We start from the raw sequence: 56,305 nt of genomic DNA, 5'->3' as shown, positions 1-56,305 counted from the left end.
ACCTCGGTCCGGGTCAGTTGCGCGAGGGAGGAGGCGCTCGGCGTCGCGCTCGGCTTTACCGCGGCCGTGGTGGTAGTCGCGGTGCTGTTCGAACGCTGTGGGTTCAGCGGCCGCTCGGCGTGCTGCGGCTGAGCGGTTGATGCGGTGGACTTCGCTGTCGGCCTCTGGGGTGTGGCATCGGGCGGGAGGAGGGTTAGGAGCACCGCGCCGAGAGAGCCTACGGCTGCCGCGCCGGCGACAAACGCTCCGCGGCGCATCCAAACTCTACGCCTCGTCAACTGCGCTTTGGCGCTCGAGGCCCACGCGGGATCTTCAACGGTGGGTATGCACCACTGTGTGGCGATCAGATCATCGACTGCTGTCGGCTGCTCAAGAACGACGGGGAGGACTTGAGTCGCCGCGTTACTGATCAGTTCCGAGGTAGCGTCCGCAAGATCCTTGGCGGTGGGGCGCTGGTTGGGCTCCTTGGCCAGACAGGAGCCGATCACTCCCCGGAGTGCCTGAGGTACGCCTTCGAGGTCGGGTTCCTCGCGCAGCACTCGGTAAGCGACCACGTCCGGGGCTCCTGTCCCGAACACGGGTCGATTGGTGGCGGCGTAGGCGATGAGCGCACCCCAGGCGAAGACGTCACCAAGACTGTCGGCGATGCCGTCCCGGTACTGCTCAGGACTGATCCAGCCCGGGGTGCCGGTTGTGACGCCCGTGTGGGTGACCGCGGTTCCATCCGCCACATGGGCGATGCCGAAGTCGAGGACGCGCGGGCCGTGTGGGGAAAGGATCACGTTGGCCGGCTTGAGGTCGCGGTGGACGACCCCGGCTGCGTGTATGGCAGTGAGCGCGGCTGCCGTTCCGGCCGCGAACAGGTGCAGTTGGACCCCGGACAGTGGGCCGTGCGCAGTCAGGTGCTCGTGCAACGTGGGGCCGGGCACGTACTCGGTTACCAGCCAAGGGATGTCGGCTGCCGGGTCGGCGTCGATGAAGGGAATCAGGCACGGTCCGGAGACCCGCCGGAGCACACCGACCTCCCGGTGGAACCTGGCGCGAAATTGCGGATCAGCGGCGAACTGAGGGTGCACCATTTTGAGGGCCACCCTGTGCGCGTGCTCATCCAACGCCGCGTACACCGTGCCCATGCCGCCCGAGCCGAGTCGGCCCACCACCCTGTACGAGGCGACCTGCGGCGGGTCGCCGGGCAGCAGCGGGCTGATCACAGAGCTCAAGGCAGTTCTCCAACGAATGAGTGCGGAGGCGGTCGCGCGCTCCTTGCGAACGGTATCGCGTAGCCGACACCTGGCGGCTTCGAAGCGGTTCTCCGGGTCGGTCACGAGCGGAGGATTGATCGAACGGCGCCCCGGGCAACGGCACAGGGGAGGAGGGACTACGAATAGACCTCCGCCCGCGTCGGCGCCCGTCGCGGCGGCTTCACTCAGCGTCATCAGTCGCGGCTTGCCAGGAGTGCTCACCCGCCGCATAGTCCGGCAAGGCCCACGATGGTGCCGTTCGCTCCCGCCGTGTACGCCACGTTGACGTCGATGCCCACCAAGTGGCGCTTGGTGGATTACGCGTCGGTGTGCGGGCGCGCCCAGTGCACCACCTGATCACCGAACGGAACGGGTGACCCCTTGCGGTGTCCTTGGGCCTTGACCCGGATCTTGAACACGTCTATGCGGCTCGGGCCAGGGTAGTTGATGTTGTTTGGAAGGTGTTCTCGTAGGCGATCGGTGATCGCTGTCCGAGGCGGGAGTGCCGGCGTCGGGTGTTGTATCGGGTCAGCCAGCGGAAGGCGTCGAGTTGGGCCGCACGCTCGCTCGACCAGCCCTTTCGGCCTTTCAACGTCTCTCTTTCGAAGCTGGCGTTGAACGATTCGGCGGCGGCGTTGTCCGCGCTGGACCCGACCGCGCTCATGCTCTGCCGCACCCCTGCTGACCTGCAGACTTCGGCGAAGATTCGACTCGTATATTGCGAGCCGTGATCGGTGTGCATCACCGCCCCGGACAGGCTCCCGCGGGTCCGCTCGGCGGCCTGGAGTGCGTTGATGACGAGCTCGGTGCGCATGTGATCGGCGATGGCCCACCCGGCCAGGCGGCGGGAACACAGGTCTATCACGGTCGCGAGATAGAGCGGCTTCGCGCCGTTGACCGGCAAGTACGTGATGTCACCGACGTACTTCGCGTTCACCGCGGTCGCGGTGAAGTCGCGGCCGATCAGGTCCGGCGCCTTCGCCGCGGCCGGGTCCGCGACGGTGGTGCGGTGCCGGCGCCGCAGGCGGACGCCTTCAAGGCCGATGGTCCGCATGATTCTCGCGACACGCTTGTCCAGCACCTCCTCTGTGCAGTATCAGCTCAAGCGGCTTGAGCAGCAGGGCGTGATCTCGCGCAGTGGCAGCCGCTGGCGCTCCTACCGATACCTGAAGGCGGGGCACCGCCATGTCCGCACCGTTTGACCTCCCACCGGACCTGCCGCGGCTGCGCGTGCTGGAGACCTTCCTGCTCGCGGTCCTGGCCCGGGTGCGGGAGCGGATCCGGCACCTGGAGCAGCAGGCCGTCATCCACGAGAAGATCGCCCGGCAGAAACCGCCGGCGGCATGGACGCTGGAGATCAGCATCAACGGGCACACGCCCGTCGCCGTGCCCGTCGGCGGGTCTTCCATGGGCGAAGCGAGGTCCGCAGCAAGGCGATCATCCGGCAGGACGTGATCCAGGTCCTGCACGACGGGGTCCTGCACCCTGTGCCGCCCGGACACGGAACTGGGCATCCTCGAGTAAGACGGGCTGGCCTAGGCGCTGGACTTACGCCCTGTCGTCTTCTTGGCCGCCGACTTCTTGCCCGGGGCCTTGGCCGCCTTCTTGGCGGGCGCGTTCGCGGCTTTGCGTTCCACGTGCCCGGCCATGTCATGGACGCTCGCATCATCGCCGCCCGCGCCGTCCTGGTCCTCGCCGCGGGCCTGGCGGGCCGACTCCACGGATTTGAGCAGTGCGGACATGAGGTCGACGACGGGAGGCGCGGCCGGCTCGGGCTGAGCCCCTTCGGGCTTCGCACCCTCGGCCTTGGCGCGGATCAGATCTTCAAGGGCTTCGCGGTAATAGTCGCGGAATCCGGTGATGTCGTCGGTGGCCATCACCTCCATGAGGTCGATGGCCGTCTCGATCTCCGCGTCGTCAACCTCGACCTCCCTGGGGGGCGAGGGAGGCGGGGGAGCGGATCTCGTCCGGCCAGCGCATGGGGTGCAAGACGATCGCGTCGCCCTTGATCCGCAGCAGGCTCAGGCGCTCGCGGTTGTGCCACGCGAACTTGGCCACGGCTACCTTGCCGGAGCGCTCCAGGGCCTGGCGCAGGAGCGTGTACGGCTTGGCCGCCACCTGCCCGTCGGCGGCCAGGTAGTAGCTCTCGCCGATGCGCAGCGGGTCGATGCTCTCGGCCGGCACGAACGCGACCTCGTCGATCGCCTTCGCCGTGGGCAACGGCATCTTGTCGAGATCCTCATCGGTGACCTCGACGACGGTGTCCTTCCTGACCTCATAGCCGCGCCCGATCTCGCTCTGGTCGAGCACCTGCCCGTCCAGTTCACAGATCTTTTGGTACCGGATCCGGCCCATGTCGGCCTGGTGGTACTGGTGGAAGCTGATGTTGTGGTTCTCGGTGGCCCGCAGGACCTTGATAGGCAGCATTATCTACACCTCGCGCCCATCCCAGGTCAGGTGAGGGTGACTGGCTAAGGTACGTAAGGTTCAGTCTCGTCAACAAGGACAGTCAACCGGGAGCGGACTGCTTTCGGTACATGTTTCTCGTCCCCGTGGATGACGGTCTCGGGCAGCGGCCTGCCGCAAGTGAGTCGGTAACGGCTGTTCCCACACCTTCCCCGTGTGCGGGTGCACCGCGACAGTGCCACCGCAGGAGCACCGCAGGAGCACCGCAGGAGCACCGCAGGAGCACCGCAGGAGCACGGCAGGTGCTGGAAGCGCCAGGTGGCAGGAAAACAAGCCGCAGATGAAGGCGGGGCTGCCGTTCCGGGGAAGGCCGCCGCCAGCTGCGCTACCGAGCTGCTGTACATCGTGGCTGTCGGGAGACGTTCCGGCCCCTGCTGATGACCGGGTGGGCGGTGGGGCGGCAAAGTGCCTCCGGGGCGCCATCGCCGCCGAGGAGGTGTTGGGCAGGACAGCGTCCGCAGAGATGATGAAGGGCATCCGCTGAAGAGGACACACTCTGAACCTGCAGCCTGGCTACCTCGGCCAACGGAGTGGAATATAGGGACCGCCTGCTCGTTCTTGACGCATTCTGGCCGACCTAGAGATGAATTCGATGATTCATTGGGGAATGCCCTATTCCGCTACCAGAGTCGGCAGAGTTCCGGGATGCTGTGGTCACATCACTGCACACGTCGTGGCCCGGGGGAGCGACAATGGCGGCTGGAGACAGGGGGCTGTCGGTGGGCGGCGACGCCATCGGCCAGTTCTCCACCGGAGACCACAACGTACTCGTGACTGCCCACGCTTCGTTGGTGCATGTCCACCAGGCGGGCCCGCGCCCGAAGCCGAAACGGCGGACGCGTATCGAGCGCCTCCCCCGCCACGTCACCATGCCTCTGGGGCGTGACGACGAAACGGCGTTACTGCAGCGATCTGTCGCCGACAACGAACCCGTCCAGGTTTATGGCGCTGACGGCATAGGCAAGAGCACTCTGATCCGACACGCCGCCCTCGAACTCGACGGCCGTGACGGCGTCGTATTCCTCGACGCGTATGGGAAGGAACTCGACGACCTACTCCAGAGCATCTTCGAAGCCTGCTACGACAGCCCTGGCTACCGTCCGAGCGACGGAGAACTGCACGCCCTGCTTGCCGACCTCCGGCTCTGCCTGGTCATCGACGACTTCGACGAACCAAGTCGCCAACTGGTCCGGCTTCAGGACGCGATACCCGCCGGCACCGTCCTGGTCGGCTCCGCCGAACGCACGCTCTGGGGACAAGGCACGACGATCGAACTCGCCGGTCTCCCTCGGTCGGCCGCTCAGCAGTTGCTCGCCAGAGAGTTGCAACGCGAGTCGCGCCCAGCGGACACCGTCGACGCAGCCGTGCTCTGGGAAGCGTGCCAGGGGCACCCCTTCAAGCTGCTCCGCGCCGCCGCGCTGGCCCGGCGCAATGCGGACACAGGGCTCGCGCGGCTGCCTGCACCGGTCGAGATTCCAGAGCTCCTCCACGACCTCGTCGCGGCCGCAACCAGCGTGGAACGGGAGATCCTGGCGCTGCTGTCGGTGGCCCCGGCCGCAGTGATGTCGATTGACCTGTTGTCAGTTCTGCTGGCGCCCTCGCTGACTGCGGATGCGGTACGTATGTCCGCCGGTCGGCTCGCCAGGTTCGGACTCCTCACCCGCACCGACGAGAGAGTCCGGCTCTTCCCGGACGCGGTTGCGGTCCTCCCCGACGACCTGGCCCAGGAGACGGCGCGGATCGCTGACTCCACGGGCCGGATGACAGCGTGGGCCACGGCCCGCGACACATCAGCCGCAGCGGTCGCTGAGCACGGTCCGCTCATAGCCGCCTGGATCGAGGCGGTCGGCCGTTCGGGCCGGGCAGACCTCGGGGTAGGGCTAGCCCGAGCCGCCGCTCCCGCAGCAGCCTGCTCCCTACGGTGGGGAGCCTGGGGACGCATCCTCACCCGAGGCTTGACTGCGGCAGAGCAAGCTGGCGACGAGCGTGCCCGCGCCTACTTCACCCACGAGAACGGAGTCCGCTCCCTGCTCACCGGCAAGCGGATCGCCGCCGCAGCCGCATTCGCGGCAGCCTCAGCCGCCTGGCGTTCACTCGGCGACGACGGCAGTGCGGACATCGCCGAGCACGGTCAGACACTCGCCGACCCCCACGGCACGACGACCGGACCGCCGGAACAGCCGGACTCGGGTGCGGAAGCCGCCCAGGACGGATCCCCCACGGCGGACGGCGGTGAGGTGAATGACCGGTCCAATGCCGGGGACGGACACGACGGCGACGCGAACGGCCAGTCCGGTTCCGCGGACGGTCACTCCGGTGGCGCGGAAGGTACGGATGGGGCAGAGCCCGTCGAGCGCGGCTTTCCCGACCCGCCCCAATCGCCGCCCCGCCAAACGCTGGACGGTCACCCGCCGCCCGGCGGGGGACACGGTGCCGGTGGCGGCGGTCTCGGTGGGGGACTCTCCAAGGGCGGCCTGACGCTGACCGCCAAGCTCATAATCGGCGGCGCCCTGCTGGCGATCGGGGGCGGCGGCGTGTGGGTCCTGGGCCAAGGCGGGGGGGGCGGCGGCCAAGCCGACGGTGCCGCTGCACGTTCAGGTGGCGACCGACGTCTTCGAGGTCGGCGACATGCCCGGTACGGCAGAGGGCTCGTGCCGAGTCGAGGCCGGCGGGACCGACTGCACGAAGGTCGTCCGGGTGGCCAAAGGCGAGGAAGGTCCGGTCACAGTCGTGCCCGACAGTCCCCTGCCAACAGGTGTCAAGATTGTCTACTGGGGCTGCGACGAGGGCGCAGAGGCGGCCACTTGCACCGTAAAGGCGGACGCCGAGCGCTCGGTATGCGTCACGACGACCAGCCCCGAGGACGCAGACGCACGCGACAGGTGCGCCGCATCCGACACCGGTCGGGCATCCGCACCTCCGTGGGCACGGATTGCCGGGGTGTGGAACCGTGAGGACGGCGCTCAGTTCTCCTTCGACGGACGGGACGCACGGTGGACACCCGGAAACGTTACCGAGGATTTCACACTCTGCCGCTACACCGTGAAAAGCCTGTTCACCAGCACAACGATCAAAATGGACTGCCAGAACCTCGACACTAACCGAAAAGCGACGGTTAGTCTGTCCGCCACCGGCGACATCGGCACGAACAACCGCACACTCACCATCACCGGCGACCAAACACTGAGCGGTGCCTACGACAATGCGCTGCCATACGCCCGCGACACCTCCTCGGCATCACCGCCCGAGCCCACTGCCCGACCCGCGTTCGACCCGTGCACGCTGCTGAAGCCAGCCGATCTGGCACGCACAGCGGATTACCTCAAGCACGCGAACGAGAAATGGCGCAGTGTCTCCGAACCGAAGAGCGGCCCCTTCTTCGGCTCCTGCTCCTACAACAGCCCGGATTCCCAACGCTTAGATCTCCTGGTGAGCGTTGAGGTCGGTTACCGGGCCAAGCCCTTCGACAGGGAGGGCTGTCAGCGAATCGACATCACAAACCAGTCCTGGCTCTGCCCGATTGGCGTCAACAGCTACAAGCAGGTCCGCGTTCAACTCGACGATGGGACCGAGCTTGACGTGCGAGTAGGCAGATTGCCAGGTGAGGACACGGACTGGATCGATGACCCGACAGCAGCTGAAGCACTTATGAAGATCATCCTTGCCCGCATCTGAGGAGGAGAGCATGACCGATCAGCCAGGTACCCGGAGCATCAGCGTGGGCCGCAACGCGACCGGCCAGTTCAACACTGGAGACAACAGCGTGCTCACGAGCAGACAAGCATCCGACCAAGAGGCGCTGAGGGCCTTCGTCGACCTGATGCGCAGGGAACTGGCTACCGTCACCCTGACACGCGAGCAGGCGGACGGCACACACGCGGCGCTGGCCGAGATCGAAGAGATTGCCTCGGCCGAGCTGGTGGAACCCGGGCCTCTCCGCACCGCATTCGCACGCTTCGTATCGTTCCTGGCCGAGGCTGGCCAGCCCGCGCTCACCGCAGTGTTCATGACCCTCGCTCTGAACCTCGGGCTGGCCGCGCCACCCAGGTGAACGCCTCGTCGGCACTTGAACCAAACCGCCACTTCGCCCCTGGACATGGACACCATGAAACCGGGGTCGGCTCAGGTTGTGGTGGGGTTTCTCCGGTTGCGGCCGATGTGTTCCGAATGGGTCCCAGTTCCACGGCGGCAGACCGAGCGCGCCCTGGCCCAGGCCGGTGTGTACGCGGGCGCGTTCGGTGGCGGCCATGCGCTGGACGACGGTCAGTTCGGCAAGGCGTGCCTCCTGCACCCTGGTGATCTACATCCTCGATTCCACGTTCGTTCGCACTGCCGTGGTGAGTGGGTGGTGCTCGCCCAACACCCGGAGACAGTCGGTGGAGTGGCCGCCGAGTGGGCCCGCGGGGGTTGGTGGCCATGGTGCGCGTAGTGCCAGTGCGTGGGCGGGGATGGTCACGAGGCCGAGGATGACCGCCAGGACGAAGGAGGTGGTTCGCCCGAAGTCTTTGGCGAGGGCTGCGGTCAGGGGTGCGAAGACGGTGGATGCGAGGCCTCCGGCGAGGGTCACGATGGTGAGGGCGCGGACTCGGTCCTCGCCCCACCAGCGGGTGAGGGCGGCGAAAGCGGGGGGTAGAACGTGGCGGCCACGGCCACGCCCGCGAGGAGCCATCCGGTGGTGAATACGGTCAGGTTGGGCGCGGCCGCGATGGACAGGAGCGCCAGCACCGCCAGGACGGAGCCGGTGGTCATGACGGTGCGGGGGCCGCGCCGGTCGAGGATGCGGCCGATGGGGATGCTCGCGAGCGCGGAGACGAGCAGGGCTCCGGAGAACGCCGCGGTTGTGAATGCGGTGACAAGCCGGTGTCGGCGGTGATGCGCGAGTTCAGTACCGGGAGGCGTAGCAGACGATGCCCCAGCCGGTGATCTGCTTGGCGCACAGGGCGGGGAGCGCGGCGCGTGGCCGTGACCGGACCCCCGTCCCGGTCGCGGCCACGCTGGCCTGGATGTTGGGCACCGTGGGTCAGCAGCCGCCGGAAGAGGCCGGGGCGCCGATGGTGAGCGTCGTGGGGGCTGCGCAGCAGCCGCCCCCGGTCTCCTCGGCCGCGGGTTGGTCGAAGAGGCCGGCGCCGCCGCAGACTCCGGTTTCCGGGAGGGTGAGTTCGACGCGTTCGGCGGCTTCGCGGTCGCCGGCGAGGTGGGCGGCGATGGAGCGGACCTGCTCGTAGCCGGTCATGGCCAGGAAGGTCGGGGCGCGGCCGTAGGACTTCATGCCGACGAGGTAGACGTCCTTCTCCGGGTGGGAGAGCTCGTTCACGCCGTGCGGGTAGACGGTGCCGCAGGAGTGCTGGTTGGGGTCGATCAGCGGAGCGAGCTCGACCGGGGCCTGGAGGCGTTCGTCCAGGCCGAGGCGCAGCTCGGAGACGAACGACAGGTCGGGGCGCAGTCCGCTCAGGACGATGACCTCGTCGACCGGGTCCAGGCGGCGGCCGTCCTCGGCGACCAGCACCAGCCGGCCGTCGCTGTCGCGCTCGACGGCGTCGGTACGGAAGCCGGTGACGGCGTTGGTGTAGCCGTCGTCGACCGCGGCCTTGGCGGCGAGGCCGAGTGCGCCTCGGGCGGGCAGCTGGTCGGCCTCTCCGCCGCCGAAAGTGGAGCCGGAGATGCCCCGGCGCAGGATCCACACTGCGTGCGTGCCGGTGCCGTCCTCGGCCTTGGCGAGGTCTGCCAGGTAGGCGAGTGCGGTGAAGGCGGAGGCGCCGGAGCCGATGACGGCGGTGCGCTTGCCGGCGTAGCGGGCGCGGACGCCCGGGTCCCTGAGGTCGGGGATGCGGTAGGAGATCCGGTCGGAGGCCGCCTGCTCGCCAAGGGCCGGAAGGCCGTCGCCACCGATCGGGCTGGGCGTGGACCAGGTACCGGAAGCGTCGATGACGGCGCGGGCCAGGATCCGCTCCTCGGTGCCGTCGGCGTTGACGACGCGGACGGTGAAGGGCTGGGTCTCGCGGTCGGCGTCGACGACGCGGTCGCGGCCGGCGCGGGAGACGCCGGTCACGGTGGTGTTGTAGCGGACGCGGTCGCCGAGGACGTCGGCGAGGGGCTGGAGGTAGAGGTCGGCCCAGTCGCCGCCGGAGGGGTAGGTGGCACCGTCCGGCGCGGTCCAGCCGGTGGGGGCCAGAAGCTTCTCGGCCGCCGGGTCGACCACCTCGGACCACGTGGAGAAGAGCCGTACGTGCGACCAGTCCCGGGTGGCGGTACCCGCGCGGGGGCCGGCTTCGAGGACCAGCGGGGCCAGGCCCCGGTCGGTGAGGTGGGCGGCGGCGGCCAGGCCGACAGGTCCGGCGCCGATGACCACGGTGGGCAGGTCGGCGGTGGTGGCAGGCGCGTTCACGGCAGGCTCCTCAGTTGTTTCGACATCCGTCGATGGCTTGCGCAGCCAGCATGACGCCTGATTCGATGAGCGTCAACATAGACATTCATCAATTTGGGGGCTCATGTGGAACACGTGGACATCGCGATCATCGGAGGCGGCCAGTCGGGCCTGGCGGCTGCGTATGCCTCCCCACCAGGGCCTCGCGCCGGTGATCCTGGAGGCATCGGACCAGGCCGCCGGGTCGTGGCCGCACTACTACGACAGCCTGGCCCTCTTCTCTCCGGCCAGGTTCAGCGCACTGCCCGGTATGCCGTTCGGCGGCGATCCGGACCGTTATCCGCACCGCGACGAGGTCGTCTCCTACCTGACCGCCTACGCCCACCGCCTCCAGGCCGACATCCGCACCGGCCGGCGTGTGGCAGCGGTCAGGGCGAACGGCGCCGGGTTCACCATCGAGCTGGAGAGTGGGGGGCGCCTGGCGGCGCGGGCGGCGGTCGCGGCGAGCGACAGCTTCGGCCGCCCCCACCGTCCGGCACTGCTGGGCCTGGAACCCTTCACCGGCCGGGTGCTGCACGCGGCCGACTACCGAGACCCCCGACCGTTCGCCGGGCAGCGCGCCGTGGTGGTCGGGGCAGGAAACTCGGCGGTTCAGATTGCAACCGAGCTCGCCCGCGCAGGCCGTACGACGCTGGCGACCCGGGCGCCGGTGCAGTTCGCCCGCCAGCACCTGCGGGGCCGGGACCTGCACTTCTGGCTGACCCGCACCGGCCTGGACGCCGCACCGCTGGGGTGCCTGCTGCGCACCCCGCAGGCCCAGCCCGTGCTCGACGACGGCCGCTACCGCGCCGCCCTCGACGCCGGCGCCCCGGAGCGCCGCCCCATGTTCCAGGGCGTGGACGGCGCAATGGTCACCTGGCCCGACGGGACCGGCGAGACGGTGGACGCGATCGTCCTGGCCACCGGCTACCGCCCCGACCTTCCCTACCTCTCATCCCTCGGCGCTCTCGACGCCGGGGGCCGGCCGCTCCACCGCGGCGGCCGCTCCTCGAGCCACCCGGGCTTGCCCTTCGTCGGGCTGGAGTGGCAGCGCGGCCTGTCCTCGAACTCGCTGCGCGGCGTGGGCCGGGATGCCGAACGAGCAGCCCGGCACCTGGGCGCCCACCTGCTGTCCCGCTGACGCCGTCGCACCCTCGCCGCCTGCTTCGACATGTGTCAACATAGACGCATGTCGAACGTGAAGGTTCTGCCGCTGCTGGAGTCCGAGACCGTCGCGCCGTGCTGCCCGCCGCTGGCGGAGCGCCCGCTGACGGCCGAGGAGGCCGAGCGGACCGCTCTCATGTTCAAGGCGCTCGGAGATCCGGTGCGCCTTCGGCTCTTCTCCGCCGTGGCCTCCTACGAGGGCGGCGAGGCATGCGTGTGCGACATCTCCGACGTCGGCGTCTCCCAGCCCACCGTTTCCCACCACCTCAAGAAGCTGAAAGAGGCCGGGCTGCTGTCCTCCGAGCGGCGCGGCACCTGGGTCTACTACCGGGTCGAGCCCGCGGTGCTCGCCGCCATGGGCCAGCTCCTGACCCGCGCGGCCGCCGCATGAGCATCACCATCGCCCCGCTGACCGAAGCGCACGCGGACGAGGTCCTGGCGATCCACCAGGCGGGGATCGACGAGGGCAACGCCACCTTCGAGACCACCGCCCCCACCTGGCAGGTGTTCGAGGCGGGCAAGCTGCCGGAGCACCGCTTCGCCGCCGTCGCCGAGGACGGCAAGGTCCTGGGCTGGGTGGCGGCGAGAGCGGTCTCGGACCGGTGCGCGTACGCGGGCGTGGTCGAGCACTCCGTCTACGTCCACCCTGGTGCCCGTGGGCGAGGTGTCGCCATGCAGCTCCTCACTGCACTGATCGGCTCGACGGAGGCCGCGGGTATCTGGACGATCCAGTCCGGCATCTTCCCCGAGAACCGCGCGAGCCTCGCCCTCCACCAGCGGGCCGGCTTCCGGGTCATCGGCACCCGCGAGCGCATCGGCCGCCACCACGGCGTGTGGCGCGACGTGGTCCTGCTGGAGCGCCGCAGCCCACGGATCAGCTGACCTCAGCCTTCCCGTTGGAGCCCGTCGCCGCTGGTCAGGGTGAGCTGGCGGTGGTGGAAGTCGAAGTGCTGCGTCGGGTAGCGGTAGATGTCCGCACGTGTCATGAAGTCCTTGAAGAAGGGGTCCCACCGCACGGGGTAGTGCATACCGCGGGCCAGGTCGGCGTCGGACTCGGCGGCCAGCCGGCGCTGGAGGGAGTCGAGGACTCGATCGAAGGCGGCTCCCATCCTGCGCGGGCCGTAGATCTTCACGGCCCCTCGTGGCCCCGCGTAGTTGACCCAGTCGAACGGCACGGTTCCCGCGTCGAGAAGCCGGGCGAACGACTTGCTGGCGCCGCGTGGAAGCCGCCCGAAGACACGGACCAGGACCAGCAGAGCCCGGACGACCATGTAGCCGAAGAGCATGTGCCACAGCAGCTGCTCGTTGGTCCACTTGGTGCCGCGGGTGGGCCGGGCAAGGTCCGCCCTGGAGGCGGAGTCCAGCAGTTGGTGAAACGTGCGGCGGACTCGTTCGTAGTCCTCGTACACGGCCTGCCGGTCCATCGGAGTCGTGTTCGCCATCGTCTGCCAGCTCTCGGTCGGCCCTCGGCACGGTGCCCGCTGTCGCGATGATCACCGTTTCCCCGTACGGGCACCACTCGTCGGCGGCCCTACGAAGGGATCAGGCTTGCAGACTCTCCGAGATGTCCCGGGCTGCATCGCGGGCAGTGCGGCCGACGCCGACGAGGGTGGCGGAGGCGGGGCCGGTCCAGTCGCCGTAACCAAGCAGGTGCAGCCGCGGTTCGTCGACGGCCCGCGTGCCGACGGTCGCAATGTGGCCGCGGGTGCCGCGCAGGCGCAGTGAGGCGAAGTGGGCGAGGGCCGGGCGGAAGCCGGTGCACCAGATGACCACGTCCGCTGCCGCGACGGTGCCGTCGGCCCACTCGACGCCGGAGGCGGTGAACCGCGTGAACATCGGCTTCGCATGCAGAAGTCCGGCGTCGCGGGCATCACGTACGGGCGCCACAGCCACGATGTCACCGAGGGAGGCGACGCCACCGGTGTCGGAGCGGCCGGCATCCAGCGCTTGGCGTCGGGCGGTGGCTGCGTCGAAGAGGGCCCGGCCGTCGATGTCGTCGGCCAGGTAGCGGGGCGGACGCTGAGTGACCCACGTCAGCTCGGCCACAGAGGCGAGGTCGGCCGCGATCTGGGCGCCAGAGTTGCCGCCGCCGACCACGATCACCCGCTGGCCGGCGAACTCGGCCGGGCTTTTGTACTGCACGGTGTGGAGCTGGCGGCCGGAGAACTCCCGGCGACCAGGGACGGCGGGGATGAACATGCGGGTCCAGGTGCCGGTCGCGCTGATGACTGCGCGGGCCTGCCAGTCGCCCACGTCACTCTCGACGCGGAGGAACTCGCCGTCGCGGTGGACGGCATCGACCCACACGCCGCGCTGGACCGGCAGCTCGTACCGCTTCTCGTAGTCGGCGAGGTACTCCACGACATGCTGCGCGTCCGGGTAGGTCTTGCCGGGCTGGGCGGGCATCAGCCGCCCGGGCAGTGAGGAGTACTGCGCCGGGGAGAACAGATGGAGGGAGTCCCAGGTGTGCTGCCAGGCCCCGCCGGGTGCTGCCTGGGCATCGAGGATGACGTGCTCAATGCCCAGGCGGCGCAGGTGGTAGCCAGCGGCGAGCCCTGCTTGGCCGCCGCCGATCACCACCACATCCGTGCTGCGCGTCATGCCGCGGGCTGCTCCGTGTCGCTCGTGCCGGGCATGAAGATGACCGCCACGAGCGCCAGGCCCACGAACATGCCGACCAGCTGCATGCCGATGAAGCCGGGCACCGAGGCGGGGGCGATGCCCGCGAAGGTGTCGGTGAAGGCGCGGCCGATGGTCACGGCCGGGTTGGCGAATGAGGTCGAGGAGGTGAACCAGTACGCGGCGCCGATGTACGAGGCCACCGCGACGGGCGCGAAGCGCAGCCGGTCGGTACGGGCCAGACCGAAGATCAGCAGGATCAGCCCTGCAGTCGCGACGACTTCGCCGAGCAGGAGGTTCCCCGCCGAGCGGTCGTGCATGGACCACTTCACCAGCGGCTCGCCGAACATGGCGTCCGCAAGGGTCGCGCCCGCGATCGCGCCGGCGATCTGCGAGGGCACGTACACGGCCAGCTCGCGGGCGGTGACGCCCCCGCCGCCGCGCCGGGCGGTCCACCACTCGGCGAGGGTGACGGCCGGGTTGAAGTGCGCGCCGGAGACCGGGCCGAGAAGGGTGATCAGCACGCCGAGCCCGAAGACGGTGGCCAGGGAGTTCGCCAGGAGCTGGAGTGCCACGTCCTGCGTCAGTTCGGTGGCCTGGATGCCGGAGCCGACGACGACCGCCACCAGGGCGGCGGTGCCGACCAGCTCGGCGGCGGCGCGGGCGATCAGCGGGGTGCGGGGCGGGGTCGTGCCGGGTGCGGGCTGGGGCGCGGCGGCGGCTATGACGCTCTCCACTGCGGGGGCGGCGACGGGCTCGGTGGCGGTCAAGACGGGTTCTCCTCGGGCAGGTGAGGCAGAGCGGGCTATGGGCAGGACCGCTTGAGGTTCGCTTCGGAGGTGGATCGCGCGGTCTGGGCGAGGTCGGCGAACTGACCGGCGAGGGCTTCGATGACCTCCGGGCGCAGGCGGTAGTAGATGTACCGTCCGCATGGCTCGGTCTCCACGACCCCGGCCTCTCTCAGCACCTTCAGGTGGTTGGAGAGGTTGGTCTGCTTGGCACCCGTCTCCTCCACTAGGTGGGTGGTGCAGAGCGTCTCCTTGGCGAGGAGGGTCACGATCTGGAACCTGAGCGGGTCGGCCAGTACCCGGATCAGTTCAGTGTCGACTGACGTCATCATGTGCTGATACTGTCACATCATTCCGGCCTGATACCAGTCCGGGCTGAGTCATGGATCGTGCCGGCGGCCGGCAGATTCTGGTTGATGAAGGAAGAGACGATGTCCTCCACCCCGCTCGCGTCCGTACTGTTCGTCTGCATCCACAACGCAGGCCGCTCGCAGATGGCCGCAGGGTTCCTGCGCCACCTCGCCGGTGACCGCATCGAGGTCCGCTCCGCCGGCTCCGTGCCCGGGGACCAGATCAACCCCTCCGCGGTGGCCGCGATGGCCGAACTGGGCATCGACATCTCCGACCAGAAGCCGAAGGTCCTCACCCCCGAGGCCGCCCAGGCGTCCGACTACATCATCACCATGGGCTGCGGGGACGCCTGCCCGTACTTCCCCGGCAAGACCTACTTCGACTGGCAGCTCGAGGACCCGGCCGGCCAGGGCGTCGAGGCCGTCCGCCCCATCCGCGACGAGATCAAGGGCCTCATCGAGGGCCTGATCGCCGAGATCGAAGCCAAGCAGCAGGCGTGACCGCGATGACCGAGACGACCACCGGCGACGACATACGCAACGTCATCATCGGATCCGGCCCCGCCGGATACACCGCCGCCCTCTACACCGCCCGCGCCCAGCTCAAGCCCCTGCTGTTCGGCAGCTCGATCTTCGTCGGCGGCTCCCTCACCACCACCACCGAGGTAGAGAACTTCCCCGGCTTCCCCCAGGGCGTCGACGGCCCCGTCCTCATGGAGAACATGCGGGCCCAGGCCGAGAAGTTCGGCGCCGAGATGATCGACGACGACATCGTCTCCGTCGACCTCACCGGACCGATCAAGGAAGTCACCGACTCCGAGGGCACCGTCCACCGCGCCAAGACGGTGATCATCGCCACCGGCTCCGGCTACCGCAAGCTCGGCCTGCCCAAGGAAGACGAGCTGTCCGGCCGAGGAGTGTCCTGGTGCGCGACCTGCGACGGATTCTTCTTCCGCGACCGCGACATCATCGTGGTCGGCGGCGGCGACACCGCCATGGAAGAAGCCACCTTCCTCACCCGCTTCGCCCGCTCCGTCACCGTCGTCCACCGCCGCTCCACCATGCGCGCCTCCAAAGTCATGCAGAACCGCGCCTTCACCGACGACAAGATCTCCTTCGCCTTCGACAGCGAAATCGCCGAGATCAAGGAGCAGAACGGCATGCTCTCCGGCGTCATCCTGCGCGACACCTTCACCGGCAAGACTCGCGACCTCGACGTCACCGGACTGTTCATCGCCATCGGCCACGACCCACGCAGCGAACTGTTCACCGACCAGCTCGACCTCGACGACGAGGGCTACCTGCAGGTCCAGGCGCCCTCCACCCGCACCAGCCTCCCCGGAGTCTTCGCCGCCGGCGACGTCGTCGACCACACCTACCGCCAGGCCATCACCGCCGCCGGCACCGGCTGCGCAGCAGCCCTCGACGCCGAGCGTTATCTGGCTGCCCTGCGCACGCAGGACGAACCGGTACCGGCAGCAGTCTGACCTGAGCGCACAGAAAGGGGGGCGGCCCACTCTACGGAGTGGGCCGCCCCCCTCTTGGACATCGAGGCTTCGGGCTGGCCGGATAGCCGTCAAGAGTCTGGCCAACTTCGAATCGAAGCGTCCAGTTGTCCCAGCACCCGAGCCCGGCCCTCTCCGCAGCTTGACTCGCCAGGTGGCGATCGGAATCGCCAACAATGGGCCGGAGGCGCACGCCTGCGTGGTGAGCGTGACTCCAAATTCGAACACGTGGTCTAATTTGAGCCATGGCGCATTCCACGCTCCCCGACGACCTGGCGCAGGCGCAGTACGACTGGGGCGGTACGTACATCACGCTTGCTGCTGCCCACCCGCGCGGCACTACGGCCCTGCGGCGCCGCTTGCTGCACCTCTCCAACCGGCTCTTCTGGCATCGCTTCTGGTTCACCCCGGCCGGGGCTTCGACCGCCGCCCGGGCCGCCCTGTCCCAGCCGGTACGCGCCCACGCGCAGGGGAGGGATGCGCCGTGATGGGTCACCTGACCGTGAGGCAGGAGGAAGTCCTGGCCTGTATCCGGGAGTGGATCTACGAGCATGGAGAGGGGCCGGCGGTCCGCGAGATCGGTGACCGGGTCGGCCTGTCCAGCACGTCATCCGGGCAGTACCAGCTCAATCGGCTTGAGCAGCACGGCGTGATCTCGCGCAGTGGCAGCCGCTGGCGCTCCTACCGATTGACCTGAAGGCGGGGCACCGCCATGTCCGCACCATTCGACCTCCCGCCGGACCTGCCGCGGCTGCGTGTGCTGGAGACCTTCCTGCTCGCGATCCTGGCCCGGGTGCGGGAGCGGATCCGGCACCTGGAGCAGCAGGCCGTCATCCACGAGAAAATCGAACGGCAGAAACCGCCGGCGGAATGGACGCTGGAGATCAGCATCAACGGGCACACCCCGATGCGCGTTCACGTGGGGGAGGAGTGTGCCCTGAGCGGCACCCAGGTCCGCACGAAAGAGGTCAGTCGGCAAGAGGCGATCCGGTGGATCGGCGACGGCGTCGAAGCCTGTGGCCTCTGCCGCCCGGACTCAGAGCTGCGGACCTTCGAGTAGAGCCACGGCCCGATTCGCGACACGGATGGCCAGTCGCGCCAAGGTTGAGCGGTTCTCACCGAACGTTGAGCGCCAACCCCGTGAGTCCGGACAGGCGGACACCAAGTGACCGGCCCCGGACCAACGAGACCGGTGTCGGCGACGATATCGATCTCGAGCTCACTGCCCTAGGGTTCCGGCCGCCTGCAGTTGATCATTGTGGCGTTTTGCCACCTCACAGGCCGGGATAGTCCGGGATGTCGTACCCCTCCACGTCACGGAGCCAGTACCGGGTCACGGCAGCCCTCGCCTTGATCTCCTGGGCCTCGTCTACGTCCGGAATTTCCCCGGAGTGCATGGCAAGCGTGTGCGCATCCTCCATGGGTTCCAGGTCGGCGTGGGCCACGGCCCGTGCCGTTTCGATGTCCAGAAGTCGTCGGGTCTGCCAGTGCTCCAGCCGGTCCCTCGCCTGCCGCGCGGCGCTGCTTCGGGCCTGGGCCTCCGGCGTACCGACTGCGTTCATTGCGTGCTCGTCCGCCGCGTTGAGTTCCTGCGTGAGGTACTCGGTGATGACCTGCTGGGCGAGGCGGGCGCGCTCCTCTTCCGCGCGCTGGTCGGCAACGGCCGCCCGTAGGGCCCGCCGGAGTTGGCCCATGCTGGGCGCCCCGGCTGGCCCGTCGGGGGAACGGTAGACCCGGCAGGCGAGAGACGGCACGGCACCGTCCTCGGGGAACGGATCGCGGCCGTCGATCAAGATTGTCGGGGAACCTTTAAACCAGGATTCCTCGGCCTCGACCAGGTCGGCGATTACCCGGGTGGTGAAACCAGTGGCGCTCAGCCCGGATTCGTTCAGCGCCTGTTGCAGCCGCTCCTCGGCGAGCTGGCGGTGGGGACATGCCGGCGCTACCAGGACCTCAATCTTCATGTCTCCAGAATCGCGTACCTCGGAGCGTACGGCCCGTTCTCCCTGCAGCCCTCTGGATGCGGGTGTGCCGCCGGGCGGAGGAGACTGGCTGCTTTAAGCGTTCGGGGCTTGCGGCCGGTTGCCTTCTTGGCCGCGGACTTCTTTCCAGCGGCCCTGGCGGCCTTCTTTGCTGGGTTCTCGCGGCTTTGTGTTCGGCGTGGCCAGCGATGTCATGAACGCTCGCACTGGATCCGCTCGTGCTGGGCGTGCCGCCGTCGTCCTGGTTCTCGCCGCGGGCCTGGCGTGCGGACTCCACGGATTCGAGCAGTGCGGACATGAGGTCGACGACGGGGGCTGCGGCTGGCTCGGGCTGAGCCCCTTCGGGCTTCGCACCCTCGGCCTTGGCGCGGATCAGTTCTTCCAGGGCTGCGCGGTAATGATCACGGAAACCGCTGAGGTCCTCAACGGCCATGGCCTCCATGAGGTCGACGGCCGCCTCGATCTCCTCGTCGGCCACGGGCCCCGGCTTGGGGAGCAGGGATTCGGGGGAACGGATCTCGTCCGGCCACTTCAGGCTGTGCAGGACGATCGCGTCCTCCTTGATCCGGAGCAGGCCGAGGCGCTCGCGGTTGTGCCATGCGTATTTGGCGACGGCGACCTTGCTGGAGCGCTCCAGGGCCTGGCGCAGGAGGACGTAGGGCTTCGCTGCGACGGCGCCATCGGCTGCCAGATAGTAGCTGTCGCCGATGCGCACCGGGTCGATGGACTCGGCCGGCACGAACGCCACGATCTCAATGGCCTTCGCGGTGGGCAGCGGCATGGCGTCCAGCTCGGCGTCCGTGACCTCGATGATCGTGTCGCGGGAGATCTCGTAGCCGCGCCCGATCTCGCCCTGGTGCACGACTTGCCCGTCCAGCTCGCAGACCTTCTGGTACCGGATTCGGCCGCCGTCGGCCTCATGGAACTGACGGAAGGCGATGCTGTGGTTCTCGGTGGCGCTCAGGACGCGACAGGGGGATGGTGACCAGCCCGAATGAGATGGCTCCACTCCAGATGGGGCGTGGCATGGCGGGCCTCCAGCGGTGGGGAGATCCAGCCTAAAACGGGCATGAGGGTGGGGTGCCGGCCGTGGGGACCAACGGGGCAGCGAATGGCGCTATGGGAGAGGGGTTCCGCGAGAACCGACCTGGGCAAGCAGCCCTGGCACTGGCCAGCGACGACGACTGACACAACCGCCCGATGACAGACGATTCCTCAGCGGGTGAGCAAGGATGGTCCTGATGATCACCGCTGACCCCTCGGGAGGGGACCATGGCCGACGTCTGGGTGCTGAGTCCAAGTCACAGCGAGCCGGAGAAAAGCCGTCTGATCCGTTCCGACGCCATCACCTACCTCAGCACGTCCGCCGAGGAGCTTGTCGCGGCCCGCGTCGGCTCGGACGACACCGTGGTCCTGGTTCACCGGGCCACCCAGGGCGGCAGAGACCTCCCCGAGGACTTCCACCTTGCCTACCTGGCCAAGCTCGCCGTGGCCCGCGGGCGGGCCCGCGTGAGCGAGGAGGACCTGGTGCTCCTCGCCGACACGGATACCAACGGCGCATGGGACTGGTCGGTACTCCCCGTCTCGGAGCTTTGGCCAGCCTGACCTTCGGATCGGCCCGCCCTGCCAAAAGGGGGAACCGGACGTATTCGCCGACGCCGCTGTGCCGGCCGGTATGGGGGTGAGGGCCCTGAGGGGTGGCAGGCCCCCCCACAACGCGGGTCCGTGGGGGACGGATATGCACACCCGCGTCGGCGGAACAACGACCACCAGGCACCAAGGTCACTGCCTGCCCGGGAGTGCGCTGTCTCTTAATACTGCAACCGCATCTGGGGTGTGTGGCCTCGGCGTTGGTAGTGGCGGCGGGCTCGGGCCTGGCTGGTACGTCGGTAGCGCGACGAATGCAGGCGGTGCTCGTTGCGGGGGGAGTGGGGGTTCATATGCCATATTGCAGACATACTCCCGACGAGAGGCATGTCATGAAGTTCGCAGTGATCGGCGGTACTGGGCTGATCGGATCGCAGGTCGTCAAGAATCTGAACGCCGCCGGGCACGAGGCGGTACCGCACTCGCAGTCCACCGGAGTCGACGCCATCAGCGGCCAGGGACTGGACGAGGCGGTGGCGGGAGCCGACGTCGTCGTCAACCTGACGAACTCCCCGACCTTCGACGAAGCCTCCCCGGCCTTCTTCCAGACCTCGATGGACAACCTTCTGGCCGCGGCCCAGAAGGGCGGCGTCGGCCACTTCGTCATCCTCGCAATCGTCGGCGCGGACCAGGTGCCGGAGCTGGACTACTACCGGGCCAAGGTGCTCCAGGAGACCATCCTCGCGGCCGGGCCGATCCCCTACTCGATCGTCCGGGCGACGCAGTTCATGGAGTTCATGGACACCGTCCTGTCCTGGACCGCCGACGGCAACACCGTCCGGTTGCCCGCCACGCCGATCCAGCCGATCGCTGCCAAGGACGTGGCCAACGCGGTGGCGGAGGTCGCCGCGGGCGCCCCGCTACGCGGCAGTCGCAACATCGCCGGCCCCGAGATCTTCTCCCTGGACGAGCTGGGCCGGATCACCCTGTCCCGCAAGGGCGACAACCGTACCGTCGTTACCGACCCCACTGCCGGCATGTTCGCCGTCGTCAAGGGTGACGTCCTCACCGACAAGGACGCTCACCTCGCCCCCACCCGCTACGCCGACTGGCTCTCCTGACTCGCTCGCGCCCTCTCAGGCGCGCAGACCGCAGAGAGCCAAGCCCTGGCCGTCGTGGGTGCGCTCAGCGGAAGGACATGCTGCCGTCGGCGAAGGCGACGCTTTGTCGAAGGACACCCTCCCGCCTGAGAACGTTGCGCCGTCGAATATGGCTACCAACTGAGCCGGAGCGTGCGGCTCACCGCCGACCACGAGATAATGATGTCGGGAAGACCATCGGGATCGCGGCCTTCCAGCAAGGTGATGCCTTCGCTGGTTCCACGACCCACGTATCCCCGCGTTCCTTGAGCACCTCGCTGCACCGTCCGGGTCGTGGGCGGCACCTGCGCCACTGCACGCCGATACCATCCCGGCGCATCGAGCAGTCCCCGGCTAGGCGTAGGGAGAGCTGGCATCCGTTCGGTTGGCAGTGCTCGTTGGCGCCTTAGCTAGGATTCACGCGCGAAAAGCTGCCCCGCAATCCTGCAAGGCTGGGTGGATGCTGATCATGAGCGTGGGCGGGTTGGGCGGCCCCAGTGGCGCACCTGCCTGGAAGAGCGTGCCGTCGTGGTATCTCGTCGCCACCGCCGACAACTTCATCCCGTCGGCCCTGCAGCGCTTCATGGCCAAGCGGGTCGGCAGCACGACCGTCGAGGTCAAGTGCGCCTCGCACGTCGTGATGATGTCCCGCCCGGACGCCGTGGTCCGCCAGATCGACGCCGCGTATCGCGCCACCCGTTGATCCGACGAAGCTCCCGGAAGGAGCAGTCATGAGCACTCCGGACACCATCGTCCTGATCCACGGTTTCTGGGTCACACCCCGGAGCTGGGAGCACTGGATCGTCCGCTACGAAAAGCGCGGCTACCGCGTTCTCGCGCCCGCCTACCCGGGCTTCGAGGTGGAGGTCGAGTCGCTCAACGCCGACCCGACGCCCATAGAAAAGGTCACCGTCGCGCAGATCGTCGAGAGCCTGGAGACCCTGGTCCGCGGCCTGGACAAGCCGCCGATCCTGATCGGCCACTCCGCCGGCGGCGTCTTCGTGCAGCTCCTGCTCGACCACGGTCTGGGCGCGGCGGGGGTGGCGATGTGCTCCGCCCCCACGGAGGGGGTCGCCGTGGTGCCGCTGACCCAGATCAAGTCGGCTTTCCCGGTGCTGAAGAACCCGGCCAACAGGCACCGGGCGGTCGGCCTGAACGCCGAGCAGTGGCACTACACCTTCACCAACACGCTCTCCGAGGAGGAGTCCCGGGTGCTGTACGAGCGCTATGCCGTCCCGGCCTCCGGCGGCATCTTCTGGGACAGCGCCCTGGCCACCCTGCGCCCCGGCCACCAGGGCACATACGTCGACTACCACAATGACGACCGCGCGCCGCTGCTGTTCGTCTCCGGCGAGAATGACCATCTGATGCCGCCGAAGGTGCAGCAGTCCAACGCCCGCCACTACAAATCGGACACGGTCACCGAGAGCAAGGTGTTCCCGGGCCGCCCGCACCTGCTGCCCGCAGCACCCGGCTGGGAGGAGGCCGCCGACTACGCCCTCGACTGGGCCGTCTCGCACGCCCGGTAGGTCACAGGTCCGGGGCTGGCGGGGTCACTCGGTCCGCCCCCGGACGTCCGGAAGGGACCACCGCATGACCGAGGTCCGCTTCACCCGTATCGGCGGCCCGACCACGCTCATCGAGGCCGTGGGCCGACGGTTCCTTACGGATCCGACCTTCGACCCCTCCGGCCTGCGTTACACGTTCGGCTGGGGCACCTCGTTCCGCAAGACCTCGGGTCCGGCGATTGAAGCATCCGAACTCCCGCCGCTCGATGCCGTGGTGGTCACCCATGACCACCACGCCGACAACCTCGACACCGAGGTTGAGCGGCTTCGTCTGCGGGTGCCTCAGCCTGTTCCAAGCCCGGCGCGCAGGAAAGCGGTGGCCTGGCCGATGGCGGCTCGCGTGGCTCGGGTCTCGTTGAGCGCATTGAGCAGCATGAAGTCGTGGATGGTGCCGTTGTAGCGCACGGTTGTCACGGGGACGCCCGCTGAGCGCAGCTTGGCGGCGTAGGCTTCTCCCTCGTCGCGTAGCACATCGGCCTCGTCAACGCACACATAGGTGGGCGGCAGCCCAGTGACCCGCTCGGTGCTGGCCTGATTCGGCGACGCCGTGATCTCGGCGCGCTGTGCCGGGTCGGTGGTATAGGCGTCCCAGAACCACTCCATCGCCTTGCGGGTGAGGTAGTAGCCGGTGGCGAACTGCTCGTAGGACGCGGTGTTCATCGCCGCGTCGGTGACCGGGTAGTACATCGACTGCTGCAGGAAGGTGACGTCGCCGCGTTCCTTTGCCATCAGCGCCAGCGCGGCCGTCATATTGCCGCCCACCGATTCGCCGGCCACCGCCATGCGACTGGCGTCCAGGCCCTTGGATGCCCCGTCTCGGGTGATCCACTGGGCAGTGGCGTAGCCCTGCTCGATCGCGGTCGGGTAGCGGGCTTCCGGCGAGTTCGGGTACTCCACGAACGCGAGCGCCGCGCGGGCGCCGACAGCGAGCTCGCGCGCGAGCCGGTCGTGGGTTCCGGCGTTGCCGAGGATCCAGCCTCCACCGTGCATGTACACAATGACCGGCAGCATGCCAGTAGTGCCCTGCGGCTTGATGATGCGTACCCGGACGTCCCCCACTTGGGAGGGAACCGTGATCCACTCTTCGTCGGCCGGGAGTTTGCTGACCGGGTCCCGGAACTGGTGCGCTCCGCGCTGCTGTCGCTGGCGGTCGAGCTCGGCGAGCGGCTGCGAACGCGCCAGCATGCGCCGAAAGCCGTGACCATGACGATGACCTTCGCCGACCGCACCCAGATCCACCGCAGCCGCCAGCTGCCCGGGGGGCCGTCCGCGCACACCGACGATCTGCGTGACGTGGCGTACGAGATGTACCGGGCCCTGGGGCTGCGACGGGCCCGGATGCGGGCGGTCGCCCTGCGTTGCGAGCAGTTGGTGGACGCGGCCGAGGCCGCCGAGCAGCTCTCCTTCGACGCCGACCGGGAACCCCGGCGCGGCGCCCCCGGGCTGACCCTGCCAACCGAACCGTCATACTGGGTACGGGCCGGAGCCCGGTTCGCGGACATCCGCCGCGTCGCCGCCCGCGGCTCCCCGCTACACCTGTCCGGTCACGGCGGGGACGAGCTGTTCCACACCCCTCCGTCTCACCTGCACAGCCTGGCCCGATCCCGGCCGTGGACCGCCGCGCGCTCCGTCAGCGAACGGCGCGCCCTCGCCCACTGGCCACTCGGCGCCACCTGGCGCGCCCTGGCCGACTCCCGCGACCTCCCTTCCTGGCTCGCCCGCAGCGCCGTCCAGCTGAACGCCGCCCCGCCCTCCCAGTCCCATCCACAGCTCGGCTGGACCCCGGCCCTGCACATGCCGCCGTGGACGACCCAGGCAACCGCGGAAACCGTCAGCGACCTTCTGGTGCAGGCGTCCAAGCGACGGTCCGAACCGCTCGCGCCCGGCCGCGGACCGCATACCGTCATCAACATCCGCGAGGACACCTTCGACGGACTCCGGCACCACCGCACCACCCTCCTCGAACTCTTCGACGGCTCGGAACTCGCCCGCCTCGGCCTGATCGACGATGAGACCGTCCGCGCCACCCTGCGCACTACCCACCCCACCGTCCTGCCGTCCTGGCACTTGAGCCCACCTGGCCTGCGAAGTGTGGTTGCGCAGCGTGTCAGCGACAGCCTCCGCGCCGCCGCCGTCCCCTGGAACGGACGCCACCGCCGTCAAGGAAGGAATCCAATGACCTTCGCTCTCGGCACAGACGTGTCCCGGGCAGAAACCGAGCACGGCACCGTACTTCTCGACCAGCGGCGCGGCCGCTACTTTCAGCTCAACCCGTCCGGCTCCCTCATCCTGCGTACCCTGCTCAATGGCGCCACCCCCGACCACACCGCCAAATCCCTGACCGAGCGCTACGGCACCGATCCCAACCGTGCCCACGCCGACGTGGCTTCGCTGATGAACTCCCTGCTCACGAAGGGGCTCGCCCGCACATGAGCACCCCCATCGCCCTCGACGAGCCGCCAGCCCTGCCCCTGCGCCGCCGCCGCACTGCCCGCCTGGCCGGCCGGCTCCTGGCCGCCCTGCCGCCCCGCCACATCCGCACCGCCCTAAACGTTTTGCGCAACGGAGCCGCCCCGGCCACCGCCGACCAGGCACGGGCAGCCCGCGACGCTGTGGTCGCCGTCAGCACCCGCTGCGCCGGACAGAACTGCCTGCAACGCTCCCTCGCCACCACGCTGCTGTGCCGCATGGGAGGCACCTGGCCGACCTGGTGCACCGGAGTGCGCACCGCCCCGTTCCGCGCCATGCCTGGGTCGAGGTGGACGGCGTCCCCGTGGGCGAGCAGGAACCCCCCGGTTACTACACACCCACGCTCACGATCTCCCACAGAAGCACTGACGCTTCAATGCTCCGGCCGCAGCCTCGGGCAGCATGAAAAGCGCGAACTCCCGGAGGGCGCTACGAGGCTTGCGACCGGCGGTTTTCTTCGCCGCGACGGACGAGGAGCCGGCGCCGATCCCCGATCAGGGCCGCCACTCGTCCATCGCCGAACTCGTCAAGGAAGAGGTCAACCGTCAGCAGCAGGCGCCCGTTCCGAGCGCGCTCGACGTCGACACGGTGCGGATGGCTCTCGCCCTGTGCACCACCGCCGCCGACCTCAGGGACCTCCTGGCCGATCTCGCCGGCGACGTGTGGTTCGACGAGCTCAAGGCCAGGGCCCGCCGCAAAGGCCGCACTCTGGGCCGGACCGGCTGGAGATGGACAGGCAGCTCGACCTGGGGCCGGCCGCCGCTGTGCACCGCCCTGCCACAGCGGCGGACACCGCCAGCCGACTGACCGCTGAGACGTGAGCGCCGGTGATGATGGCGCCGGGTGGGGCATCCGGCGTCTCCAGGTGGGGCGAGTGATGCCGGGCTTGGTGCTGCTCAGGGTCACAGAGAGATCATGCGGGCGATGAAGTAGCCGGCGACGAGGACGGCGACAATGATGATCAGCCACACCCAAACGCCCGGGTGCTCCCACAGGCCGCCGTCCGCACGCTCTTCGTGCGCCTCGGCAGTGGAGCCTTCGGCCGGAGGCGTCTCCTCGGGAGGCACGAGTGGATCAGTCATATCCTCAGTTTCGCGCCAGTCGCCGCATCACGCATCTGCTGCTCGGTCGTCCGGGCTGACCGACTACCACGTACCGGTGGGGTGTAACCGCTGTGGACGACGTTCCACGGGTCGCAGGCGGTCCTGGCCGCTGAGGTGTCGCAGCGGCAGATCGCCGAACTCGCCGCAGCCCTGCGCCGCGCCCTGGTCGAGTGACGTCGTCGCTGCCGACCCCAGGCAGGCATCCCATGCTTACAACTCACCCGATGAAAGACCACCGCGGGAAGGACGTCCTAGCATGACTGTCACCCGGATCGAACTCTTCGGATCCTTGGTCCACCTTCACCCAGGCGGCCAGGTGCACACCGAGCAGCCCACAACGGACACCGAGCTCGAGCGGGACGGCTGGCTGCTGATGGTCGCCCATGCGGAGACCGACGCCGACGTCCACGGCGACCACTGGGAAATCCACACCGAGGCGGACGAATTCATCTCCTGCCTCACCGGCGGAATACGTATCATCCTCCGTCCGGAACAGCCGGGAGACGAGGAGGAGATCAAACTGGGTGCTGGAACCGCGGCCATCGTGCCACGCGGGCGATGGCACCGCCTCGCATTGGACGCCCCCAGCGACATGATGGCCGTCACCCTGCCACGCGGCACTCGCGAGGAGAAGTGGACCGAAGCCTCACACCCGGTCTTCATCCACAACAACGCTCGGCACAGTCCCCGTCGCCCACGTCCGCGCCCACCCGTAGCTCGCCCGTCTCGCCGGGCGCGACCGACGAACGCAGTTCTGCAGGCGGCGGCCGGTTCCGCGCAGTTCCCCGTGGCGGCCGCCGCCTGCAGTCGCAGCCGGGCAGGGCTGAGCCGCCGCCGGCGCAACCTACGGCACCACCGGAAGGCCGACAACCGCGACGATGCACTTCGCGGTGGATGTCTCAGTTGACGTTGTCGGTTGCTGCGGTTCTCGGCGTGTTCTCGGGTACGGGCGGTCGAGCGTGGCCGCGCCGGTTCCGGATCGGAAAACCGTTCGCCAACCCGGGGTCTGTGGGCCGAGACTGATGAGCCCATCACATCGGACAAAAGAGCGGCCAGCACTGACGTCCAACCGAGACACCTTGCCCTTCCCCGAGAACCTCGTGCCCCGAGCCCCTGATCCGGGCATGCACCACTGGGAGGGTCTCGACCCGGCCCGTCACCCGTTCACCTGGGACGAGGACGAGGAAGCCCGTCTTTGTGTGTTGGTGCGCGAGTGGGTGCCACCCGTGCTCTCCGGTATGAGGGGCCACTGGGAGGGCGAGTACTGGTGTGCAAGCCAGGTGGACGCGATCATCCGGGAGCGGTACGGGAACTGGGCGCAGGGATGGAACTGGTGTTACCGGTACGGCGGGCCTATCGGCAGCTGGGTCACCGGCGCAAGCTCGGTGACCACCCCTGATGAGACCGCGGCCCGCGTCGTGGCCGCGCTGTTGGAGTGGCGGGAGTGGTTGGAGCGGATGGCTCAGCGCTTTGCGGAGCTGGCGCCGCCGCCGGAAGCCTCTCCCGAGGATCGCAGCTGGCATCTGGAGCGGGCCTGCGTCCGGCTCGTGACGCACGCGCTGGACTCAGGCGCCGAGGGCGGCTGGCACGGGCAGGCTGCGCGGGTCCTGCGCTGGTTCCTCACCACCACCGGCATGGGCCAGGCCGAGGCCGAAGAGGCGGTGGAGAGCGCGATCGGCGGCCGGTTCAAGAGCTGGGTCACCCCTGGACGGACGCTGATCGAATCTGTTGGTGAGGACCTCGCCGTCGGCCTCACCGGCCATGCCCACTACCGGGACCACCGTGAGCGGGTGGCTCTGGAGGATCTCCATGACCGCTACTGACAGCCTTTCGACCTGGCTGCGCGTGCGCCGCGAGACCGACTGGCACCAAGCACCCGCCTTTCGGCGGGGGCTGACTGCGAGGGACGGCTTCCGGGCGTGGTGTGAAGGATTGGTCCGCCAGCGCGACCCCGTCCGCGCCGAGCGCCTTCTCTTCGCCCACTCCCTGGCCTGCGCCGATGCCGCCCGCCGCGCCCCGCTGGACTTTGCCCTGCTGGCCGGTTGGCAGCGCGAGGTCCTCGGCGGGGCGGAGGCGCCGTTCCGTGCGGCAGACGCCTATGCGAAGGCCGGCCGCGAGCGCTACAGCCTGACTTCGCGGACCCAGGCTGACCTCGTAGCCTGCATGCGAGAGGCGACCGACGGGGAGGTCCCGCTGGCAGCCCGCGCGGCCCGCGTGTACCTCGACGTGGCGTTCTTCCATCCTTTCACCGACGGCAATGCCCGCGCGGCCCTGCTGACCTTGGTCCACGTCTTGGCCCGCGAGGACATCATCCTTCCGGAGGTCGGCCCTTCGTAGGCCTGCAGGTCATCGCGGATGCCGTCGGGGTTCCAGCGGGCTCGGGAGAGCAGGTGCTGCAAGGCGTCAGGGGCGGCATGGCCGGCGTGTTCGGCAAGTTGCCAGCTGTTCTTTCGGGCCACCGGGCCGAGCAGTGCGCGCACGTAGTCCCGCATGCGGCGGCGTGGTTCGACGCGCCCGAAGTGGTGACCGATGGTGGTGAGGAGGTCGTCCAGGTCGCGGTCCCAGCGCTCGCCTGTCTGTGTAGTGATCACGCCCCGAGGCTTCCCCGGCCCGGGACGACCTTGCCGTCGTGGGCACTCCTTCGAGGGGCAGGCGGGCAGAAGTCGTCCGTGACGGCAAACCCGCCCGCTATACTCCCACCGCTCGACGTTCCCCCAGGTCAAGCCACAAAGTACTGCTGGAGTACTAGTACTCCAGCCGTACTTCGGTATTTGGGCTGGTCAGCGGTCTGAACGGCGGGGAGTTTAGCCGGGGCGTCACAGGCGGGCGAGGGCTTTCGCCGGCATTTCCTTCGAAGGAGGGCCTTGCCGCATGTCTGTGGGCGTGTCTGAGTAGTTCTTCAGCGTGATCGATGAGGCTCCGGCAGGCGTATGGGATCGGGAACTCGAAGAACTCTTCTTGCGGGTCAGCGCCCGCTTCGCCCGCGTCGAGCCCCGGCGGCGGATGCGGGACTACGTGCGTGGCCTGCTCGGCCCGGTGGGCCGCAAGAACGGCTGGCAGCTGGCCGAATACGCAGGTCACGCGACGCCGGACGGACTACAGCATCTCCTGGCCAGGAGCCGCTGGAACGCCGACTCCGTCCGTGACGACCTCCAGCAGTACGTGGCCGACCAACTCGGTCCGGACGATGGAGTGTTGATCCTCGACGACACCGGTTTCGTCAAGAAGGGCGAGACTCCGCAGGCGTGCAGCGCCAATATTCCGGCACCGCAGGCCGCACCGAGAACTGCCAGATCGGCGTGTTCGCCGCCTACACCACCGGCCGGGGGCACGCGCTGGTCGACCGCGAGCTCTACCTGCCCAAGTCCTGGACCGACGACCGGGACCGCTGCCGGGCCGCCCACGTTCCGGAGCATCGCGTCTTCGCCACCAAGGGAGACCTCGCCCGCGACATGATCCGCCGGGCCCACGACTCCCCGCTCCGCTTCAGCTGGGTCACCGCAGACGCCGCCTACGGACAGGACGGCCGCTTCCGCCGCTTTATCGAAGATCTCCAACTCCACTACGTCGTGGCGGTGCCCAAGTCTCAACAGGTCCACGGACCTCGCATCGAGGACCGCTTCCGCCGGGAAACACCGCCGGAAGCCTGGCAACGCCTGTCCGCCGGCCCCGGAGCGAAAGGCGAACGTGTCTACGACTGGGCAGGCGCCCTCCTGCCCGTCGTCTGGGAACGTGACGGCGACGAGCCCACCCGGCGACGGTGGATGCTCGCCCGCCGCAGCATCTCCAACCCCGACGAGATCGCATACTTCCTGGCCAGCGCCCCGCTCGATGCCACCCTCACCGACCTTGCCCGGATCGCCGGATGCCGCTGGAGGATCGAGGAGTGCTTCCAGAGCGCCAAGAACGAATGCGGCCTCGACGAGTACGAGGTCCGCCGCCACACCAGTTGGTACCGGCACATCACTCTCGCCATGCTCGCCCACGCCTTCCTCGCCGCCATGGCCGCTCTGGAACGTGAAAAGGGGGCCGGGACGATGACACACCCGACCTCGTGGACCTCACACCGGCCGAGATCCGCCGTCTCCTGGCAACTGGCCCTCCACCCCGGGACCACTGCGATCACGCTGTGAACTGGTCACGGTGGAGGCGACGCCACCAGGCCCGTGCCCGGACCTGCCACTACGCGCGGCGCGGCTACCTGTTCGCCGGCACCAGATGGCGAAAGCCCTCAACCGCCTGCGACGCCCCGGCTAAACTCTCCGCCGTCAGACCGCTGACCAGCCCAAATACCGAAGTACGGCTGGAGTACTAGTACAGCGGCGGCCTGGAGCAGGCCCCTGTCGTGATCTGCTACGTCATCGAGCAGCACGGTGGCTTCGGAGTAGCATCCGCGCTGCTGCGGTCCTGGCCGAGGCGCTGCTTCAGGTCGGCCAGAGGTGCCGCGCGTCGTGTGCTCTGGTCGGCAAATGGGTGCTTCCTTCACCGTCAGGGCGCTCGCGCCGTTCTGGTGAGGAACGGATGGGCATGGAGCGCCGGAGACCACCGGCCCATGACCGAGAGGAATCACTCGATGGAGACGTCAGAGCTGGAGAGCAAGGTCCAGAAGCTGGAGACAGGTCTAGCTGTGCAGGAGGCAGCTATGGCGGGGGCCCAGGCCACGCAGGCCGCGACGCAGGCGGGCATGACGTCGACTTTTGCCGCTACACAGAGTGGGACATGGGCGGTAATGGCCACGGGCAGTATTGCCCTGCTGGCCGGGATCTTCCTCGGTATGGCCATCACCAAGGACTGACCAACGGTTCCCGACTCGCCGCCTCTACCGCCCCGCCAGACAGCCACTGGCGGGGCGGCATGCTGCGCAGCGGTATGACGTTTCAGCAGGGGACCCGGACTACTGCCAGAGGTCCCCCCCTAAAAATCGGACACAGGCCGTTTTGCCAGGTCGGCCCCAGAGGGCAAGCCGCCCGACGGCGACGCCTCTTCCCCACGCGATAGCCGTGGGGAAGAGGCGTCGCCGTGTCAGGGGTCGGTCGGGCAGGTCGGGCCCGCAGAGCGATTACTGACCTTGAAGGCGGGTTGTCGTAGGGGGCTGACGGTTGGTGATCGTCGCGGTATGCCGGAGGTATGAGGTATCCGCAGGGTGGGGGTCTGACCGCGGAGAGGCAAGCATTCCGTGAGCGGGTCGGATGGCAGCGGTAGGGATGTTCGCCGAGGGGCGGGGCAGTACCGAGATCGCGAAGGAGTTACGGGTCAGCGTCCGGTCGGTTCAGCGGTGGCGGCGGGCCTGGCGGGAGGCCGGTCAGGACGCGGTTCGTTCCCGTGGTCCGGCGTCCCGGCCGAAGCTGAGCGATGCGCTGTTCGCCGTGCTCGAGGCGGAGTTGGCCAAAGGCCCGGTCGCTCATGGCTGGCCGGACCAACGGTGGACGCTGGCCAGGATCAAGACGCTGATCGGCCGACGGTTTTACAAGAGCATGACGTTGTCGGGCATCTCCCAGATGCTGCGACGCCGTGGCTGGAGCCACCAGGTTCCGGCCCGCCGGGCCGTCGAGCGCGACGAGGCGGCGGTGGCCGGCTGGGTGAAGGACGTGTGGCCACACGTGGAACGACCGCGGCGGCGCTCGGGGCCTGGCTCGTCTTCGAGTTGCGCCGTGAGGCGCTGTGATTCGTGTGGAGGTGAGAGACCTTCACCGCTGACCTGTCGTAGCAGGGAGGTGGGGCTGAGGGCAGCCTGATCCGGGGTGATGCCGGGGAGGGCGGGAGCGGCCCTGACGAAGCCGGGACGTGCCAGTACTGCCAGATGGTGCGGGTCCGGCGAGCGGGATGGAGAGGAGTACGCGAGGAACCGGCGTCTTTACGTCTCTTAACGACTACACCGGCTCGAACCTGGCGGATCTGGGCCGGAAGCGGTGCGCACTCGCTGCCTGGTGGCAGTGAGGAACTCCTTGACCGGTATTTCGAAGCCGTTCGGGAGGCCACGAGGAAGGTCTACGGCGTACTCGTGGCGATGCCGCAGGGACACAGTCGGGCTCCTACTCCAACGAGCGAATCGCAGTGAACACGGGAACCACCTGTTCTCAACTCCCCTGTCGTGCACGGCCAGTGCCCGGTTGGGGATAGGCGCATCGACCGCCGAACGGTCCGGGTGGGGCGGAGCCGCCGTAGTACTCCGAGCCGGGGAGAGCCCGCGCACATGGGGAAGGGCGGCAGCGGTATCGAGAAGGGATGGAGACTGCAATGCCGAAAGACGCACCGCTGAACAGCGGCGCTCTGCTGGAGGCGGACCTGGTGGGTCCACGCCAGCGGGTATCGGAGATGCAGGCCAAGCTTCACCGTTGGGCGGCGGCCGATCCCGGCCGCCGGTTCGATGATCTATTCAACCTCGTGCACGACCCGGCGACGCTGATCGCGGCGTTCGACCGGGTCGCCGGCAACCGGGGAGCCCGCACTCCCGGCGTGGACGGCCTGACGGCCGCCGACGTTGAGGAGCGATTCGGGGTCGCCGGATTCTTGGACGACCTACGGGCCCAGCTCAGGCAGGGCTCGTTCCGGCCGCTACCGGTGCGGGAACGCAAGATTCCCAAACCGGGCGGGTCGGGGAAGGTTCGGCGGCTGGGGATTCCCGTGATCGCCGACCGGGTCGTCCAGGCCGCGCTGAAGCTGGTGCTGGAGCCGATCTTCGAGGCCGACTTCAAGCCGGTCTCCTACGGGTTCCGGCCCAAGCGGCGGGCTCAGGACGCGATTGCCGAGATCCACTTCTATGGCACCCACGGCTATCGGTGGGTGCTGGACGCGGACATCGCGGCGTGCTTCGACGAGATCGACCACGTCGCGCTGATGGACCGTGTCCGGATGAGGGTCAAGGACAAGCGGGTACTGGCGCTGGTGAAGGCGTTCCTGAAGGCTGGTCTCCTGACGGAACTCGGGGAACAGCAGGAGACCTTCACCGGCACGCCGCAAGGGGGCATCATCTCCCCTCTCCTGGCGAACATCGCCCTGTCGGTGCTCGATGAGCACCTGCACCGGGCATGGGAACCGGACGGGGAACTGTCCACCAGCACTCGGCGCGAACGGCGGAGTGCCAAGGGCCTGCCCTCGTGGCGGCTGGTCCGCTACGCGGACGACTTCGTCGTCCTGGTCAAAGGGACCAGGCAGGACACCGAGGCACTGCGCGAGGAGATCGCCCAGGTCCTCGCACCGATGGGGTTGCGGCTCTCGGAAGCCAAGACCCAACTGGTGCACCTGAGCGAGGGGTTCGACTTCCTGGGGTTCCACATCCAGTGGCGCCGCAAGCGCGGAACGGACAAGTGGTACGTCTACACCTTCATCGCCGACCGGCCCGTCCGGTCGGTGAAGGCGAAGATCCGTACCCTCACCCACAGAACGTCGCAGCAGGACCTGGCCGTGGTGCTGATCAATCTGAACAGGGTCACCCACGGATGGGCCAACTACTTCAGGCATGCCGTTGCGAAGCGCACCTTCAGCAATCTGGACAACCTCGTCTGGTGGCGAATGATCCGGCTGCTGCAAGAGCGGCATCACTGGAACTGGTCGGACGTCCGCAGACGGCTCACCACCCCCACCGGGCGATGGCTGCCGATCAGCGCGGGCGAGATCGAGTTGCGGAAGATCAGCGCGATCCCGGTCACCCGGTATCGCTACCGCGGCAACACGATTCCCAGCCCCTGGGCCACTGCAACCACCTGACGGCAGAGACCGTGGAGAGCCCGTTGCGTCGAGAGGCGCACGGCGGGTTCGGCGAGAGGTCCGGGGAAACGGGCCGGGAGCAATCTCGGCACCGCGCCCCGGGCCTACTCAGCGACGAAGCCGGATTCTCGATGACGCCGCCGACCTCACGCACCTGGGCCAAACGCGGAACCACTCCAGTCATCCGGGTCCGCGGCCGTTCCCAACGCCGCTTCTCCATCGCGGCCCTGTGCTGCTACAAACCCGGAGAACGCTCCCGCCTGGTCTACCGGCTCAAACGGCATACCGATCACAAGAGCGGCGGCCGCAAGAGCTTCGCCTGGACTGAGTACAGCGACCTTCTCATCGCCGCCCACCAGCAGCTCGGCGGGCCGATCGTCCTCATCTGGGACAACTTGAACGTCCACAAAGACGCCCGCATGCGGGCCTTCATCGGCGCACACGACTGGATCACCGCCTACCACCTGCCGCCCTACACACCCGACCTCAACCCCGTCGAAGGCATCTGGTCAATCCTCCGCCGGACCAGCCAGGCCAATACCACCTTCACTGACCCCGACCACCTCATCCGCCGGCTACGACACGGCCTCCGACAGATCCAGTACCGCAGCGACGTCATAGACGGATGCCTCACCGCGACCGGCCTCACATGGACGACACCACGCCCACAACCTCAGTAGTGGCCCCTGACGAAATGTCAGGGGCCACGTCAGCGCCGGACGATGGTTGGCCCCAGGACTCGTACCCCTTCGGCCTCTGCCGCTCAACTGTGGGAGACGGAGCAGGAACTCGGGAATCTGCGTACCATCCGGAAGACCGTCCTCGCGCTGGCCACGCCGCCCGCGCAGCAGCCCGACAATCCCGCCTACCAGCACATCCTTGCCGTCTTCGCCGATGCCGGGCAGCCCCTGAGGGCCCGCGACCTGTGCCAGGCGCCCTGGGCCTCGGCTTCCACACCTGCACACTTTCGCGAACCTCACCCGAGGCGCCCCCTGAACTGGTGGACCGCACGCACGCCAGCAAGGGGCTGGTCCACCACTGCGGACGGTGCCCGGCGCGGCCGCTAGGGCAGCAGGAGCCGACAGGGCTGGGCCAGCGAGCGTGATGCCTGCCTCGACGCGCGCTTACGGCCACCAGCGGCTGACGTTGCGGATCGCGGCCAGCTCGGCGGTTGCGACGCCCTCGCCGCCCAGCGCCACGATGGCTGGGGTAAGCCCGGCGAGGTCGCTGAGCAGATCGTCGCGGGCCTGCTTCGACAACTCGCGGATCAGCGAGCCGCCCGGTTGGCCGGTCCAGATGCTGAGCAGTGCGGCCCTGGGCAGCAGGGCGGCGAGTCCCTCCATTGCCTGACGACGGTACTCCGGTTCCCACAGGGCACACGCGAAATCCACCGCCCGGGCGGTCTCGCCTAGCTCGGCGAGCCGGACGGCCAAGGGGGAGAGCACCCGCTGCTCTGCTGCCGATCCTCGTGTTGGCCACACCCACTCGCCCGGCACGGACTCGGTCGACGTACGTGCCTCGGCGGTTCGCTCGAGCAGGCGCTCGATCGCGTGCAACGGCAGATCCCGGACGATGCGGGGCAGCGCCACCGTCAGGTGCTCAACGGCGTACGACCGGTCGTCGGCCTTTCGCCCGTCCACGTCGCTGTGACGCATGCCGAGCCCCGCGTCCAGGGCGTGCTCCACGTCGGGATGCTGTGCGGCGCCATGCTCACGCAGTGCGAGCGCGATGGCGGTCTCCGGGAACGGAAGGCCACGACACTCCGCCCTCGTGGTGAGCAAGCTCGCCGCCCGGTCCGTCAGATCCCGCGGCAGGTTGCGCGCAATGGCGGCGAATGCCATGTCCTCGATGTCGCCACTGTCGCTGAACCAGTTGGAGCCGCTCCAATCGGTGTCGAGAAACTGGAGCGCTTCTCTTGCCACGGCGTCGCGCACGTCGCCCGAGAGGTAGGCCAGCAGGTGGCCGAACAGGGCTGCCTTGAGCAGCGTGACGCTCTGCTCCTCCATCTCCCTGTGCGCGCGAGCGAAATCCAGATGCGCCCGGCGGAAGTCCGAGAACCATTCGGGGACCTCGTCCCCTGTACCGTCGTCCGCAGAATTCCAGGGCTCGCCATTGCCCCACCCGGGGTCCTGCGGTCCCAACGTGCGTACCGCGGCCACGGCCTCGTCTGCCCAGCCGGCGTCGGCGAGGGCTCCCAGCAGTGTCGCGTACCACGGCCGCATCGCATGGCCAGTGTCCTCGGCCACCGCGGCAAGCACTTCATTCGGGCGATCAGGCGCGATCCGCACAAGCGCGGATGCGCGTTCCTGGTCATCCTGAATCGTCTTGGCCGTGTGCAGGGCCTCGTCGAGGAGTCGGCTTCTGTCAGTGTCAGGGAGTCGGCGAGCGATCGCCAGCGCCATCGCCACCCGGTCCGTGCCCGTGACGTCCTGAGCTACCTCCTCCGCGACTTCGACACAATCGTCCGTGGGCAGATGCGGGGTCAGCCGGCTTACCGCATGGCCTCGCGCGGTCGCGTCCCCTATGACACCCGTCAGGGCGAGTGCCTGGGTGAGCGCCGCTGCCGACAGATGTGGCGCGATCGCTGCCAGGATCCGGGCTCGGCTGTCACCGTCGGCCGTCGACCGCGCGAGATCGAGAGCCTCCTCCGGGAGGCCGAGCTCGGCCAGACGCGCGCCGAGCGCGGAGAGGGCCTGAGCCTGGTATGCCTTCTGGCGCTTGACACGTACGAGGGCCGTTCGAACGAGCGGCGCGGGCAGGTGCGCGGCCACCGTCACCATGGCTTCTCCACGACGCGGCGACGCTCCCGCCTTGAGCACCTGTTCCAGGGCGCGATCGAGGGTCTTGGTCGCCAGCGGCTCGGGCAAATGTCCGGCGATCACCGCGCACGCCGCACCCACTTCGGCCCTGTTGCCCAGCCCTGTGACGCCCTCCAGTACCTTCCGCACCTGAGAGTCGGTCAACCAGGGGAGAAACGGGAGCAGGGTTCGAATTCGCTTGGCCGGTCCGCTAGTTTGGAACGCGTGCGTCACGGCGGCCTCCCGCAGCGACTGCGGCAGGTGCGGCGCGATCCGCCCGAGCGCGCGCCAGCGCGCCTCGGTGTCGCCGATCCGCTGCGCCGCGTCTACCGCCAAGTCCGGCAGTCCGCGGTCGGCGAGAACCTCCGCGACCCGAGCCTGCGCCTGCCCCCGGGGGCGGCCGGCCTTGAGTTGAGCGGCGGCCCGGATGGCCTCCGCGGCCGCCTCGGGCCTGTGGGCAGCCGTCATCGCCAGGGCCGTCGCGCGGAGCGCCGGATTCTTGAGGCGCTCGACGGCCGCCCGGCCTTCCTCGACGTGACCAAACTCAGTCAGCCGGGCGGCCAGCCGCCCGATCGCGGTGGCGCGGACGTCGCCTTCCCCATTCGACTCCGGGGTCGCCTCCGCGGCCGCCAGTGCCTCGTGGATGAGCCCGTCCGGCAGGTGGGGTGCGAGCGCGGCGAGCGCGGCGCACCGCTGTGCCGGGTCGGGTACGCGGGCTGCGTAGGTGAGCACCTCTCGGGCACCCCGTACGTCCTGTGCGAGGACGGCGGCGAGCAGTTCGGGCGGATTGTTGCGGGCGAGACTGTTCAGGGATCCCGTGATCAGCGCATATCTGATCTGCAGCGCGATGCTCTCCGCCGCTCGGCCGGTGTCGGCGGAGTCGTAGGCCGACTGGGCCAGCTGCCATGCCGTGTTGACGTCGGAGAGGAAGCCCGCGACGTCACCGAGGTCGCGCTTGGCCTCGTACCAGGCATTGCGGCCGTCAGCGGCGGTGAGGCCGATCAGCCGGTGCAGTTCCTCGGCCTGCCCCGCCTCGACGAGATGGCGGGAGAGGTGCTCGAAAAAGTAGCCGTCGTCCGGTCCGCTCGGCCAGTCGTGCGGGCACTGGGCGCGGTAGGCGGCGAGCAGGCTTCGATGACGGGCTTGCGCGTCACCGGCCTCGGACCGTACGGCGCGCACGTAGTCGAAGAGAAGGTCGTGCAAGGACAGCCGACCGTCTGCGTCGCGCTGGACGAGTGACCGGTCCACCAGCAGATTGATGTCGTCCTGCGCCAGGTCCGGCCGAAGACCCTCCGCCGCCCACAGCATCACCAGCACTGCCTCGGGGACAGCGACGTCCTCGGGAATCAGCGCGAAATCGAGGTAGCGAGAGGCGACTCCCGGGTCGGGGAGTGCGTCCACACTGACCTGAAGTGCTATCAAGAGGCTTTCGTGCGGGTAGCCCCGGATGTACTGGTGGATCCTGCCCAGGTCAGCCGCACGGAGCTTGGCGAGCACGTTGTCCCACCCGTCGCGCCGGCCACGCACCATCGCCCCGATCATGGACAACGCCAGCGGCAGACCTCCGCAAGCGCGGATGATCTCTCCGGAACGCTCCTGGTCTACGTCCTGACCAGCCCATTTCGTCAGCAACTCCAAGGCGAGATCCTCGGGCAGGGCGCTTACCAGGTGGCCGACCGCGGCGACCCCACCGGCTCTGGCATCACGCGTGGTGACCATCCTCCGACCGTGCGGGCCGAGCACGTCAAACGCATCGAGATCCCGCTCGGACCAGACATCATCGACCACCAGCAGACAGCTCCTGGCCTCCAGCAGCGTCCTCAGTCTCGCCGTTCCCTGCTCCGGCTCGGCGAACGCGCGGTCACCGTCGCCGAGCTCCCCCGCGAGGGCTGCCTGGCTGCGTGTGATGTCGCGCTCACGACCGAGCGTCACCCACAGGACACCGTCGGGGAAGGATTCCCGCACCCGCTGGTCGCGTGCCACTGCGGCGGCGAGAACGGTCTTCCCGATGCCAGGCATGCCGTGCACGACCACCGGCTCGTCGCTCACTGACAGCAACATGTCGACGAGCGACGTCACATCCTCGCTCCGCGGAACGAAATTGCGCGGAAGGATCGGTACGCGGCTGCTGGCGCGAGCCGCCACAGTGACGTCCGCGATCCCCTTCAACAGAGGTGCCAAGTGCTCCGTCCGCACCACCAAAACGGAGTCCCGCATCCAGCCATCTTCGCTGTTGTAGCGAGCCGACACGACGCCGACGACGACGCCGTCCGTTAGGCGCCGGACCGGAGCCCCGCTCATTCCGGGTTTCACCCATTTCGTCTCGAGCAGGCCCAGCCGTATGCCATTTCGCAGCGTGCCACCGGCCCAGAATCCTGGCGCGTCCAGGTAGCGGTACTCGTAGTCTGGGTCCTCCACCATGGCCACGCCCGTGAGGACGACGCGCTCCGTCTTCAGCACGCCGCTGTCCGTAGGGGCCACGCCGGGCACGGAGTCCTCGAACGAGTGGTCCGCGCGCAGCACCGCGAGGTCATGCGACAGGTCGAGCCGCACCACCTTGCTCTGGACGGGCGGACCTCCGCCGAGGGCGAGGTGATCGAGCGACACGGACGCGCCGACCTCGTCGGCGCCCAGGTTCTTCAGTACGTGCGAGGCGGTCACGAACACCGCTGGCGCGACCTGGAAGCACGTGCCCTCGGACCCACCGTCAGGATTGAGCACCCGGCCGAGAAAGCCGGGCACCTGCCCGTGTGTGGTGGTCACGAGATCACCCACCAGGCGGTGATGGAGCCTCTGCGGGCGGAGCGGTACGTGAATCCGACATGTAGACGAGCCGGACACAGAGGGTGGCGTCGGCCGAGGCTCCCGCCACGATGACGTTGCCGTTGGCCGCGAACTTCAGCGCGAACTCCACTTCGAGCTGGTCGGGACGCGCGCTGCGCGTGGCGAGCCGACCCACCATGTCGACGGTGGTTGACGCCACCTCCACGATCGTCGACTGCGCTCTCTCGTAGGCGTCGACGACCTTCTCCCGCGCTCTGTCGAAGCCGGCCCCCGTCTCCTCGGAGCCTGCCACCGCCGTCGTCTCGACCCAGACCTCGACATCTCCGATGCGCATCGGAGCCAGACGGGCCATCTCCTCACCTCCCTGCCGATCGCACAACAGCCAGCCAGTGCGAACAGAATCAGATGTTTGGAGTACAAAGATCAGTCTAATTGGCATAAACAGGTGTGGCATCCGCGAAGGCTCTCGATCGAAAACTGGATCTACGGGCGCCCGACTCAGGGAAGGCCGAGATGATCGTCGCCCGTTTCAAGTTGCGATGCCGACCCGACGAGGGCAACGAGCTGAGATCCGCGCTGGCAGCAGTACTCGCAACTAGTGCTGTGACCGCGTAGGTACGCCGGGGTCAGGGCTGCGGTTTTGAGAGGGCGTCCTCCCCAGCGGATGCCTTTCTCGCTTCGGATACGGGCGCGTTCCTTGCGTTCGGCGGCCAGGACATCGCGGTGGCGGGCGTTGGCGTTGCGCCACCGCAAGTAGGCGTGCAGGGCCCGGGTCTGCACGGTGTGGTCGGGGTGGTTCGAGTTGGCGATGGTGAACTGCCTCAGCGGTCCGAAGTGCGCCAGCCTTGGCCCGGCGCCGCTCGGTCACCGTGGTCCGATCCGGGTCGTAGGCGAGCCGCGGCTCACCGGGCAGGGCTCGGCCTGGGTGCTCCGCCCGGTAGCCGGTCTCCGCCTCCAGGACGTGTGCGGCCCGCAGCCGGGCGCGGGCCAGCTGGACCACCGTCAAGTCGGCCCCGGTAACGGGCTGGTGGGCGCTGCCCCGACTCCCTGGCGAGCCGTCCACCCGCGTGGCGACGCAGTCCGGGTGGTGCATCAGCCAGCGGATCGGGCGGCTCTCTCTCGCCCCGTCGGGCCCACCGAGGAGCACCTGTCCGACTTGCGGCGCTGGACCTCCTCGACGGTCGAGTCGATGCCATTGACCCGTAGCAACAGGCCGGGAGCCAGATTCAGCAGAGGCATCAGACGTACCTCGTCCGGGAATTCCGCCAGATCGCCGAGCTATCCCCCAGCGGCTGGCCCAGGTCAACACCGAGTCGGCGGTGCCAGAGCAGATGCAGCGCATGTGCGCGGGCGACCGCTGGCAGCGACGTCGCCTCCACCAACCGCCCGAAGGCCCCACCGTCGACGGCCGTCTCCAGCTACGGTTGCAGACCCAGCTGGTCCTCTAGCCCTGGATTTCGCACGTGTGGAATCACTCAGTCATCCAGCGGGGTTGGGCTGGGTCGATGTTGAGTAGTTCGAGCAGGTGGAGCTGGATTGGTTCGGGGATGAGGATCTGGGGTGGTGAGTTGTCGTGGGCGGGCAGGTAGCGGATCCGGCTGAGTGCGAAGAAGATCAGGCGTCCGGTGGGCCGTACTGTCCGGTTGTCGAAGGCGTAGAAGCCGACGAGGCCGGTGGCCGGGAGGAGGGCTCGCCTCACCTCCCGTTCGATCAGGCAGAAGATCAGCAGGGCCAGGCAGATCACGGTGATCAGTGCGGCGATGCGCCGGTTGTGGTGCAGGAACATCGGGTTACCGCGAGAGGTCCCTTGAACTCGCTGTAGGGGCGCTCGACGGTGGGCTGGCCCTTGTAGCGGATGAGGACCTCGGCCGCGTCGGCTTCCTCGGGGTCAAGATTGCTCAGCAGTGCGTACCAGCCGTCGGTGGCGGCTTCCGCGTCGATGGCCTGCTGGTCGAAGAACCAGGTCAGAGTGGGTTTTGCGGTGTCGGGGTCGGTGGTGACCTCGGTTCGGAGGTAGGCGGTGACCTTCCGTTTGCTGGTGATCTGGGTGATCTTTCGGTGACCGCGTCGGTGTCTGGGTAGTACCGGGAGCCGGCGGTCCGGGTCAGCTTGTCGAGCTCCTCGGTGATGCGTTTCAGTTTCAGGGCACGGGCGTTCGCGGCGGCTGTCGCGTTGGCGCTGGAGTGCACCAGGATCCGGCGCATGCGGTGGGCCCGGTCGCGTTTGCGGGGCCCGGTCAGTTCCATGGTGTCCTCCAGGACCCGGTAGGAACAGCGCTGATCTGCTGGTTTGTTGGTATCGCGCTGGGCGACGTACTCCACCGGGCGGGCGGTGTTCTGATCGAGGGAGGCGAGCAGGCCGGCTGGGACACGGGCCGCGGCCAGCGGCGCGATGAAGCCCACCCCCGCGTCGTTCATCGCGCCGACGTTGTTCCAGGAGAGCAGCTTGGAGTCTCCGACCAGTAGGAAGTTCCGTTCGCCGGCCATCGCGGACAGGCTCGTCATGGCGGCGGTGACCTGGGAGACCTCTGCCGCGCCGCCGTCGTAGGCGCGGTGGAAGACCGGCACGCCACCGTCCCCGGTGACAGCGAGTCCGGCCTGGATCTGCTTCAGATCTGTGCGCCGGTCCTTGGGGTGGCCGTAGGCCGGGGCGGGATAGTCCTCTTCGGTCTCCTCGTAGGCGCCGTGCAGGGACATCGAGGTCATGTCCCAGTGCAGGCGCGTGACGTCGAGGCCAAACACATCGATGGCCCGGGCCCCGACCGATCCCACGATGCTCTCCAGGCTCGGGGCGATCGCGTCCAGCGCCCGGGCGAGCCGGTCGTCGTTGAGGATGTCCGCGGACAGCCCGAACACCTCTTCCACTGCCCACTCCAGCGCCCAGTGAGATACGTGCTGCAACGGAAGAGGGCTGGTCAGACGGTTGGCGACCAGTGCCTCGACGATCTGGCCATGGGTGGACAGGGCCCTTTCTCCGATCGGGCAGCCCGATCGACAGCCCCGCCACATCCAACCGCCGCAGGAAACCCGCCACCACAGGAAGCGCACCCAGACGCTTCTCCACCACACGCGACACCGCCACCTCGGTCCGCGGCCGCAGAGCCGAACGACGAGGCACACCCGATGAGTTGCTCATACCAGGAGAGAAGCCGAGAACCACCGTTCATGACGTAACTACCAGCACACTCAAGTTGCGTCCCTTCGCAGGATCGCTCGGGTGGTTGAGCTGCTGGCATTCGGGCCCTGTGACCGTGGCGGCGGCCGTAGGGTGGGACTGTGGATGAGCGGCTTGCAGTACAGGTACAGAATCTTGACCAGCAGGGCCGGTCAGCGAAGGCGATCGCCAGAACGCTGGGGGTGGTCTCGCGGATGTCGTCGGAGTGCTCAACGGCGCCGTGCAGGTTACGGCGTCAGGTCGTGGCGAGCCGCGTTGCTGGGTGAACGCCGGCTGGAGCCGCAGCGTGGATCTTGAAAGTGCGCCGCAGTGGAAGGGCTTGGACCCTGGGGCTTCCGACGCCGAGGAGGTACGCGGCCTTGTCACCATTCTTGTCGCCGCGGACAGCACGCGCTCTGCGAAGGCGCAGGTCGCCGGGTTCCTGCTGGATGTGTGGTGCCTGGGGGTGAAGAACGCGCTGCCTCCGGAGCCTATGACCCCGAGCCGGCTGGCCGCGCACCGGCACGCCTACTTCAGCGCCTTCGAAGGGCATGTGCAGGTTCCCGCTGAGCTTGCCCGTGCCCTGGTCTTCGGCGCTGCCGCCTACGCTCACGAACTCGGGTTCACTCCCGACACGGACTTCGCGGCTGCCGCTGCTGTGCTCGGTGAGTCCGCCGGTCCCTGCCCGGTCCGCTTCGGCCGTGACGGCAAGCCCTTCTACGTCAACGGCCCCTACGACGATCCCGAGGCGATTGTGCGAACGCTGCGACGCACCGTCGGCGACGACGGCTTCCACTACGCAGTCGGCTTCCCCGAGCAGCCGCGGCGTCGGCTGTTCCGGTCACTCCGGTAGCCGTTCGGGGAGCGTGACCGGCCGACCATCATCCGACGGGTGACAGACCGGCCAGAGCACATCACCACGTGCGAAATCCAGGTCTAGCTGCCCGCATCGACAGCTCGCCGAGACGCGGTTGCGGCAGGCGCTGGAGGAGACAGGGCTGGGTGCCACAGGCTTCACCACGCGCGTGATCGCCGACCAGGCGGAGGCCGAGAGCATCGGGTTCACCGGATCTCCGTCGATTCGAATCGAAGGCTACGACTGGTTCGCCACGTCCTACAGCGCTCAGGCGTCACTCTCCTGTCGGACCTACGACACGTCTGTCGGCCCGGCCGATGCACCGGATCTTGGCCAACTACGGGAGGCACTCCGTAAGGCCATCGACTACCAGCACGGTGAGGACGAGTAAGCCGACCTCGCCCGGAAGTTCATCACCGAGTACCTCACCGAGTACCTCACCGAGAAGCTGGCCGACGCGAACGACGAGGCGATGCATGCCGTGGGCGCACCCGATGCCGAGGCCCGGGCCCAAGACGCGCGGCTCGCCAAAGAGCGACGGGACGGCTGGCAGGTCGACGGCCAGCTGGATCCCGAGACCGCCACAGCCGTGGCCGTGGCGGTCCTCGTTCCCATGGAACCCACACTGAACTCCTCGAACGCCTCCTGCCACCACGACGCCGCCGGTCCAACCCTCGCGTCATCAAACGCAAAGTCGCCAACTGGCCCCTCAAACGCGCCGCCCACCGCACTACAGACCGACCACGCGCCCCGGCCATCACCATCGTTGATGCCACCAAACCCAAACGGGTCAAGCGAACACAAACACTCTAAGTTACCGGTATTGACCCTAGTCATGGCGTCACCTGGCCGGAACGCGACGAGGGAACGTCGGGCCGCGGTGCCCGGTCCGACGCGGGCTGAGCAGCGAGCCGACTGTACCCCCGGGACCCTGACTGGCTGCGGCCCCGGCGCATGCGCCTGCGTGGGCGGGGCAGGTGGCAAAGACACCTCGACCCACGGAGCTTTTCATAATGATTATCGGCATTGTCGCTGTCTGTATCGTTCTGGCTGTTCTCGCCTTCTTTGTGCCCCGCCTCTCCCGGCATCCCGAACGCGGCACCCAGCGCACCCTGGGAGCCGGATCACGCGCCGGCGGCAAGGCCCCCGGCATCCTGGGCCGGATCTTCAGCAAGCCCTTCCGCAGCAGCTCCAAGGCCGTGGGCCGCAGCGGCTCCGCCGGCCGCAGCGCCCGAGGCCGCATGCCCTTCTGAGACCAAGTGCTGAAGCCCGACCCGGCAAGGGAAGCTGTTCGCGTCAACTTGACCCGGTCCTGAAGGGCCGGGCTTGGAGGTAGCGCCCAACTGGCTGTTGGGTTGGCTCCTCCGTCCAAGGCACCCGTTATGGGGTGGCTGGGACGCGTGACTCCCCTCAGTCCACACGGTCTTGCCCTTGCGGGCGATGTTGTGGGACGCGTTGTCGTCCGGGTGCATGAGGGCGGGCCTTGACCCGGATCTTGAACACGTCTATGCGGCTCGGGCCAGGGTAGTTGATGTTGTTTGGAAGGTGTTCTCGTAGGCGATCGGTGATCGCTGTCCGAGGCGGGAGTGCCGGCGTCGGGTGTTGTATCGGGTCATCCAGCGGAAGGCGTCGAGTTGGGCCGCACGCTCGCTCGACCAGCCCTTTCGGCCTTTCAACGTCTCTCTTTTGAAGCTGGCGTTGAACGATTCGGCGGCGGCGTTGTCCGCGCTGGACCCGACCGCGCTCATGCTCTGCCGCACCCCTGCTGACCTGCAGACTTCGGCGAAGATTCGACTCGTATATTGCGAGCCGTGATCGGTGTGCATCACCGCCCCGGACAGGCTCCCGCGGGTCCGCTCGGCGGCATGGAGGGCGTTGATGACGAGCTCGGTGCGCATGTGATCGGCGATGGCCCACCCGGCCAGGCGGCGGGAACACAGGTCGATCACGGTCGCGAGATAGAGCGGCTTCGCGCCGCTGACCGGCAAGTACGTGATGTCACCGACGTACTTCGCGTTCACCGCGGTCGCGGTGAAGTCGCGGCCGATCAGGTCCGGCGCCTTCGCCGCGGCCGGGTCCGCGACGGTGGTGCGGTGCCGGCGCCGCAGGCGGACGCCTTCAAGGCCGATGGTCCGCATGATTCTCGCGACACGCTTGTGATTGACCACCAGGCCGCCGTCCTCGCGGAGCTCCGCGGTGATCCTCGGGGCACCGTAGGTGCCGTCGGATTCCTGGTGGACCTTGCGTATCCGGGCCTCGAGTTCGGCCTCGGCGGCCTGCCGGGCCGTCCGTGCGGCCGCGGTGCGGCGCCAGTAGTAGAAGCTCGAGCGGGCGATCCCCAGCAACGAGCACAACCGCGTGACGCCGAACAGGCGCTGGTGATCGTCAACGAACTGGCAGCGGTTCACCAGCGCGTCTCCCCGGCGAAATACCGGGCCGCCTTGCGGAGAATATCCCGCTCCTCCTCCAGCTCGCGGATCCTCTTCCGCGCCGCGCCCAGCTCCACCTGGACCGCGTAACCGCCAGGCTGCGGCGCCACCACGGGTGCGGAAGGCGGTCCGGGGCGCCGTCCGTCAGCGGCCCGGATCCAGTTCCGCAGCGTCTCGGTGTTCACTCCGAGGTCTGCGGCGACCGACTTGATCGTCGCTCCCGGGCGGGACCGGCACAACGCGACCGCGTCCGCCTTGAACTCGGCGGGGTAATGCTTCATCCCCACGGGGACTCCGTTCTCCTGGACCATCAAGATCCAAGTCTCTCCGGTGTCCAAAATCCGGGGTCAGGGCCCGGCCCCGCAGCACCGGCATGCGAACGTCGCTTGATCGACAAGGTTCTTCCGCTCGATGTGGCCGCACTCGGAGCATTGCTGGCTGGTGTACGCCGGATCGACGTACACCAGCGGCCCCCCAGTCCGCTTGGCCTTGTACTCGATGTATTGGCCGAGCTGGAGGAAGCTCAACGAGTGCAAAGAGGTCCGCTGGTCCTTGCGGAGCGGTACCCGGCTGCGGATGCCCGTAGAGCCGCAACTTGCCAGAACTGCTCGGCATCGTCCGGCCACGGAGGAGGCAGCCGAGAAACCTACCGACAGGAGGCCGGGACCGAAGAACCCTCCCGCCAAGAAGGCGATGGACCGCAAGGCTGCGGACAGGAAGGCGGCCGAGAAGAAGGCTCCCTCCAAGAGGGCAAAGGCAAAGCCCACCCGCACGGCGGTCGCAGATGACCGTAGAAGTGGCCGGCGCCCGGCCCGCTGAGCCGAAGCCCTCGACTCATGCCCCCTGGCAATCAGCCGTTTCGCCGAGGGCACAGTCGCGCATAAGCCTGACCGAACCGCCAGCGTCACCGAGGCGACACGCTCCTGCAGTTCGTCCAGAAGCTGCCCGGCGCTGCCCGGCGCGGGCTCGGCGCAGCGCAGCACCCTCCTGCGCAGTTCATGACCGCCTCGGAGACGAGCTGGTGGATCGCGCGGCGCAGTGCCATATATTTTCGTCGCGAGCCTGATGGGCCCGCAGGCGGTGCAATCACGGGTGCGCGAGGCGCCTGACTGGAAGGCCCCGGTCAGGCGCCTCGCCTCGCGCAGGACGCCGGCGCGCTCAGATCCGGCCGTAAGTCCTCAGTCCACACCGCCCGGACCATGCTGCGCTCAGCTTCTCTGCGTACCCTGCCGCGACGGACGATCGGCGGTCGTTACCCGAAGTCAGCTCTGACCCGGTCGGCGACTGTGACTGATGCAGGCGGTACTCAAAAGACGTCACGACGCCGAAGTTGCCGCCGCCGCCGCGGATCGCCCAGAAGAGGTCCTCGTTCTCGCTGACGGCAAGCAGGTTCCCATCGGCGGTAACCACCCTCGCGGATAGGAGGTTGTCGCAGCTCAGCCCGTACTTGCGCCGAAGCCAGCCCATCCCCCCTGACAGGGTGAGACCGGCGATCCCGGTCGCCGACACCACCCCCACAGGAGTGGCAAACCCATGGCGCTGGGTCTCGCGGTCGAGGTCTCCCAGCGTGCAGCCACCTTGCGCCCGCGCCCCTCGGGGTCGACATCCACGCATGGCCGGCCACGCCGTGCCCGCCCCCGCGTACCGCGAGCAACAGCTTGTTGTCGTGGGCGAAGCGCACTGCGGCGACCACGTCCTCATCACCTTCGCACCGCGCCACCAGTGCCGGGCGCCTGTCGATACATCCCGTTCCAGAGCTCTCGAGCCGGCTCGTAGCCGGAATCCCCGGGACAAATGAGCTGCGCCCGCAACCTGGAGGCAAACTCGTCCAGGAGGGAGCTCGGAATGTCAGCCTCCCTACCGCGCCGGCTCCCCTCCCCCCCTCATCGGCGTGCCGGCGCTGTGGCTCTGCCTCCCGGCCATGGTGGCCTCCCAGCTTCAGGATCACGCCCAGCGGGATGCGACTCCATCTGATAAGCACGGTTGCCGCTGGTGCGGTAGCCGTGGATGGTTCAGCCGCCTGTCGCGATGTCGCGCCAGAACGCATCGACGCGGGAATTCCATTCGTCCGGTACTTCCTGGAAGGGCTGGTGGGCCTCCTCCTCCATGACTTCGAACCGGGCGTTGGGGATCCCTTCGGCGACGGCGCGGCCGAGCGACGGGCGCGCGGTCATGTCGCGGCCGCCGGCGAGGACGAGCGTCGGCGCGGCGATCCGCGGCAGGCGGTCCGTGGTGTCGTGGTCGATGAAGGCATCGAGAAACCGCTGCACATCCTCGGCCGACTGCTTGTGGGGGAAGGCGAGCACCTCGTCGATGATCAGGCCGACGCTTCCGTCGTTGTGCGCCCGCGCTGTGTAGATGGCGAGATAGAAGCCCTCGAGAAACGTGCGCTCGCTCGGAGCGACCGCCACCAGCCATTGGATGAACCGGGCCCACGAGCGGAGGTACGGGTCCATCACCGGCCATGTGCTCTGCAGGACGAGGCTGCGCACGAGGTCGGGGTGGCGTAGCGCCAGTTCCTGGGCGATGATGCTGCCGCCGGAGAAGCCCGCCACGTGAGCAGAGGAAACGTCGACCGCCCGGAGAAGTTCCGCTGCATCGTCCGCCAGCATCTCCACGGAGACAGGACCGTCAGGCTTCGCCGTCCGGCCGGCCCCCCGGTTGTCGAAGGCGATCAGACGGTAGCGGTCCAAGAGCCCATCGAGCTGGAACTGCCACGATTCGACGGTGTCGCCCAAGCCGCCGATGAGCAGGACGTCCGGTCCTTGACCGACCTGCTCCGTCCAGATGTCGAGGTCACCGGCGCGGACATGCTCACCCATGGTTAGCCGCCTTCTCCTCGGCCGTGCCCTCTCTCCATGACTCCATCGTCACCCAGTGGCCGATGGTTGCAACTTGCAGAGCAAGATCACGGGCCGTGCGGGGGGCCCACCTGAAGGGAGCGGACGTGACCGGGACCGGTCTGACGGCCGAGCAGGTCCAGTCGGCGCCCATCGGCGAGGATACGCATCTGCCGCCGGACATTGCGGTCGTCCTGCGTCCACCGGCCGGCTGAGACGGCCCCGAGGCGGAGCCGGACCGGAGCCGTGGGGCCGTGACGTGACCGCGTAGCCCCGGGCACTGTCCTGGACTTCGGATGTGCTCACAAGATGAAACTGCCAGCCATCAATCCTCGATGACATTGCTCAGCGGGACTGTAAAACGATCGGCTCTGTCACGTAATCGCTGGTTGCACTCCGTGGCGATCACCGGAGGAGGATGCGGTGGCGGAGGATGGGGAACCCGGCTCGGCCGTGCATCTGCCGCATGATTCTCTTGGTCCGTGTATTGACGCCGTCGGTGCGGCCGTTGTGGTGCGGGGTGGTGAGGCCGGCGCTGACAGCGGCGCGGTCGAGTTCCAGGCCGTTGGTGAAGGCGTGCAGGTAGGGCAGGTCGGCGGCCCGCACGTCGGTGATCCACTTCGTGAGCACCGTCTCGTTGCCTGAGGCCGGGGAGAGGAGTGTGGCGAACTCCCGAACCAGCTTGGCGAGGGCGGTCATCTCGGGACAGGCGGCAGTGAGCTCGCCAAGGAGTGCGGCGTCCTTGTCCCACAGGTTGCCGGGGCGGGTGAGTAAAAGGCGGGTCAGGCGCTGTGGGGTGGTGACGGGCCGGTCGCCCTCGGCCCGGCCCTGGGTGATGTAGCGGTAGAGGAGATTGAGGCTGCCGGTGTAACCCAGCTCCTTGATTTCGCGGAACAACTGCTTGACGGGGTCGGCCGGGTCTTCCGCACGGCGCCGGCGGAGATGCTCTCGGTTGGGGTCGACCAGAGTGGGCCGGTAGCGCGGGGCTCGGCGCAGGTTTTCGGGTTCCCGGGTCCGCGCGTAGCGCTTGACCGTGTTGAGGGTCAGGTTGAGGCGGCGGGCGCATTCGAGCAGGCCGACACCCCTGCGGAGCAGGTCGTGAACCTGGTGCCAGCGCTCGCGGGTGGTCTGCTCGTGCACGCCCGCGGGACGCGGCGTGTTGGCGGTGGCCCAGCACGAGCTGTGGGATCGGAAGGTGGCCAGGGCCTTGGCGCAGAGGTTCTTCCAGATGTGCCAGCGGTCGCTGACCTGCACCGCGCCGGGCAGAGCCCGGCGGATCGCCTCGCCGTAGGCCGCCGAGCCGTCGCGGCAGATGATCTCGACGCCGGAATGTTCGCGCAGCCATCGCTCGAGTGTGTCAGCGCTGCGGTCGGGCAGTACGTCGATCCGTTCGCCGGTCTCGACGTCGATGAGGATGGTGGCGTAGCGGTGGCGCCGCTTCAGAGCGAAGTCGTCGACACGGAGCACTCTCGGCACGCGCAGCGGCGGCAGGGGCAGCCTCGTCAGCATGCGCAGTGCGGACGAGCGGGAGATCGCGACAGCAAGGCATCGCGACAGGCGGGCGCCCGCCCGACCCGCTAACTCCTTGACTATGAAGCCGAGTTGGTCGGCCAGACGGGTTGTGCGGCGCTGGTACCGCTCCAACAGTCCGGGGACCTGCTCGCGGAAGGTCTGCCGAGGGCAGCCCAGCACAGTGCAGACCAGGCGCCGCACCTGCACCGACACCACCACCCGACGGCCGTCCATCGGAACGTCGGCCACCGTACGTCCATGAAGGCCATGCACTCTCACAATCGGCGTCCCGCACATCGGGCACGGTACCGACTCCTGGCGGTCCGCGCCGACACGTGGATCACCTCGTCCTCGTCCACCACGTCCTCGACAACCAGCGCCGACAACCCTGAAAACACAGTCTCCACAAGGGAGTTGACGTCTCGCAGTGTCAACGATGCTGATCACGCTTCGTCACCACCGATTACGTGACAGAGTCAAACGTTCTGTGTAACTTCTGATCAAGGAAGATGCATCGATAACCAGTGAGAACGTGACCGATGCCGAGTCCGTCGAGGCGCCGGGTCCGCAGCCGTCCCAGCCGCTGGCACTTACGCCCAGCGCATGCCGCTGGCGGACAATTGCTCCACCCGCTCCGGCGTCAGTGTCGCGGCCCTGCTGGTTCCCGATCCATGCACCAGCAGGAGCTCCCGCTCCTCCTGGCCCTCGCCGATGCCCGGTGGTGATGGTTTCGATGTGTTTGCGCGGCACCCGAAGGTGCCTTTCGCGTTCGTAGAACTTCCGGGCGGCGGTGAGGTGCAGCGCCCACTTCTGTGCCTGGCTGGTACGCGGCTTGGGCTTCTCGTCCTCGGCTGCGGGCTCGATCCCGAGGACCTGCTCACACATCCACTGCTGCTCGGATGTGAGCTGGTCCCATCCGAGCCGGCCCCCTTCACCCACCGCCCGAGATCCTCGCCCTGGCGCACGACCTCACCCGTCGTGGTGGGCAGTGTCCCGCCCGCGTCCAGGTGCATCCGGACCGGAACCTTTTCCGGCCGACGGAGGCGCTCTGTGGCCAGTGACCTGGGATTGAACGTAGCGGACATGTACGTGACGGCGCGCCCAAACGGCTCTCGTTCCACTCAATCGGGTGCTGTTGAAGACCAGTTGTCGGACGCCGCCCGATCCGTTGCGGCTCTGGAAGGTAAATCACCCGTGCATTCCGCAGCCGAAGTCGCCGTCGTCACGCCCACGCGGCTGCGGCCGGACCGAATCGCGTACCTACTGAAGCTATATGCGAGCCTGCGCGATCAGGACGTGAGCTGGGAATGGGTACTGGCCCTCGACGGCGTGTCCGCGGAGGACGTGCCGGAAGTCCTGCGCACGGACGCCCGTGTGAAGGTCGTCGCGCTTCCGAGGCCGGTGGGAGCTGGCGCCGCGCGCAACTTCGCGATGAACGAGGTGACCGCCGACTGGCTGACCACCTCGGACGACGATGACGTACTCCCCGCGCAGTCGTTGTCCGTGCGCCTCCGCTACGCACAGGAGCACGACCTGGGCTGGTGTGCAGGTTGGTCTGCAGACCTTCACCCCGACCGCTCGATCACTACCTGGCGCTGCTCAACTCCGCCCGGCTTCCACGCACCTGGTGATGTCTGGCGCCACTGGACGACCCCTGACTCGACCATTCCCATCGGCCCGACGACGCTCCTTGCGCGCACCGAGATTGTCCGCGCGAGCGGTGGCTATGCCGCGCTGCCCCAAGGGGAGGACTACGCCTATCTCGTCGGCGTCACCGGTGCTGCCCGAGGTGCTCTGCTGCCGACCGTGGTCTACCACTACCGCAAGCACGCGGAGCAGATGACGGCCCAGCCCGAGTACCCGGCCATGGAGCTGCAGGCCCGCCGGTTCGCCTGGAACCACGGCAAGCACCTGGAGGCGCTACGAAAGGCCCTGAATGCGCAATGAGCATTGTGCATCTTGAAGTTGCTGATCAGGGGGCTGGTGTGCGCGGTCTGGTGTGCTCGTGCTGGTCGCGGGAGGATGGCTTCGGCGCATCGGTCACCGGGCAACTTCGCGGTTCGTCAGGACCAGTAGGGCCCCAACCAGGGTGGCTGCCCATGGCGGCCGGGCCGGGCCTCAGTGATGTGGGCGCTGGTGGGTGTACCGGTCGCCCAGCGGATCGACCGCGAGGAATAGCAGCGTCGCGCCCTGGCCGACTTCGTGCGGCGCTGGGGCTCGACGCCGGGGACTTCCCCGGCGCCGGACAGGCTGGTGCCGCGCCCGTTCCGCATGTGGTGCGGGCAGCGGGGAGCGCGCCGGCGACGTCCAGGGGCAAGGCGGCTCATCATGTCCGGCGAGCAATGGACGGGTCTGCCGGACGGCACCCCTGGGTCAGGGTTGGCAGGGCACCAGCAACCAGGTCGTTACAAATGTCAAATGGTCTGGCGGACGCTGTTGTGGAGGAGGCGGCCGGGGCATCGTGACCGTGTTCGCGTCCGTTCGATCGGGACCGGACGTATTGAGCGTCGTTGATGGACAGAGGCCGACGGCGCCGGGCAGATAGTGTCCAAGGCCGCGAAGGAAATGGCCTCCGGCTCCCGGACCCGGTGTCGCTTGCGGGGTCCGACCGGCGGCCGTAGTGAGCCCGGCGACTGGAGGAGCGCCTGAGGGACGGCGCTCGGAGGGCCGGGCCGGCGGTAAGCATCCATGCTCACAGCACCCGACGGTGGTGGCTTATTGCGTTCGAACAGGTGCAGACAGGCTTGTAGTGCATGTGGGCGCGCGCGAATCATGAGTGTCCCTCACTCCCATGTGGAAGGACACCCAGTTCATGGCTCACCGCAAGGTATATCTTGCCGTCGGCAGGACCAACACCCGGATCTACCGCTTCGACCCCATCGACGGGGATACCCGCGTCGTCGAGAACGTGCCGCCCTACGAGCCCGGCTACACCGCCATGGGTGCGCAGTACCGCGGCGACGGCAAGGAGCCCCTGCTGCTGGCAGTGAGCCACAACAAGCTCATCACCATCGACGTGGCGGCCGGCACCCTGAAGGACCAGGTCATCGACGGGCTGCCGAGCGGACCCTGGTTCGACGGTGACATGGATCCCGATGGGAAGATCCTCTTCGTCGTTAGCAACCCCGACGTGCACAGCTATGCCATCGATGTGGCGGCCCTGAAGGCCACGCCTCGCAACGCACCGGGAAGCGGCCGGTGGGACGACTTCGCCTACCACCCCAAGGACGGGCGACTGATCTCCGTGGAGGGCGACAACGGCGACCTGCTACTCGTCGATCCGAGCCGGCAGCCCATGAAGACCGTCCTGGCGAAGGGGGTCTTCCCGCCGGCGGAAGCCAGCGCCGCGGCAGGCTCGCGCAAGTCGTACTCGGCCACCTTCTTCGACCAGGACGGCAACTTCTACGCGGTCGACTCCGCAGGCAACGTCAACCACCTCGACATGACCACGGCCACCGTCCCCGACCACTCGCAGCGCATCGGACGGGGGCGGGTGCCTGTCGGCGCCCTTGAGATCGTGAACGGTGCCGGGCGCATCACCCCCCTGCCGGCCCCGCCCAGCTACGACGAAATCGCCGTGTCCAAGAAGTTCAACCAGACGTGGGAGAACAGCGAACCCCGGGGCAGGGTGTACAGCTTCGACCTCACGCTCGCCGCTGTCAGTAGGGACAGCGGCAAGGCCGAAGACGTCAAAAGGTTCCGGATCTCCTTCGACCTTCCCACGGTGAAGGGCGCGAAAGCCGAGGCATCCGGCGTACATGTCATCGCCCAGGACGGCAAGGCATACCTGGAATCGGTTGACGACCAATTTCTCGCCGCGGGCACCTCCCGGCCGATCACCGTTCAGATCACCGTCCCTGGCGACCCGGCTCACCTTCCGGCGGAGTACCCCCTCGACGGCCTCAAGGCCACACGCCTGCCCAGCCGCTGATCACGAAAGTGCCTTTCAGTGGTTACGGATCGGGCTGACGCCACTCATTGAGAGCTCAATGGATCTCGTGACCACGGTCGACGCTGAAGGCGACCCCTCGTCGGACCACGACTCCGCCGCGGGATTGCGCATCCCCGGCCGACCGGACCATTGCGCATCGAGCCCGGGATCCCAGGTTTCCGCAGGACCCAGCGCGCACGAAGTCGTGGAACCTACATGCATACAGGATCCGCAGTTTCGCGAGCAATTCCGCGTGTCATGAGCGGCAGTTATGTTCATTCGTTGTTGGGCCTGTTCGGCGGCCGGATCACTGGACGGCCCGACGGGTAGCGGGGTCGCCGGTGCGCGGGTGGACCGCCAGTGAGTCGTCGAGAATGTGCTCGTGCATGGCGGCTCGGCCCTCTGAGGCATGATGCGGGCATGAAAAAAGGCCGCCTGAGGGCGGCCCAATACGGGAAGCTGCGTCAGCTGCACTCTCGTGAACTCTTTGGATTGGTGCGACGTCGGACCTCGCTCAACGGGTTCCGTACGGCTCCAACGCTTCCGTTGGCCAGTCGGTCAGTGACCTGAGTCAGGGATTCTCGACGGTTCGGCAGCGTAATTGATACGGAGCGTCCGACCGGCCACTTCAGCGAGGTGCCATACGCTGACGGCCTCCTCTGCGGAATCTGCATCAGCGAAAGTAACATAGCCAATCCCCTTGGACCTGCCTAGGGAGTCCAAAGGGAGGAAGGCTGATTCTACGCACCCGAACCGCCCGAACATCTGCTCCAAGTCTTCCCTGCTGATGCTCGGGTTCAAGTTGCCTACATAGATCGTTTTCGACACTGCCGACTCCCTCGGGCTGGTTTCGTTCATCGATCTTGCCAGTTTTCCAGCCGAGCGCGATCCCGGCGCGCGATCATCAGTACCCGGCGGCAGCCACTTTCACCCTTGCGGTAACCGGACTGCCCCAAGGCGCCGAGTCAGGAGGGTGGGGCGGTGAGCTGTTCGGCGAACTGAGCTTCGAGTGCGGCGATGCGTTTGTCGGCGAACCGCGTGTTGTCCCTCGCGGCGGCGAGACGCTTGGCGAGGCGGTCACGTTCGGCTGTCAGGGCTCTGACTTCGCGTTGCAGGGCGACGTTGGTGGTGGTGATGCGCACGACGTCGGCGTCGGTCCACTCGCCCTGCAGTTCAGCGACCTGGCCGAGGAGTTCGGCGATGCGTTCTCGTTGGTTGACGACCTCCGCGTTGGTGGTCCTGAGGGCCTCTTCGGTGTTGAGCGCGCGTTCACGCCAGGATGCCTCCACCACCTCGCGCTGGGCTTGATCCGTCTGCGCTCGCAGCCCGCGGGCCCGGAGGATGGCCTCGGCGACGACGTTCCGGGCCTCGGCGTGCTCGTAGAGGAAGGTGCGCGAGACGTCTGCCTGCCGGGCCACCGCGGCCACGGTGATCGGGCCGCCGCTCTTGGCGAGCTGGTCGACGACGCTCTTGATGCGGACGAGACTCGCTTCGGTCTTCTGGCTCCGCGCTCGCAGAGCCGGGGCGGTGTGCTGTGCTGAGGAGGTCATGCGGGTTCCTCGTACGGGTCGGTGTCGTCGGGGTCAAGGGCGGCGAGGTCACTGGCCTTGAAGGCGAGCGTCCACATGCGGTCGAAGTGGTCCTGGGGCCGCCGCAGGTCCAGAGCGAGTGCGTCTTCCAGCATGCCGAGGCCGGCCAGTGAGGCTGATCCTTTGGAGTGGACACCCTGACAATGGATCTTGATGGTCCAGGGAGGGATGTCCAGGTGGGACGCAAGTCTCCGTATCCGGAGGAGTTCAGGAAGGACGCTGTCGCGCTCTACCGCGCCGCAGCCGGGAATCGGACGTACGCCGCCGTGGCCGCGGATCTCGGTATCACCGCGGAGTCGCTGCGGACGTGGGTCCGCAAGGA

49 protein-coding genes and 11 pseudogenes (1 of these 60 cut by a window edge) are annotated in these 56,305 nt (G+C 68.2%); 33 read left to right on the top strand and 27 right to left on the bottom strand.

What is annotated here, in order from left to right:
* Together ACWIHY_RS32575 and ACWIHY_RS32570 are read right to left on the bottom strand one after the other, a co-directional pair.
* On the bottom strand, positions 1–1,325 hold the 5' portion of the coding sequence (locus tag ACWIHY_RS32575; protein ID WP_454379810.1) for a serine/threonine protein kinase. It extends 505 nt beyond the left edge of the window; the window shows 1,325 of its 1,830 coding nt (coding positions 1–1,325); it begins with the start codon at positions 1,323–1,325; its stop codon lies beyond the left edge, outside the window.
* Between the two features lie 337 nt (positions 1,326–1,662).
* Positions 1,663–2,325: pseudogene (locus tag ACWIHY_RS32570) on the bottom strand (IS3 family transposase); the annotation flags it as partial.
* Positions 2,326–2,426: 101 nt separating this feature from the next.
* On the opposite strand from ACWIHY_RS32570, the gene ACWIHY_RS32565 reads away from it, so the two are divergent.
* Complete coding sequence (locus tag ACWIHY_RS32565; protein WP_454379808.1) at positions 2,427–2,696, top strand: hypothetical protein; 270 nt, start codon at positions 2,427–2,429, stop codon at positions 2,694–2,696.
* Positions 2,697–2,776: 80 nt separating this feature from the next.
* Here the strand turns inward: ACWIHY_RS32565 and ku (ACWIHY_RS32560) are convergent.
* Positions 2,777–3,668 (bottom strand): annotated as a pseudogene (ku, locus tag ACWIHY_RS32560) (non-homologous end joining protein Ku).
* A gap of 731 nt (positions 3,669–4,399) precedes the next feature.
* On the opposite strand from ku (ACWIHY_RS32560), the gene ACWIHY_RS32555 reads away from it, so the two are divergent.
* The 3 genes from ACWIHY_RS32555 to ACWIHY_RS32545 are packed head-to-tail and all read left to right on the top strand — an operon-like array spanning position 4,400 to position 7,758.
* Positions 4,400–6,661: a hypothetical protein gene (locus tag ACWIHY_RS32555; RefSeq protein ID WP_454379806.1), complete on the top strand. Its 2,262-nt coding sequence runs from the start codon at positions 4,400–4,402 to the stop codon at positions 6,659–6,661.
* Positions 6,648–7,382 carry a hypothetical protein gene (locus ACWIHY_RS32550; protein ID WP_454379804.1) on the top strand — a complete coding sequence of 245 codons (735 nt, stop codon included), beginning with the start codon at positions 6,648–6,650 and terminating at the stop codon, positions 7,380–7,382. The genes ACWIHY_RS32555 and ACWIHY_RS32550 overlap by 14 nt, the downstream gene beginning before the upstream one ends.
* Positions 7,383–7,392: 10 nt before the next feature.
* Positions 7,393–7,758, top strand: a complete 366-nt coding sequence (locus ACWIHY_RS32545) for a hypothetical protein (protein WP_454379802.1) — start codon at positions 7,393–7,395, stop codon at positions 7,756–7,758.
* A gap of 342 nt (positions 7,759–8,100) precedes the next feature.
* On the opposite strand, the pseudogene ACWIHY_RS32540 reads toward ACWIHY_RS32545, so the two are convergent.
* Both ACWIHY_RS32540 and ACWIHY_RS32535 read right to left on the bottom strand, forming a co-directional pair.
* Positions 8,101–8,721: pseudogene (locus tag ACWIHY_RS32540) on the bottom strand (MFS transporter); the annotation flags it as partial.
* Positions 8,722–8,727: 6 nt separating this feature from the next.
* Positions 8,728–10,092 (bottom strand): NAD(P)-binding domain-containing protein, encoded by a 1,365-nt coding sequence (locus ACWIHY_RS32535; RefSeq protein ID WP_454379801.1) that lies wholly within the window; start codon positions 10,090–10,092, stop codon positions 8,728–8,730.
* 163 nt (positions 10,093–10,255) lie between these two features.
* Between ACWIHY_RS32535 and ACWIHY_RS32530 the strand changes: the two genes are divergently transcribed.
* Genes ACWIHY_RS32530 through ACWIHY_RS32520 form a run of 3 tightly spaced genes read left to right on the top strand, consistent with a single transcriptional unit; the run spans position 10,256 to position 12,156 of the window.
* Entirely contained in the window at positions 10,256–11,251 is a 996-nt protein-coding gene (locus ACWIHY_RS32530; protein WP_454379799.1) for a flavin-containing monooxygenase, read from the top strand.
* A 48-nt stretch (positions 11,252–11,299) separates the two neighbouring features.
* The gene (locus ACWIHY_RS32525; RefSeq protein WP_454379797.1) at positions 11,300–11,665 is read left to right on the top strand and encodes an ArsR/SmtB family transcription factor; all 366 of its coding nucleotides are present in this window, start codon (positions 11,300–11,302) and stop codon (positions 11,663–11,665) included.
* Complete coding sequence (locus ACWIHY_RS32520; RefSeq protein ID WP_454379795.1) at positions 11,662–12,156, top strand: N-acetyltransferase family protein; 495 nt, start codon at positions 11,662–11,664, stop codon at positions 12,154–12,156. The genes ACWIHY_RS32525 and ACWIHY_RS32520 overlap by 4 nt, the downstream gene beginning before the upstream one ends.
* 2 nt (positions 12,157–12,158) lie before the next feature.
* Here the strand turns inward: ACWIHY_RS32520 and ACWIHY_RS32515 are convergent, their stop codons facing one another.
* The 4 genes from ACWIHY_RS32515 to ACWIHY_RS32500 form a co-directional block, all read right to left on the bottom strand.
* On the bottom strand, positions 12,159–12,716 hold the full coding sequence (locus ACWIHY_RS32515) for a DinB family protein (protein WP_454379793.1): 558 nt from the start codon (positions 12,714–12,716) through the stop codon (positions 12,159–12,161).
* Between the two features lie 100 nt (positions 12,717–12,816).
* Positions 12,817–13,875, bottom strand: coding sequence for an ArsO family NAD(P)H-dependent flavin-containing monooxygenase (locus ACWIHY_RS32510; RefSeq protein WP_454379791.1), 1,059 nt, complete (start codon positions 13,873–13,875; stop codon positions 12,817–12,819).
* Positions 13,872–14,663: an aquaporin gene (locus ACWIHY_RS32505; protein WP_454379789.1), complete on the bottom strand. Its 792-nt coding sequence runs from the start codon at positions 14,661–14,663 to the stop codon at positions 13,872–13,874. The genes ACWIHY_RS32510 and ACWIHY_RS32505 overlap by 4 nt, the downstream gene beginning before the upstream one ends.
* Positions 14,664–14,698: 35 nt before the next feature.
* Complete coding sequence (locus tag ACWIHY_RS32500) at positions 14,699–15,013, bottom strand: ArsR/SmtB family transcription factor (protein ID WP_454379787.1); 315 nt, start codon at positions 15,011–15,013, stop codon at positions 14,699–14,701.
* A 99-nt stretch (positions 15,014–15,112) separates the two neighbouring features.
* On the opposite strand from ACWIHY_RS32500, the gene ACWIHY_RS32495 reads away from it, so the two are divergent.
* The 5 genes from ACWIHY_RS32495 to ACWIHY_RS32475 all read left to right on the top strand — a co-directional run bounded on the left by ACWIHY_RS32495 (position 15,113) and on the right by ACWIHY_RS32475 (position 17,596).
* Positions 15,113–15,532 carry an arsenate reductase ArsC gene (locus ACWIHY_RS32495; protein WP_454379785.1) on the top strand — a complete coding sequence of 140 codons (420 nt, stop codon included), beginning with the start codon at positions 15,113–15,115 and terminating at the stop codon, positions 15,530–15,532.
* A gap of 5 nt (positions 15,533–15,537) precedes the next feature.
* Complete coding sequence (gene trxB, locus ACWIHY_RS32490; RefSeq protein WP_454379835.1) at positions 15,538–16,518, top strand: thioredoxin-disulfide reductase; 981 nt, start codon at positions 15,538–15,540, stop codon at positions 16,516–16,518.
* A gap of 263 nt (positions 16,519–16,781) precedes the next feature.
* Positions 16,782–17,024, top strand: coding sequence for a hypothetical protein (locus ACWIHY_RS32485; protein WP_454379783.1), 243 nt, complete (start codon positions 16,782–16,784; stop codon positions 17,022–17,024).
* Positions 17,024–17,233, top strand: a complete 210-nt coding sequence (locus tag ACWIHY_RS32480; protein WP_454379781.1) for a LexA family protein — start codon at positions 17,024–17,026, stop codon at positions 17,231–17,233. Before ACWIHY_RS32485 ends, ACWIHY_RS32480 begins: the two co-directional genes overlap by 1 nt.
* Positions 17,234–17,248: 15 nt before the next feature.
* Entirely contained in the window at positions 17,249–17,596 is a 348-nt protein-coding gene (locus tag ACWIHY_RS32475) for a DUF6233 domain-containing protein (RefSeq protein ID WP_454379780.1), read from the top strand.
* Between the two features lie 214 nt (positions 17,597–17,810).
* On the opposite strand, the gene ACWIHY_RS32470 is transcribed toward ACWIHY_RS32475, so the two are convergent.
* Both ACWIHY_RS32470 and ku (ACWIHY_RS32465) read right to left on the bottom strand, forming a co-directional pair.
* Positions 17,811–18,500 (bottom strand): hypothetical protein, encoded by a 690-nt coding sequence (locus ACWIHY_RS32470; RefSeq protein ID WP_454379778.1) that lies wholly within the window; start codon positions 18,498–18,500, stop codon positions 17,811–17,813.
* Complete coding sequence (gene ku / locus ACWIHY_RS32465; protein WP_454379776.1) at positions 18,490–19,527, bottom strand: non-homologous end joining protein Ku; 1,038 nt, start codon at positions 19,525–19,527, stop codon at positions 18,490–18,492. The genes ACWIHY_RS32470 and ku (ACWIHY_RS32465) overlap by 11 nt, the downstream gene beginning before the upstream one ends.
* A gap of 263 nt (positions 19,528–19,790) precedes the next feature.
* Between ku (ACWIHY_RS32465) and ACWIHY_RS32460 the strand changes: the two genes are divergently transcribed.
* The 4 genes from ACWIHY_RS32460 (at position 19,791) to ACWIHY_RS32445 (ending at position 22,773) form a co-directional block, all read left to right on the top strand.
* Positions 19,791–20,123 (top strand): hypothetical protein, encoded by a 333-nt coding sequence (locus ACWIHY_RS32460; protein ID WP_454378643.1) that lies wholly within the window; start codon positions 19,791–19,793, stop codon positions 20,121–20,123.
* A 374-nt stretch (positions 20,124–20,497) separates the two neighbouring features.
* A complete protein-coding gene (locus ACWIHY_RS32455; protein WP_454379775.1) occupies positions 20,498–21,226 on the top strand; it encodes an SDR family oxidoreductase in 729 nt (242 codons plus the stop codon).
* Between the two features lie 478 nt (positions 21,227–21,704).
* Positions 21,705–21,947, top strand: coding sequence for an alpha/beta fold hydrolase (locus ACWIHY_RS32450; RefSeq protein ID WP_454379773.1), 243 nt, complete (start codon positions 21,705–21,707; stop codon positions 21,945–21,947).
* 28 nt (positions 21,948–21,975) lie between these two features.
* Positions 21,976–22,773: an alpha/beta hydrolase gene (locus ACWIHY_RS32445; protein WP_454379771.1), complete on the top strand. Its 798-nt coding sequence runs from the start codon at positions 21,976–21,978 to the stop codon at positions 22,771–22,773.
* A gap of 321 nt (positions 22,774–23,094) precedes the next feature.
* Here the strand turns inward: ACWIHY_RS32445 and ACWIHY_RS32440 are convergent, their stop codons facing one another.
* On the bottom strand, positions 23,095–24,051 hold the full coding sequence (locus ACWIHY_RS32440; protein WP_454379769.1) for an alpha/beta hydrolase: 957 nt from the start codon (positions 24,049–24,051) through the stop codon (positions 23,095–23,097).
* Between ACWIHY_RS32440 and ACWIHY_RS32435 the strand changes: the two genes are divergently transcribed.
* From ACWIHY_RS32435 to ACWIHY_RS32425, 3 genes and pseudogenes are all read left to right on the top strand, one after another.
* Positions 23,935–25,245: a lasso peptide biosynthesis PqqD family chaperone gene (locus ACWIHY_RS32435; protein ID WP_454379768.1), complete on the top strand. Its 1,311-nt coding sequence runs from the start codon at positions 23,935–23,937 to the stop codon at positions 25,243–25,245. The genes ACWIHY_RS32440 and ACWIHY_RS32435 overlap by 117 nt on opposite strands.
* A pseudogene (locus ACWIHY_RS32430) lies at positions 25,242–25,496 on the top strand (lasso peptide biosynthesis B2 protein); the annotation flags it as partial. The gene ACWIHY_RS32435 and the pseudogene ACWIHY_RS32430, both read left to right, overlap by 4 nt.
* Positions 25,497–25,719: 223 nt before the next feature.
* A complete protein-coding gene (locus ACWIHY_RS32425; RefSeq protein WP_454379838.1) occupies positions 25,720–26,088 on the top strand; it encodes a hypothetical protein in 369 nt (122 codons plus the stop codon).
* 95 nt (positions 26,089–26,183) lie between these two features.
* On the opposite strand, the gene ACWIHY_RS32420 is transcribed toward ACWIHY_RS32425, so the two are convergent.
* Positions 26,184–26,363: a DUF6480 family protein gene (locus ACWIHY_RS32420; RefSeq protein ID WP_454379766.1), complete on the bottom strand. Its 180-nt coding sequence runs from the start codon at positions 26,361–26,363 to the stop codon at positions 26,184–26,186.
* 277 nt (positions 26,364–26,640) lie between these two features.
* Here ACWIHY_RS32420 and ACWIHY_RS32415 point away from each other — a divergent pair, with 277 nt between their 5' ends.
* From ACWIHY_RS32415 to ACWIHY_RS32405, 3 genes and pseudogenes are all read left to right on the top strand, one after another.
* A complete protein-coding gene (locus ACWIHY_RS32415; RefSeq protein ID WP_454379764.1) occupies positions 26,641–27,291 on the top strand; it encodes a cupin domain-containing protein in 651 nt (216 codons plus the stop codon).
* Between the two features lie 217 nt (positions 27,292–27,508).
* Entirely contained in the window at positions 27,509–28,207 is a 699-nt protein-coding gene (locus tag ACWIHY_RS32410; RefSeq protein WP_454379762.1) for a hypothetical protein, read from the top strand.
* A pseudogene (locus ACWIHY_RS32405) lies at positions 28,146–28,667 on the top strand (Fic family protein); the annotation flags it as partial. The gene ACWIHY_RS32410 and the pseudogene ACWIHY_RS32405, both read left to right, overlap by 62 nt.
* On the opposite strand, the pseudogene ACWIHY_RS32400 reads toward ACWIHY_RS32405, so the two are convergent.
* Positions 28,598–28,936, bottom strand: a pseudogene (locus ACWIHY_RS32400) (transposase); the annotation flags it as partial. The pseudogenes ACWIHY_RS32405 and ACWIHY_RS32400 overlap by 70 nt on opposite strands.
* A 352-nt stretch (positions 28,937–29,288) precedes the next feature.
* Here ACWIHY_RS32400 and ACWIHY_RS32395 point away from each other — a divergent pair.
* The 5 genes and pseudogenes from ACWIHY_RS32395 to ACWIHY_RS32375 form a co-directional block, all read left to right on the top strand.
* Positions 29,289–30,517: pseudogene (locus ACWIHY_RS32395) on the top strand (IS701 family transposase).
* A gap of 440 nt (positions 30,518–30,957) precedes the next feature.
* Positions 30,958–31,179: a hypothetical protein gene (locus ACWIHY_RS32390; RefSeq protein ID WP_454379761.1), complete on the top strand. Its 222-nt coding sequence runs from the start codon at positions 30,958–30,960 to the stop codon at positions 31,177–31,179.
* Positions 31,180–31,511: 332 nt separating this feature from the next.
* Positions 31,512–32,026, top strand: a pseudogene (locus ACWIHY_RS32385) (winged helix-turn-helix domain-containing protein); the annotation flags it as partial.
* A 595-nt stretch (positions 32,027–32,621) separates the two neighbouring features.
* Positions 32,622–34,091: a group II intron reverse transcriptase/maturase gene (gene ltrA / locus ACWIHY_RS32380; protein WP_454379759.1), complete on the top strand. Its 1,470-nt coding sequence runs from the start codon at positions 32,622–32,624 to the stop codon at positions 34,089–34,091.
* 113 nt (positions 34,092–34,204) lie between these two features.
* Positions 34,205–34,771, top strand: a pseudogene (locus ACWIHY_RS32375) (transposase); the annotation flags it as partial.
* Positions 34,772–35,215: 444 nt separating this feature from the next.
* Here the strand turns inward: ACWIHY_RS32375 and ACWIHY_RS32370 are convergent.
* The 5 genes and pseudogenes from ACWIHY_RS32370 to ACWIHY_RS32350 form a co-directional block, all read right to left on the bottom strand.
* Positions 35,216–39,610, bottom strand: coding sequence for an NB-ARC domain-containing protein (locus ACWIHY_RS32370; protein WP_454379834.1), 4,395 nt, complete (start codon positions 39,608–39,610; stop codon positions 35,216–35,218).
* 46 nt (positions 39,611–39,656) lie between these two features.
* The gene (locus tag ACWIHY_RS32365; protein ID WP_454379758.1) at positions 39,657–40,025 is read right to left on the bottom strand and encodes a CU044_2847 family protein; all 369 of its coding nucleotides are present in this window, start codon (positions 40,023–40,025) and stop codon (positions 39,657–39,659) included.
* Positions 40,026–40,303: 278 nt separating this feature from the next.
* Positions 40,304–40,534: pseudogene (locus tag ACWIHY_RS32360) on the bottom strand (IS630 family transposase); the annotation flags it as partial.
* Between the two features lie 610 nt (positions 40,535–41,144).
* On the bottom strand, positions 41,145–41,459 hold the full coding sequence (locus ACWIHY_RS32355; RefSeq protein ID WP_454379757.1) for a hypothetical protein: 315 nt from the start codon (positions 41,457–41,459) through the stop codon (positions 41,145–41,147).
* Between the two features lie 178 nt (positions 41,460–41,637).
* A complete protein-coding gene (locus ACWIHY_RS32350; protein WP_454379755.1) occupies positions 41,638–42,573 on the bottom strand; it encodes an IS1634 family transposase in 936 nt (311 codons plus the stop codon).
* A gap of 560 nt (positions 42,574–43,133) precedes the next feature.
* Between ACWIHY_RS32350 and ACWIHY_RS32345 the strand changes: the two genes are divergently transcribed.
* From ACWIHY_RS32345 to ACWIHY_RS32335, 3 genes are all read left to right on the top strand, one after another.
* Positions 43,134–43,679, top strand: a complete 546-nt coding sequence (locus tag ACWIHY_RS32345) for a hypothetical protein (protein ID WP_454379753.1) — start codon at positions 43,134–43,136, stop codon at positions 43,677–43,679.
* A 172-nt stretch (positions 43,680–43,851) separates the two neighbouring features.
* A complete protein-coding gene (locus ACWIHY_RS32340; protein WP_454379751.1) occupies positions 43,852–44,073 on the top strand; it encodes a hypothetical protein in 222 nt (73 codons plus the stop codon).
* Between the two features lie 619 nt (positions 44,074–44,692).
* Positions 44,693–44,935 carry a DUF6411 family protein gene (locus ACWIHY_RS32335; RefSeq protein WP_454379832.1) on the top strand — a complete coding sequence of 81 codons (243 nt, stop codon included), beginning with the start codon at positions 44,693–44,695 and terminating at the stop codon, positions 44,933–44,935.
* A 252-nt stretch (positions 44,936–45,187) separates the two neighbouring features.
* On the opposite strand, the gene ACWIHY_RS32330 is transcribed toward ACWIHY_RS32335, so the two are convergent.
* The 5 genes and pseudogenes from ACWIHY_RS32330 to ACWIHY_RS32310 form a co-directional block, all read right to left on the bottom strand.
* Positions 45,188–46,398 (bottom strand): IS3 family transposase gene (locus ACWIHY_RS32330; RefSeq protein WP_454379750.1). Its coding sequence is split into 2 segments (ribosomal slippage): positions 45,188–46,101 and positions 46,101–46,398, totalling 1,212 coding nucleotides; the frame shifts between segments, so codons are not numbered across the junction.
* A 60-nt stretch (positions 46,399–46,458) separates the two neighbouring features.
* Positions 46,459–46,737 (bottom strand): zinc ribbon domain-containing protein, encoded by a 279-nt coding sequence (locus ACWIHY_RS32325; RefSeq protein WP_454379831.1) that lies wholly within the window; start codon positions 46,735–46,737, stop codon positions 46,459–46,461.
* Between the two features lie 532 nt (positions 46,738–47,269).
* A complete protein-coding gene (locus ACWIHY_RS32320) occupies positions 47,270–47,725 on the bottom strand; it encodes an FAD-binding oxidoreductase (protein ID WP_454379748.1) in 456 nt (151 codons plus the stop codon).
* A 398-nt stretch (positions 47,726–48,123) separates the two neighbouring features.
* Positions 48,124–48,933: an alpha/beta fold hydrolase gene (locus ACWIHY_RS32315; RefSeq protein ID WP_454379746.1), complete on the bottom strand. Its 810-nt coding sequence runs from the start codon at positions 48,931–48,933 to the stop codon at positions 48,124–48,126.
* A 423-nt stretch (positions 48,934–49,356) separates the two neighbouring features.
* A pseudogene (locus tag ACWIHY_RS32310) lies at positions 49,357–50,891 on the bottom strand (ISL3 family transposase).
* A gap of 622 nt (positions 50,892–51,513) precedes the next feature.
* On the opposite strand from ACWIHY_RS32310, the gene ACWIHY_RS32305 reads away from it, so the two are divergent.
* Together ACWIHY_RS32305 and ACWIHY_RS32300 are read left to right on the top strand one after the other, a co-directional pair.
* The gene (locus ACWIHY_RS32305; RefSeq protein WP_454379744.1) at positions 51,514–52,410 is read left to right on the top strand and encodes a glycosyltransferase family 2 protein; all 897 of its coding nucleotides are present in this window, start codon (positions 51,514–51,516) and stop codon (positions 52,408–52,410) included.
* An 865-nt stretch (positions 52,411–53,275) separates the two neighbouring features.
* Entirely contained in the window at positions 53,276–54,394 is a 1,119-nt protein-coding gene (locus ACWIHY_RS32300) for a DUF6923 family protein (protein ID WP_454379742.1), read from the top strand.
* Positions 54,395–54,952: 558 nt separating this feature from the next.
* On the opposite strand, the gene ACWIHY_RS32295 is transcribed toward ACWIHY_RS32300, so the two are convergent.
* From ACWIHY_RS32295 to ACWIHY_RS32285, 3 genes are all read right to left on the bottom strand, one after another.
* Positions 54,953–55,252, bottom strand: coding sequence for an RNA recognition motif domain-containing protein (locus ACWIHY_RS32295; protein WP_454379740.1), 300 nt, complete (start codon positions 55,250–55,252; stop codon positions 54,953–54,955).
* 107 nt (positions 55,253–55,359) lie between these two features.
* Positions 55,360–55,944: a DUF6262 family protein gene (locus ACWIHY_RS32290; protein ID WP_454379738.1), complete on the bottom strand. Its 585-nt coding sequence runs from the start codon at positions 55,942–55,944 to the stop codon at positions 55,360–55,362.
* Positions 55,941–56,078, bottom strand: a complete 138-nt coding sequence (locus ACWIHY_RS32285) for a hypothetical protein (RefSeq protein ID WP_454379736.1) — start codon at positions 56,076–56,078, stop codon at positions 55,941–55,943. The genes ACWIHY_RS32290 and ACWIHY_RS32285 overlap by 4 nt, the downstream gene beginning before the upstream one ends.
* 81 nt (positions 56,079–56,159) lie before the next feature.
* Between ACWIHY_RS32285 and ACWIHY_RS32280 the strand changes: the two genes are divergently transcribed.
* On the top strand, positions 56,160–56,305 hold a 146-nt coding region (locus ACWIHY_RS32280; RefSeq protein ID WP_454379829.1), incomplete at its 3' end, for a transposase.

It is taken from the genome of Streptomyces sp. NPDC055287 (genome assembly GCF_053646035.1).
The sequence above is the reverse complement of the archived record's forward strand: the minus strand, read 5'-3'. Positions and strand labels throughout refer to the sequence as shown.

Bases quoted from the DNA above. Each gene is read 5' to 3' on its own strand.
- ACWIHY_RS32565 (WP_454379808.1), top strand. From the start codon at position 2,427: ATGTCCGCACCGTTTGACCTCCCACCGGACCTGCCGCGGCTGCGCGTG.
- ACWIHY_RS32555 (WP_454379806.1), top strand. From the start codon at position 4,400: ATGGCGGCTGGAGACAGGGGGCTGTCGGTGGGCGGCGACGCCATCGGC.
- ACWIHY_RS32545 (WP_454379802.1), top strand. From the start codon at position 7,393: ATGACCGATCAGCCAGGTACCCGGAGCATCAGCGTGGGCCGCAACGCG.
- ACWIHY_RS32530 (WP_454379799.1), top strand. From the start codon at position 10,256: ATGCCTCCCCACCAGGGCCTCGCGCCGGTGATCCTGGAGGCATCGGAC.
- ACWIHY_RS32525 (WP_454379797.1), top strand. From the start codon at position 11,300: ATGTCGAACGTGAAGGTTCTGCCGCTGCTGGAGTCCGAGACCGTCGCG.
- ACWIHY_RS32520 (WP_454379795.1), top strand. From the start codon at position 11,662: ATGAGCATCACCATCGCCCCGCTGACCGAAGCGCACGCGGACGAGGTC.
- ACWIHY_RS32515 (WP_454379793.1), bottom strand. From the start codon at position 12,716: ATGGCGAACACGACTCCGATGGACCGGCAGGCCGTGTACGAGGACTAC.
- ACWIHY_RS32510 (WP_454379791.1), bottom strand. From the start codon at position 13,875: ATGACGCGCAGCACGGATGTGGTGGTGATCGGCGGCGGCCAAGCAGGG.
- ACWIHY_RS32500 (WP_454379787.1), bottom strand. From the start codon at position 15,013: ATGATGACGTCAGTCGACACTGAACTGATCCGGGTACTGGCCGACCCG.
- ACWIHY_RS32495 (WP_454379785.1), top strand. From the start codon at position 15,113: ATGTCCTCCACCCCGCTCGCGTCCGTACTGTTCGTCTGCATCCACAAC.
- trxB (WP_454379835.1), top strand. From the start codon at position 15,538: ATGACCGAGACGACCACCGGCGACGACATACGCAACGTCATCATCGGA.
- ACWIHY_RS32485 (WP_454379783.1), top strand. From the start codon at position 16,782: ATGGCGCATTCCACGCTCCCCGACGACCTGGCGCAGGCGCAGTACGAC.
- ACWIHY_RS32480 (WP_454379781.1), top strand. From the start codon at position 17,024: ATGGGTCACCTGACCGTGAGGCAGGAGGAAGTCCTGGCCTGTATCCGG.
- ACWIHY_RS32475 (WP_454379780.1), top strand. From the start codon at position 17,249: ATGTCCGCACCATTCGACCTCCCGCCGGACCTGCCGCGGCTGCGTGTG.
- ACWIHY_RS32470 (WP_454379778.1), bottom strand. From the start codon at position 18,500: ATGAAGATTGAGGTCCTGGTAGCGCCGGCATGTCCCCACCGCCAGCTC.
- ACWIHY_RS32460 (WP_454378643.1), top strand. From the start codon at position 19,791: ATGGCCGACGTCTGGGTGCTGAGTCCAAGTCACAGCGAGCCGGAGAAA.
- ACWIHY_RS32455 (WP_454379775.1), top strand. From the start codon at position 20,498: ATGAAGTTCGCAGTGATCGGCGGTACTGGGCTGATCGGATCGCAGGTC.
- ACWIHY_RS32450 (WP_454379773.1), top strand. From the start codon at position 21,705: ATGCTGATCATGAGCGTGGGCGGGTTGGGCGGCCCCAGTGGCGCACCT.
- ACWIHY_RS32445 (WP_454379771.1), top strand. From the start codon at position 21,976: ATGAGCACTCCGGACACCATCGTCCTGATCCACGGTTTCTGGGTCACA.
- ACWIHY_RS32420 (WP_454379766.1), bottom strand. From the start codon at position 26,363: ATGACTGATCCACTCGTGCCTCCCGAGGAGACGCCTCCGGCCGAAGGC.
- ACWIHY_RS32415 (WP_454379764.1), top strand. From the start codon at position 26,641: ATGACTGTCACCCGGATCGAACTCTTCGGATCCTTGGTCCACCTTCAC.
- ACWIHY_RS32410 (WP_454379762.1), top strand. From the start codon at position 27,509: ATGCACCACTGGGAGGGTCTCGACCCGGCCCGTCACCCGTTCACCTGG.
- ACWIHY_RS32390 (WP_454379761.1), top strand. From the start codon at position 30,958: ATGGAGACGTCAGAGCTGGAGAGCAAGGTCCAGAAGCTGGAGACAGGT.
- ltrA (WP_454379759.1), top strand. From the start codon at position 32,622: ATGCCGAAAGACGCACCGCTGAACAGCGGCGCTCTGCTGGAGGCGGAC.
- ACWIHY_RS32365 (WP_454379758.1), bottom strand. From the start codon at position 40,025: ATGGCCCGTCTGGCTCCGATGCGCATCGGAGATGTCGAGGTCTGGGTC.
- ACWIHY_RS32355 (WP_454379757.1), bottom strand. From the start codon at position 41,459: ATGTTCCTGCACCACAACCGGCGCATCGCCGCACTGATCACCGTGATC.
- ACWIHY_RS32320 (WP_454379748.1), bottom strand. From the start codon at position 47,725: ATGCGTGGATGTCGACCCCGAGGGGCGCGGGCGCAAGGTGGCTGCACG.
- ACWIHY_RS32315 (WP_454379746.1), bottom strand. From the start codon at position 48,933: ATGGGTGAGCATGTCCGCGCCGGTGACCTCGACATCTGGACGGAGCAG.
- ACWIHY_RS32300 (WP_454379742.1), top strand. From the start codon at position 53,276: ATGGCTCACCGCAAGGTATATCTTGCCGTCGGCAGGACCAACACCCGG.
- ACWIHY_RS32295 (WP_454379740.1), bottom strand. From the start codon at position 55,252: ATGAACGAAACCAGCCCGAGGGAGTCGGCAGTGTCGAAAACGATCTAT.
- ACWIHY_RS32290 (WP_454379738.1), bottom strand. From the start codon at position 55,944: ATGACCTCCTCAGCACAGCACACCGCCCCGGCTCTGCGAGCGCGGAGC.
- ACWIHY_RS32285 (WP_454379736.1), bottom strand. From the start codon at position 56,078: ATGCTGGAAGACGCACTCGCTCTGGACCTGCGGCGGCCCCAGGACCAC.